This window comes from Salipiger sp. PrR002 (assembly GCF_010500775.1).
GTDB lineage: Bacteria > Pseudomonadota > Alphaproteobacteria > Rhodobacterales > Rhodobacteraceae > Salipiger.
The window spans coordinates 1-53993 of sequence record NZ_JAAGOU010000032.1 but is presented as its reverse complement, the minus strand read 5'-3'; the positions used below and the strand labels follow the sequence as shown (position 1 = coordinate 53993).

Genomic DNA, 53993 nt, shown 5'->3' with positions numbered 1-53993 from the left:
CCGAAGGTCTTCCTTTCGGCCGTCGCTCTAGCCGCCCTCGTCATCTACTGGTTTTGAATCCTGACCCTAGTCGTTCGATCACGACGTCGTCTTTCCAGCATCCCCGGCGGTCCACGGAGATCTTAACGGTCGCGTCCAGAAAGGGCTGCGTGAAGCGCGGGCGAGTGAACTGGCTGCCCTAATCCGTGTCGAAAGTCTCGCGCCCCCCATGCTGCCGGGCCGCGTTTTCCTGCGCCTCGATTTCCAGCGCCTCCGTGCTATGGGGCGAAACCTCGTCAGCGCCGTTGTGCCTGCCTCAAGAATGGCCGGGCGATCAGGCGGGCTGCGCCCCGCCCCAACATCGGCATCGGCATCGGCATCGGCATCGCATCACCACCGCCCCCGAAACATGAAAGGACCGGGCACAGAAACGCACCCGATCCTCAAGAACGGCGGTTTGCCGGATCAGCCGTTGTAGTCCTCGTCGGCCACCTTCTCCATCCAAGTCACCGGCGAGCCGTTGATGCTTTCCTGGATGGCGATGTGCGACATGGCGTTTCCCGGCGCGGCGCCGTGCCAGTGCTTTTCCTCGGCCGGGAAGAAGACGATGTCACCGGCAGTGACCTCTTCGACCGGGCCGCCTTCGCGCTGCACACGACCCTTGCCGAAGGTGATGATGATGGTCTGGCCCGCCGGATGGGTGTGCCACGCGGTGCGCGCGCCGGGCTCGAAGGTGACATGCGCGCCGCTTGTGCGGCCGGGCGCGTCGGCCTGGAACATCGGGTCGATGCGCACGGTGCCGGTGAAGTAGTCCTCGGGACCGGGGCCGGAAGGAATGCTGCCTGCGCGGATGATTTTCATTGTCTTTCTCCTTCTGTCTCGCTGCGCGGTCAGCCGCGCAGCTTGGTGAACCTGTAGGTAAGCGCTGGCCCGCCCGGTTGGACGTAAGCCAGTTCGACTGTGGCCATGGCAAAGGGCTCGACATAACGGCCGTTGCGCAACCCGCCGGTGTCGAGCGGCTCGAAGCCGATGTCGCGGATGAGCTGGCCGGCGATTTCCTTGGCACCCGCGTCGTCACCATAGGTGAAGACCTGCGGCGCGGGCTCCTGCCCCTTGCGGGCGAAAACCGGCGCGAAACTCTCGGAGGGCGTTGTATTGAAGCACGACACCCAGCGCGCCTTCGGGCGCATCCGGGCCAGTTCCTCGCCGCCGGAGGAGGTGGTGCCGACGACGAGGTCCCGGTTGGCTTCGTCGAGCGGCACACAGCAGTTCAGCACCACCTTTCCGGCCAGATCGCCCGCCTGCTCCAGCACGTCGCCGACCCGCGACCAATGCACCGCCAGAAGCAGCGCGTCGGCCTCGGCCACGGCGTCGGCAATGGTTCCCGATTGCCCGCCGCTCTCCCGCGCAAGGCGCTCCAGCTTCGAGGCAATGCGCGCATAGGCAAAGGTGACGTCATGGCCAGAGGCCGCCCAGAACGTGCCGAGCTTGCCGCCCATCAGACCCGATCCGAGAATGCCGATCTTCATGCTGTACTCCTGAATTGCGGCAGCGGAGCCGAAGCCCCGCCGCCCGAAGACTTAGTTCGCTCGGGCCTCGAAGACCTGCTTGGCCACCGGCAGCGCCGAGAAGACCTTGGGCCAGCCAGCATAGAAGGCGAGATGCGACAGCATGGCACCCGCCTCTTCCTGCGTCAGCCCGTTGTCCATCGCGCGACCCAAGTGGAAGGTCATCTGCTCGGGCTGACCGGCGGCGATCAGCGCGGCGACGGTCACCATGCTGCGATCGCGGGGCTCCAGTGCCGGGCGCAGCCACAGATCGTTGAACAGCAGCTCGCGCGTGGTGTCGACGACACCCATGCTGACATTGGCGAAGTTGCCGCGCACGGTTTCTTCACGGGCGGCCTCGGCCTCCTCATTGATCGGAAGCAGCTCGGGCTCGAGCGCCGGAAGGTCTTCTGCCGTGACACTGCGCGCCTCAAAGACCGGCGCCATCGCCTCGGCGGCGGCGGTGGCATTACCCCAACCGGTGTAGAAGGCGAGATGGGTGATCGTCTCCGAGAGCTCGGCCGGGGTCACGCCCGCGTCGAGCGCCAGCTCGACATAGCTGCCGAGGTTCTCGGTCTCGTGCCGCGTCATCAGCGCCGCAAAGGTGACAAGCGCGCGGTCGCGCATGGAGAGCTCTTCCCCCGCCCAGACAGAGCCGAAAAGATCATTGGTCGAATAAGCCTCAAGCGCGGGCGCAACGGCGCCGACGGCGGATGGCAGGGTGCTGGACACCTCCTGCGCGGTGGCGCCGGTGGTCATGAGGGCGAGGGCCGAAGCGGCAACATAGGTCTTCATGGGAGCTCCTGTCGGGCTGGTTCCGGTTGCCCCCTTCATGTGGTCGGGTGCCGCGGAACCTTAATGCCCGATTGGGCCAACCCACTCATGACAGCGTCTCATGAATGGCTCAGCCCCGCTCTCGCAAAGCCTCCAGAACCACCTCGAAAGCCGAAGACGGACGCTGCCGGCTCGGGTAGTAGAGGTGGAACCCCGGGAAGTAAGGGCAATAGTCGTCAAGGCAGGTCTGCAGAGCCCCAGAGGCCAGATGCTCCGCCGCCAGCCGTTCGGGGATCAGCGCGAGCCCGTGGCCGTCTACCGCCGCGCGCATCACCGGGTTGATCGTGTTGAAACAGGTCTGGCCCGAAACCTTCACGCGGATCTCGTTGCCGTCCTTGTCCTCGAATTCCCAAGCATAAAGCGCGCCATGGGTCGACAGCCGCAAATTGATGCAGCGATGCTCGGCCAGATCGTGTGGCACCTGCGGGGTGCCCGCCGCCTCGAAATACTCGGGGGCACCGACGCAGATCATCCGCTCCTCCGGGCCGATGCGCATCGAGATCATACCCTCGCTCACCTGTTCGCCGTAACGCACCCCGGCATCGCATTGCGAACTCGCTAGATCGGTATAGCCGTAGTCCATGACGAACTCGACGTTCACCGCAGGGTATTGCTTCAGCACCGGCGAGAGCTTGGGCCAGAGGATGCTGTCGATGGCGTATTCCACCGCGACGATCCGCACCGTACCGGTGGGCTGATCGCGCGCGTCATTCAGCGCCTTGAGCCGCGCCTCGATCATCTCGAAACAGGGATTGAGCGTCGCCAGGAGGTCCTCGCCCTCCAACGTCGGCGCCACAGAGCGCGTGGTCCGGGTCAGCAGGCGCAGACCGAGCCGCTGCTCGAGCCCCTTGATCGTATGGCTCAGGGCCGACTGCGACACGTTGAGCCGGGCCGCCGCGCGGGTGAAGCTCCGCTCCTCGGCAACTGCCGCCAAGGCTATGAGGTCGTTTATGTTTTCACGAAGCATGAGGGAGGCCTTGCTCTGATGGTCGAGGACCACACCGGGTCTCCGTCATGATATATGCGCGTGGCTCATGACGTCCATTGATTATCCCGCGACAGCGGGAACCGGATCATCCTGGCGTCGGCAAAGCCACCCTGCGCCTACGCGGACAGCGGGCGGAGGGGCGCCACGGCGAACGTCGGGCCCGGCTATGCAAAGATGATTTCCACCAGCTCAACACCCGTGGTGCCCCCGCCCACTACGCGGCGCGCGGGCTCACGCGATCCGCTGCATACTTCAGAAGACCCCGGCCTCGGTCATCCGCTTTTCCTCTGCCTGCACCGCATCGCAAAGCGCCGCAAGCATCTGCGACCTTTCTTCGGCGCTCATATTCAGCGGCGGATTGATGCGAATGATGCCATCGGCGGCGGCGACAATGCAGCGCCGTTTTCTGCAGTCTTGGCTGATCCGTTCGGCGATCTCTGCGGCGGCATGCGCGCCGCACTGCGCGAACTCGATCCCCCAAAGGTGGCCTTTGCCTCTGACCGCCTTGACGATATGCGCACCGACCAAGCTGTGCAGCGCGGCTTTGATAACGGCCTCGCTTTCCCGCACTCTGCCGATCAGCCCATCCCGCTCGACGATCTCGATCGCTTTGATGGCGATGCTGCAGCCGACGGGATGCCCGGCCATGGTGATCACCTTCCGCAACGGGTAATTCTGCTGGTTCAGCCGGTCATAGATGCCACGGTCGACGGCCACTGCACCCAGTGGAAAATACCCGGCAGTAAGACCCTTGGCCATGGTCACGATATCCGGGCGGATTGCCTCATGCTGAAAGCCGAACCAAGCGCCGGTACGGCCAAAACCAGTGATGATCTCATCAACGACCAGCAAGATGTCGTGCCGCGAGCAAATCTCTCGCACGGCCTTCAGGTATCCCTCGGGAGGCACGATGACCCCCCCGGCGAAATTCACCGGCTCGACGAAGAGGCAGGCGATACGGTCAGCCCCGATCGCAGAGATGTCCCGTTCGAGCTGCGCGCAGAGCGCATCGAGAGGCCGCGCCTTTCCTGTCTCGGAGTCATAGGCGCTCGCCACATGGACAACCTCAGGGCCGTCGCCACGACTTTCTCCCTTGAAGGCAGGGAAGCCTGTGAGGTCTGTCGCGGCCCCGATTTGGCCATGGTAGCTGCGATCAAGCGCGAGGCAGATGCGCTTTTCGGGGCGCCCCGCGGCAATCCAGTTTCCGCGTGCGATGCTGAGGGCGACCTCATTGGCCGAGGCGCCGCTCAGGGCGTATTTGACCATATAGTCACCGCCCAGAAGGGCACTCAGACGACGCGCCAGATCAAGGCTTTCAACGCTCGCCTCTTCAGGCGAACAATAGGACAGCCGCGCCAGTGCTTCGCTCGCGACCGCCAGAAGTTCGGGGTTGCCGTGTCCAAGGTTCAGACAGCTGTGCCCCGAGACCGCTTCATAGGCGGGCTGCTCGCCCCGAATGGTAAGCCAGCCCCCGCGGCCACCGGTCACCACAGTGTCAGGGACCGGCCTCCCTTCAAAATCTTCCAGCCATTGGCGCTCGGCATGTTGTGTCATTTCAAGTCTTTCTCGCTGCCGCAACGCGAGGTACGCGGCGGCCTGAATAGAGGAAGCAGAGGCACCCGCGGGTGCCGGTCTTCGTGCGACGCGGCGGCGATCAGCCAGCGAACCGCCGGGGGGAAAACGGCGCCAGCGGTATGTCGGGGGCGCGGTCGCTCAGAAGGTCATCGACGATGCGCGCGGTACGGGCAGAGGCGGTGAACCCGATATGTCCGTGACCGAAGGCGTGGATCGCATTGCTGGCCCGCGAAGCGCGCCCGATCACCGGCGTGCAGTCGGTCATCGAGGGCCGCACCCCCATCCAGCGGATCGCGTCTGCATCGTGGCCTTCCAGTTCGGGAAAGACGCTGACAGCCCGGCGATGCAGGATCTCTACATGTTTCCAGTCGGCCGGAGCGTCCGGGTCTGCGATCTCGACCTGTCCGGCGACCCGCAAACCGGGCAGCTTGGGGGTGATCGCGATCCGCTGGTCGGCGAGCATCACCGGCTGGGTCAGCCCGGTCGGGTTCGTGCGGTACTGAATGCAATAGCCGCGCTCGGCGCCAAGCGGCACGCGGTCGCCCAGCTCCGCGGCGAGCGGTCCGCTGGCGTGGCCCGCAGAAATCACGACGGCATCACAGGCCGTCTCGCCGCCGCTGTGCCTCAGGTGGGTCACCCTGCCCTCTTCAAGCACAAACCCCAAGGCGCGCTCGGCAAGAATGGTAAGCCGCTCCGCAGGGATGGCTGCCAGCAGCGCCTTGATATAGCCCGACGTGTCGAGGCAATAGCCGGACTCGTTGATCGTGCTGCCGCAGACATAGCCCTTCGGCAAGCCCGAGATGCTCTGCTGCAGGTCTTCGAGACTTTTCTCCGAGCAGGAAATGCCAAAGTCCTTGCGGACGGCCCAGGTGCCATCGGCACGGCGGCTTTCTTCGGTGGGGTAGAGATAATAGACCGGCTCGCGCTTCAGCAGAGGCTCTGCGGCGGTGCCTGCGATCATCTCGGCATGCAGTGCCGGAGCATCCTTCACCAACGGCGCCAGCCCGGTGGCGAGCTTGCGCTGTCGCGGCACTGTGGCGCCCGCCGCAAGGAACTTCAGCCCCCAGACGGCGCGCCCCGGGAAGTCGCGCCAGCGAACCGCCAGAGGTGCATCCTTGGTGACGAGATAGCCGGGCACCTGCCGCCACAGGCCGGGACTGGAAATCGGAACCATGAAACCGTTGCTGACCAGCGCGCCATTGCCATAGGCCGCGTTGTTGGTGCCGCCGATCTCTGTCGGCTCCACGAGCGTGATGTCATGCCCGGCCTCGGCGAGGCGCTTGGCAGTGGCAACGCCGGTGATCCCGGCGCCGATGACGATAACATGCATGATTATGCCCCGTGGAAGTGCGAAAGGAAGGCTTTCGTCTGCGGTTGCTTGGGATTGTCGATGACCTCTTTGGCGGGGCCTTCTTCCACCACGTAGCCGCCAGCCATGAAGATGACCCGGTCTGCGACCTCGCGGGCAAAGGCCATCTCGTGGGTGACAACGATCATGGTCATCCCCTCCGAGGCCAGCTTTTGCATCACGCCGAGGACCTCGCCGACCAATTCGGGATCCAGCGCCGAGGTCGCTTCGTCGAAGAGCATCACATCGGGCTCCATGGCCACTGCCCTTGCGATTGCGACACGCTGCTTCTGCCCGCCCGACAACGACGACGGCCAAGCGTCGGCCTTATCCGCAAGACCCACCGCTTCGAGTTGCTTCATGGCGAGGGCGCGCGCCTTGTCCTTGGGCATCTTTCGCGCGGTCACCGGGCCTTCCATCACATTGCCGATGACGGTCATATGCGGGAACAGATTGAAATGCTGAAAGACCATGCCGGTCGACTGGCGAAAGCCGACGAGATCCTTGCCGCGGATTCCGCGGCTGCCTTCGCCAAAGACCATCCGGGTGCCGCCGATCTCGATACAGCCACTGTTGGGCTCGACCAGCACGTTGAGGCAGCGCAGCAGGGTCGACTTGCCCGAACCGGAGGGTCCGATCAGCGCGACAACCTCGCCCTTGGGGATGCGCAGGTTGATGTCGCGCAGGACCGGGTTGGAGCCGTAGCTCTTTTGGAGTCCGTCAATTCTGATCATCATCTGGGCCTCAGTGTTTCACGCCATGTTTCGCTTCCAGCCGGCGGACCAGCATCGTCAGCGGGAACAGGATGGCGAAGTAGATAAGCGCGACCGTGGTGAAGACCTCGAGCGGTCGGAAGGTCTCATGGGAAATCATCTTGCCCTCGTAGAGCAGGTCAGGAACGGCGAGGACCGAGACCAGCGAGGTGTTCTTGAGGTTGATGACCGACTGGTTGACCAGCGGCGGCACCATTTTGCGGATGGCCTGCGGCAGGATGATCCGCCGCAGCACCTGCCCTTCGGTCAGGCCAATGGCGGCGCCCGCCTCGGCCTGACCCGGGTCGATGCCCTGAATGCCGGCCCGAACGATCTCTGAGTAGAACGCTGCACCGTAGAGCATGATGGCAAGGAAAGCGGCCATCATGGCCGAGATTTCCACTCCGATAAGGATTGGCAGCGCGTAGTAGATCCAAATGAGCGTCACGAGCACCGGAGTGCAGCGGAACAGCTCGATCACGGAAATGGAGAGATAGCGGATCGGAGCAAATTTCGAGAGCGCGCCCAAGGCGTTGATCGTCCCGAGGATCAGCCCGACCACGATCACCGCGACGGCCAGCAACAAAGTGACCTTCAGGCCGCTCAGCAGCAGGTCACGATACTCCCAGACGGAGAGGAAATCCCATTGGTACATGTCTGTCAGTCTTTCGGTTTCAGGATCAGAGCTGGACGTTTGCCGGGAAGTCTTCCGGCGTCACGCCAACCAGCGCCATATTGCGGATCACGGCCTCTTGGATGAAACCGCTCTCCCGGCGTTCGGCGAGCCAAGCGTTGACGTAATCCTGCAGAGCGGTGTCCCCGGTGCGCTGGAAGCCCGCGTGCGAGGTGGTCGCCTGCAGCGGCTCCGGCGCGACGATGGTGCCCATCGACGGGTTCTTTTTGACCACAGGCAGGCCCAGCATCATCACAAAGCACTGCGCGTCGGCCCGGCCCGATTGCAGCGCGATCGACGCTTCTGCCACGCTCTCGAAGCGCAGGATGGTCGCCTTCGGCAGCATCCGCGTCACGGTGGCGTCATGCGACGAGCCCGCGTCGACAGCGATCCGGATCTCGGGGCGGTTGTACTCTTCCCAAGTCTCGAAGATGGCGTCTTCGTGACAGATCAGCGTGAAGGCGTTGTTGAAGACGGCGTCCGAGAAATCGATGGCCTTGCGGCGCTCGGGCGTCGGGTTCAGCCCGAACATCAGGTCGATCTTGTCCGCCTGAAGGTCAAGCACGCTGTTGCCCCAAGTCGTGGTCACGATCTCGAGTTCCACGCCCATGTCTTCGGCCAGCGCCCGACCAACGTCGATGAAGATCCCGCTCCATTCGTCGCTGCGCATGTCTTTGCGGAAAGTCGGGGCGGCATCGGTCACGCCGCCAATACGAAGCTTTCCGGCAGCCTTGATACGCTCGGGCACCTCGGAGGGCGCAGCAAACAGCGGCGCGACACCCGTGGTGCCGGCAAAAAAGAGGCCTGCCACGCTGGTCTTGAGAAGGGTACGTCTGTTCATTTTTCTGTCCTGTTGAGCATTTGTTTTCTTCCGCCCCGAGCCGTTTATGCGAGCAACGATCTGAAGCACGAGATCGGGGTAGCGGCTAACTTGCTTCCCCCAAAAGAACCAGATTTCTTGCACTTCATGGGAGCAGATCGCCGAGACATGGCATCACCTGCGGAGGGGCCTTCGGGACACGTGCCAAAAACCCGAGATTTCTTTTTAGTTTATTGCCCTTAAGAAGTTGTCTCGCCGCTTTCAGGCCGGTCGTGCCACGCCAAATCCGCGGCGACTGCTTCACTTGTGTCACCTTTAGCGGCGCACAGGATATAGGCGTTTGTTCATTTCTTCAGCGTATCTCTTGAGGCAGTATTGCTCGTTGACGATGCCAAGCACGTCCCGATCTGGGCCAAGCACAGCAAGCATGTCCGCTTCGTGCCGCGACAGGACGCGGATCGCGTCTTGCACATTCTGCGCCGGAAGCAGCCATGCGTTGGTATGGATGGCGATGTCCGCCAATGGGGTCTTCGGGTCGAGGGCCTCGGCATGAAGATCCGTCAGGGCACAAAGGCCGCGATATGTCTTGGTGTCGTCGACCAGCGGCACGGCCTTTGTGGACCCAAGCGCGAACCGCCGCCGGGCCTCTCCGACTGTCATTGTGGCGGGAAGGCAGACGATGCTGCGGCGCATCAGGCGACCGACCGTGAGATCCCGCAGCCAGCCGACGTCCGCCGCAGACCGAATGGCTTCGCCGCGAAGATGGAATCGCCAAGTGGAAAAGCTGAAGCCGAAGAATTGCCGCACGATCGCAGAGGCCACAAGCGCCGAGAACAGCACGGACAAAGCCAAAGGCAGGCTCTGCGTGAGTTCAAGCGCCAGAAAGCTCATCGCCATCGGCGCGCCGATCACCGCCGTTGCCCAAGCGCACATGCCCACGATCGCGAAGATGATCACCGGAAGCTGCATGTCGAACGTCGTGATCCATAGGGCGCCCACCGATTTTCCAAGCAGTGCCCCCAGAAGCAGCGACGCAAAGAAGAGCCCGCCACGAAATCCGGAACCGAGCGAGATGACCGAGGCCAGCATCTTGAGCCCGAGCAACCAAAGCAGCGTTTCAACAGGGAACGGGATCGCCAAGACAACGTCCATCGCGCCATGGCCCGACGACAGCACCTGCGGACTTTCGAGCGCCAGCAGACCGACAAGAACGCCGCCAAGAAGTGGGTGGCTCCAGCCCGGCAGGCGGGTTTTGCGCATGGCCCGCTCGGCCCAGGATACCGAACACATGAGCAAGATCCCCAAAGCCGCCGCGGTCAAGGCGATGACGATCAGCGCAGGATAGGCTTTGGCGGGAACGTCCCCGGCATAGAAAAGCCATCCGCCCGTGTTTCCGCCCAGAAGGCGCGCGATTGCGGTCGCCGACAGAGTTGCGGCCAGAACCGGAAGCACGGCGGCGGCGGAATAGCCCGCCAGAACAAGCTCGAAGGCATAAAAGGCCCCTGCGAGCGGCGCATTGAAGGCTGCGGCAATCGCTGCGCCAGCGGCGGCAGCCACCAACAGCCGCATGTCCTCACGTCTCAGGCGCAGACGCTGGCCGCTCAGCGAGGCAAGGGCGGAAGTGACCTGCGTGTATGCCGCCTCCATCCCCACCGAAGCACCAAAGCCGCTCGAAACCACGGTCTGCCCCGACAGGAAGAGGCTTCCTGCGAGGTTCATTTTACCACCCGCGATCGCATTTGCCTCGATCGGGTCCGCGATCCGGCCAAACCAGCGCGGCCCGAAGTAGTAAGAGAGCGCCATCAGCGCACCGCCGATGACCGGCCCGCCAAAGGCACGCAGCGGCTCGAGCGTCTCGCTGGCGCTGAGATATCCGCTGGCGCCGAATATCCAATGCCCCATCAGATGAATCACCGCCTGCAGACCCATCACGGCCCCACCGGCGACAAGCCCGATACAGGCTGCGAGCGCCGTCAGAGCTATTTCGTTCTGGCGGATGAGCCTCCGCAGCCGTGCGGGTGCCAGAAGGCGGCGCAAAGGGCGGAGCCTGCGCGAGGCGTGGGCGCGATGGGGCAAGTCTTGACCTCAAGAAGAGAGATGTCGGTGTCGGGGCGGTTCAGGGCCTGCGTGCTTGCGTAACGCCCCTATTCCGCTGCGAGCTCTGCAGCGGTCTGAGCCAAGATTTTCAATCCCGCCTCCTGCCGCTCTTCGTCCATCAGAAGAAAACCGAGTTTGATGAAGCTCCGCCCTCTTTCCGGATCGTGAAAAAAGACCCGCCCGGGTTCGATCGCCACCCGACGGCGACGCAACCGCGCTGCAAGTTCGGTGGTATCGAGGTCTCCGGGCGCCTTGATCCACAGATTGAGCCCTCCCGAAGACGGCGGCATCTGCCAGCCCGGAAGGTGCTTCGAAACCAGCCGGTTGCAGCTTTGCCAGCGCCTTTTCGCAATCCGGCGAAGGCTGCGGATCTGTCTCTCGTAGCCACCGCTCGAGATGAAATGTGCCAGCGTGCGCTGCTCGTGCCCTGACAGGTTCCGGATCTGGTAGCGGCGGCAGCCCCGGATCGCTGCGATGACATCGGCATGGGCCACGACAAAGGCGATGCGGCAGATCGCACCAAGATATTTGGAAAAGCCGCTCACATAGATCACATTGCTCAGGCCATTCGCGGCAATCGGCGCTGACGACTGCCCGACGAAGCGCATCTCGGAATCATAGTCGTCCTCGATAATCACTTTGCCCGTCGCCGCCGCCATCTGGTGCAGCCTGACCTTCCTCGGCGTCGACATGCTGACGTTGCTCGGCAGTTGGTGGCTTGGCGTTGTGTAGATGATCTCTGCCGCATCTGGGATCTCGTCCAGCATCAGGCCACCCTTGTCGATCGGCACCGGGAAAAGTTCGGCGCCCGACCGAAGAAAGCTGTGGCGCGCATCGGGATAGCCTGGGTCCTCGAAGGCGACCTGCGTGCCCGGCCGCATTGTCACCTGTGCAATCATGTGCAGCGCGTGCTGCGTCCCGGCGGTCAGCAGAATATTCTCTGGCCCGACAAAGATGCCGCGCGCTGGCAGCAGTTCCTTGAGGATCATCTCGACCAGGAACGGATCGTCCGCGCCGAAATTGTCGTAGACGCTGAAGGCCCGCGAAGGCCCTTCAAAGGCATCCCGCGCGGCCCTGATCCACGTCGAGACGGGAAAGCTTTCGCGCGGCAAGGACGCGGTGATGAATGGATAGCTTACGGTGGCGTCATTGGTGGAGCGCCTGACCTCGGGCGGATCGCCGGGCGTGTGGGTGCCAAAGAGCTTGTGCTGCCATTGTGCGCCTGCCGTCTGGACTGGCTCAGCATCTTGATCCACGTGCAGATCGCTGAATTCTTCATTGACGAACCAGCCCGAACGCTGCGCCGAGTAGATGACACCTTGGGATTCAAGCTCTTGATATGAGAGCGAGATCGTGTTGATGCCCAAGTTCAGAAACTGCGCAAGTTGCCGTGTGGCGGGCAGCTTTCCATTGCGAAAGTGGCCGTCTTGGATGGCACGCAGCAGGCCGCGGCTGACCTGAATGTAGAGCGGGACATCGGCCCCATGGTCCAGCACAACGTAGCGCCCGGCTATTTCTTCACCTGTCATCTGGACGTTCTCTTCTACACGGACGTGACGGGCGCGCGACGGCCCGCGATTGCCGCGTCAGCTTAGCCGCCGCCTGCTACCAAATGAAGTCGCAGAAAACGTAATCTGATTGGTAGCAGATTGATGCCATCTGAGTGGATGCAGCGCGTCGCTATGGCTCTTCTTCACGCGTCGAAACCTCGCGCAGCACCTGCGTGATCGGCCCGACTATGGGGCTCCTACCGCGGCAGCAATGCCCGCAGTCTCCAGAAAAGCACTGACCGTGGGCGTGCCCATCTTCGTGCGCAGGCAGAAGACATGCTCTGGGAAGGATTCAGCGATATCCGAGATCGGAACCCGCACGATCCCGCCTTCGCGCCGGGACGCCGCGTCGAACATGAACCCGATCCCGATGCCTTGCGCAGCGGCCTCGAACACCGCCTCGCGCGATTCCAGCCAGAACAGCGGCGTCAGCGTCAGACCCAGCGATTTGAGCGCGAGGTTGAGCTCGCGCTGCGTTTGCGAGCGTCCACTGCGAAACAACAGGGACTGACCCGCCAGATCCGCCAGTCTCAGGCTCTTGCGCTTGGCGAATGGATGCGTTTGCGGGACCAGCGCGACCAGCGACTGATAGAGCAATGGCGCCCGGTAAATCTCCGAACCAGAGGGCGCGGCGGTCAGAATGCCAAGGTCCACGCGGCGGTCTCGGACGGCGGTCACGACCTCCTGCCAATTGCCAAAAGAGATGTCGATCTTGATGCCCGGGTATTTCTGCCGGAAGCGGGCGACCTGCTCCATCGCGGGTCCCGGAGCGCCCGCGGCGATTGACAGCTCGCCGACCTCGAGTGCCCGCGCCGTCAACAGAATCTCGGCGGCATCGCGCTCTACCTCCCGCTGGGCCGCGGTGCGCTGGAACAGTCGGTGCCCCATCGTCGTCAGCTCGGAGCCATGGGCAGTGCGTTCGAAAAGCCTGACCGCAAAGCCTTCTTCCAGCGTTTTGACCTGTGCGGTGATCGCTGGCTGCGACAAGCCCAACGCGCGCGCGGCGGCAGAAAAACTACCCGTGGCAGCGACTTCGTTGAAGGCCCTGATCTGGGCGGCGGTGGGTCGTTTCATCAGGGCCTCGCAAGGTTTTCGGTGCCATAACCTAAATTGATAATGTGTCACTCAAGTTACAAGAATCTCCTGTAGCTCCCGCCTCAACCGCGGCCCGGCAGACCGGGCATTGGACAAGAGGACAGGACATTGGCGACAGTGACCCTTCGGGGCATCCGGAAGAATTTCAAGGAAACAGAGGTGCTGCGCGGCATCGATCTGGCGATCGCCGATGGCGAGTTCGTGTCTTTGGTCGGCCCCTCTGGCTGCGGCAAGTCGACGTTGCTGCGGATCATCGCCGGTTTGGAGAGCGCCAGCGCGGGAGCGATCGAGATCGGCGGCGCGCCGGTGGACGGCCTGCGCGCCGCGGACCGCAACCTGTCGATGGTGTTCCAGTCCTACGCGCTCTACCCGCATCTGACCGTGGCCGAGAACATCGCCGTGCCGCTGCGCATGCGGCAGCTCAGCACCGCGCAGCGCCTGCCGCTGGTCGGACGCGCGATGCCGGGCGCGGCGGCGCAGAACCGAAAGATCGACGCCCGCGTGATGGAGGCTGCAAAGACGCTCGAGATCGATGGGCTGCTGCAGCGCAAGCCCGGGCAGCTTTCGGGCGGGCAGCGCCAGCGGGTGGCGCTCGGTCGGGCACTGGTGCGCGCGCCAGCGGCCTTCTTGCTGGATGAGCCGCTGTCGAACCTCGATGCCAAGCTGCGGGTCCACACACGGACCGAGATCGCCGAGCTGCACCGCCGTCTCGCGGCAACCTTCATCTATGTCACCCATGATCAGGTCGAAGCGATGACCATGTCCGACCGCATCGCCGTGATGATGGGCGGCGAGATTCTGCAATGCGATGCGCCTACGCGCATCTACGAAGACCCAAATGATCTGCGTGTCGCTGAATTCATCGGCTCGCCGCGCATCAACGTGCTGCCCGCCGAGAGCGACAGCATGGGCCGGGTATCGGTGCTGGGCACCGGACTGCCGCTGGCCCTGTCTGGCGGACGCCAGACGTTGCAACTGGCCCTGCGCCCCGAGGCGCTGACCCTGACCGGCATCGATCCGCTGCTGCAGGGCCGTGTCGTCCATGCCGAGAACCTTGGCCACGAGATCTACGTGCAGGTGACACTGGATGGCGCCGAGCAGCGCGTGGTGCTGCGGGCCGATCCCGCGCTGCGGGCACAGCTGCACCTCGGCGCCGAGGTCGGGCTGACCTTCGATCCCGCCCGTGCGCTGATCTTCGACGCCGAAGGCCGCCGCCTGCGCAATGTGGTCTCTGCCCTGCGGGAGGTTCCCGCATGACCACTGCAGAGACCTTCCAGAGCCCGCGCGCCGAGCGCGCCGCTCCCAGCGTCGACCGTCGTCAGGCGGGGGCAGGCTGGCTGATGAGCGCGCCGGCGCTGGCCCTGATGCTGACCATCCTCATCGCCCCTGTGCTGCTGGCGCTGGTGCTCAGCTTCACCGATTATTCGCTGGGCAACCCGGGCTTCAACTGGGTGGGCTTCGAGAATTACGAGCGCATCTTCACCCGCTCGACCTACGCAAAAATGCTCAGCGCCACCTTCACCTATGTGCTGACGGTGGTGCCGCTGTCGGTCGGGCTCGGGCTGGGCGCGGCGCTGCTGATCCAATCGCTGACCCGCGGCGCGGCGGTCTACAAGGCGATCTACTTCCTGCCGGTGATGGCAACGCTGCTGGCGATGACCATCGTCTGGCAGCTGATGCTGCATCCCTCCATCGGGGTGATCAACCGCGGGCTCGAGACGCTCTGCGCCATGCCGGTCACTCGCGGGCTGTTCAGCCTGTCGTTTCTTGGGCTCGCCCCCGAGGCCACATGGTTCGGCCGGGTCTGCACCGAGGGCACGCCGCTCTGGCTCGGGGATCGAGACTACGCCATCTGGGTGGTCTGCTTCATCGGCATCTGGCAGGGCTTCGGCTTCAACATGGTGCTCTATCTGGCAGGGCTTACCGGCGTCTCGCGCGAGCTTTATGCCGCCGCCGAGATGGATGGCGCGCGCTCAAGCTGGGAGCGCTTCCGGCTGGTGACATGGCCCGCGCTGGGGCCGACCACGGTCTTCGTCGTGACCATCACCTGCATCCGCGCCTTTCAGGCTTTCGACACGGTCGAGGCATTGTTCTCGCCCGGCGGCGGCCCCGGCAAGTCTGCCTATGTGATGATGTTCGCCATCTACGAGAAGGGCGTGACCCAGAACCTCGTGGGCATCGGTGCCGCGATCACCGTGCTGTTCCTCGTCTTCGTGATGATCCTGACCGTGATCCAGCGCCGGATCACCGAGCGCAAGGTGCACTACGCATGAGCCGCCTTTCCCCTTCCCAGATGATCCGCCATTTCATCCTGCTCATCGGTGCCGTGGTGGTGCTGGCCCCCTTCGTGGTGATGCTGAGCTACTCGCTGAAATCCCCCGCCGAGATCGAGCGCGGCACCGGCGGGCTGTTCGGCGCGCAAGAGATGATGGTCGATCCCAAATGCGCCCTGCGCAGCGCCCCGCGCCGCGAGGATGTCGAAGCCGCCCGGGTGCGCTTTCCCGGCGCTGACGACGGCACGATCCTCGCGACGCTCACCGACGAGGCCCGGACTGCCTGCGAGGTCCGCCCGGTGGTCTTCAACTACCGCTCGGCGTTTCAGGACGCGCCGCTGCTGCGCTATCTCGCCAACGGCGTGATCGTCACTGCCTCGATCTTTCTGCTGCAGATGCTGATCGCGCTGCCCGCTGCCTATGCGCTGTCGAAACTGAAGTTCTGGGGCCGCGAGGCGGTGTTCGGGCTGGTGCTCTTCTGCCTGCTGATCCCGGTGCATGCCATTGCGCTGCCGCTCTATCTCGGCCTCGCGAAGATTGGCCTCACGAATACCTACGCGGCGCTGGTGGTGCCTTGGATCGTCTCGGCCTTCGGCATCTTTCTGATGCGGCAGTTCTTCATGACCGTGCCCGACGATCTGGTCGATGCCGCGCGGATGGACGGGATGGGCGAGTTCGCCATCGTCTGGCGGGTGATGCTGCCGACCGCGATCCCGGCGCTGCTCGCCTTTGCCATCTTCTCGGTCGTGGCGCATTGGAACGACTATTTCTGGCCGCGCATCGTCGTCACCGGCGACCGCAACCTCTTCACCCCGCCGCTTGGCCTGCGCGAGTTTCAGGCGGGTGCAGACGGCAACCTTTACGGGCCGATGATGGCGACGGCGACGGTGATCGTCATCCCGCTGATCGTCGCCTTCATGCTGGCCCAGCGTCGCTTCATCGAGGGGATCACCCTTTCGGGCATGAAGTGACCACCATGGCCCCCGGCGCGCCAACCCTCACCGGCCCGCCGCGGCTTGAAGACCACCCTGCCGGGCCACCGGCCCGGCAGCCTCTCCCCCCTTCTCAACCTCACCCACCATTCCGGAGCCTTCCCACATGACCAAGCTCACCCTCGGCGCGCTGCTGCTCGCCTCCTCTGCCCTTCCCGCCCTTGCGCAGGACGAGGTCACCATCGATTTCGTCTACCCCTACGCGTCGCTCTTTGACGTGACCTACGAGGCGATCATGCCCGCCTTCAAAGCGGCGCATCCCAACATCACCATCAACATCCGCGCCTCCTACGAGGAGTATGAGGATGCCTCCAACACCGTCCTGCGCGAGGCGGTTTCGGGCAATCTGCCGGATGTGACCATGCAGGGCCTCAACCGCCAGCAGATCCTTGTGGATCGCGGCATCGCGCAATCGCTCGAGCCGTTCATCGCCGAAGAGGCCGACTTCCAGAAGGACGGTTACCATCAGGCGATGCTGTCGCTCTCGACCTTCAACGGCGACGTCTACGGCCTGCCCTTCTCGGTCTCGCTGCCGGTGGGCTATTACAACCTCGACACGCTTGCCGCGGCTGGCGTCGAGGATCTGCCGACCACTTGGGATGAGGTCATCGGCACCTGCAAGGCGCTGATCGACTCGGGCGTCAGCAACCCGATCTATTGGGACTGGGCGATCACCGGCAACTGGTTCTTCCAGGCGCTGATGTGGACCCAGGGCGTCGCCCCGGTCGAGGATGGCCACATCAACATGGACACCCCCGAGGCGCTGCGCACACTGGAAACGGTCAAGGCGATCGTGGACGGCTGCAACATGCGCAACCTGACCGGTGACGAGGCGGTTTCCGCCTTTGCCGCAGGCGAGCTGCCGCTGATGTATACCTCGACCTCGAACGTCGGGCGGATGATGACCATCAAAGCCGACTTCGACTTCGACACTGGCGCGTTCCCGGGCCTCGATGGCACGCCCGACGGCCTGCCCGCAGGCGGCAACGCTGCGGTCATGACCTCGACCTCCGAAGACCCCGCGGTGCGCGAGGCGGCCTGGCAGTGGATCAAGTTCATCACCTCCGGCGAAGGCGCGGCGGAAGTCGCCCGGACCACCGGTTACATGCCGCCGAACCAAGCTGCCAACGACATCATTCTTGCGGATTTCTACGAGCAGAACCCGCAGAAGGCGACCGCTGTCGAACAGCTGCCGCTGCTGCGGGACTGGCAGGCCTACCCCGGCGACAACGGGCTGGCGATCACTCAGGTGATCTATGACGGGCTCGAGCGTATTGTCACCGGCGACGCGCAGGACATGGAAGAGCTGCAGCAGGAGCTGACCGAAGAAATCGAGGACCTTCTGCCGCGCGGCTAAACGCTGCCTGACACGGGGGGTGGCACGCCGCGTGCCGCCCCTTCTCCCTCCCTTCGAACCGCGTGACCCTCATGAAATTCATCCATCTCACCGACACCCATGTCATCGGCGGCAACCGCACGCTCTATGGCGCCAACCCGGCCCGCCGCCTTGCGCTGGCGGTCGACAGCATCAACGCCGAGCACGGCGATGCCGCCTTCACCGTTGTCACCGGCGATCTGACCCATTGGGGCGACGCGGAGGCTTATACCGCGTTCGAAGCGCAGATCCGCCGCCTGTCGATGCCTCTGGTGCTGATGGTCGGCAACCACGACGACACCGCCGCATTCGCCGAGCGTTTCCCCGAGGTCGCGCGCGACCAGAACGGCTTTGTGCAGTCGCGCCGCGAGACGCCGCAGGGCACCTGCCTTTTCCTCGACACCAAGCAGCCCGGCACCCACGCGGGCGGCTATTGTGCCCAGCGCCTCGCCTGGCTGAAGCAACAGCTCGAAGAGACCGAAGGTCCGGTCTTCCTGTTCATGCACCACCCGCCTTTCCGCCATGGCATCAAGTCGATGGATGCGATCATGATGCACGACCACGACGCGTTCTGGCAGGTGATCGAGCCGCACCGCGCGCGGATCCGGCATCTGTTCTTCGGTCACGTCCACCGGGCGATCTTTGGCAATTGGCGCGGCATCTCTTATTCGTGCATGCGCGGGCTGAACCATCAGGTGGCCCTCGATCTCACTTCTGACGCTGCCAGCATTCCCGGCGATCTGGCCGAGCCCGCCTATGGCGTGGTGCTGGCCGATGCGGATTGCGTGACCGTGCACATGCACGAGTTTGCCAGCCGCGCGCCCCGCTTCGCGCTCAATGCGCCGGAAGGAGAGTTCGGCGAAGACTATGCGACCTCCATGGTGCATCCGGATTTCCGCGACCTATGACCTGCAGCGTGACCCAAGACATGGTCCATGGCGCGCCCATCCGGCGTGCCATGGAAGCGCGGGATCTGCTGAACGGCGCCGAGCGCATCCTGTGTGACCTCGACGGCTGCCTGATTTCCGGCAAGCGCGTTCTTCCGGGTGCCGAGGCGTTTGTGCAGCGCTACGCCGCACGCCTCATCCTCGTAAGCAACAATTCCACCGACACCACCCAGACCCTCGCAGAAAGGCTGGATGTGGCGGGGCTAGCGATTTCCGCAGATCGCATCATTCTGGCAGGCGAGACGGCGCTTGAGTTCGCCCGCAAAACCGCACCCTCTGGCCGGATCCTCCTGCTTGCGGGCGCCACGATGCAGCGCCGGGCGCTTGATATGGGACTGATGCCGCAGGCCGCTGCGCCAGAGGTGATTGTGCTCTGCCGGGACGCCACGCGCGGGCAGTTGGAAACCGCCATGCCGCTGCTTTCGGCAGGCATTCCGCTGATCGTCGCCAACCCCGATCTGACCCACCCCGGCGAGCATGGGCCTGTGATCGAAACCGGCGCGCTACTGGCCCTGCTGACCGCCTGCGTCCCGCAGCAGGACATGTATGTCGTGGGCAAACCTTCGGCGCATCTCTTCCAGACGGCGCTTGGCCCAGTCCCGCCCGGGAAAGCGGTCATGATCGGCGACAATCGCGATACCGATATCGCGGGTGCCCGCGCGCTGGGGATAAAGACCATCCATCTGGATGCGAGCGGCGCGCACACGGGCATTGCGGGAATTGCCAGCCTGATATGACAGCGGCGCCTTGAGCCACCATTCACGCGCGGAACTGGGCTTATCCGTTCCGCGTCAATGAAAGATCGCCAAGACATGCCGACGCCGCAAGCGTCCTGCTGACCGGAGATCTGAAGGGCGACGGCACCGGGGCCGCATACCGCCGCTTCGCCACGATCCTGCAGAGGCAGGCTCTGTCGTGGCAGGCGCTCCCCTGCAATCAGGACCGGCGGGTCAGATGCAACAGCAGCATGCCAAGACACATCAGCAGCGCAGCCAGCAGAAGCGCAAGCATGTAGCTGCCGGTGTGCCCGCGCAGCGCGCCGGTGACCAGCGGCCCGCCGACCTGCCCGATCCCATACATCAGCGTCATGCGGGCCATGGCGCGGCCCGGCTCCGCTGCCCGCATACCGGCCTCTGCCAGCGACAATGAGACTATGGCGATGAACGTGCCCCCAAAAAGCGCTGCAGACAGCACCGCCAGTGGCTGTGCTACCGGGAAGGCCAGCAGCAAAAGCGCAACGATCTGTACGGCGTAGCACCCTTTCAACGTCAGGTGAGAGCCGAACCGCCGCGCAAATGCAGAACCCGCGATGGCCCCGGCTGCGCAGGCGAGACCCAGCAGGACCCAGAAGAGATTGCTGCCAAGGATCGAGACATAAAATGTCGCGCCGACAGAGTAGCCCCATCCCGCGGTCAGATAGGCGAGGCCAAAGAGCCAGAACCATAGCGAGGGGCTGCCGGAGCGGTTCGGCACCTCGGGCCGCCCGCCCGAGCCCCCGGCCGCGGCTTGTATTGGTCTGGGCACCAGAAACCAACAGACCGGAGCCAACAGCACGGCCAGCCCGCCAAAGGTCAGCCATTGCGCGTCCCATCTGAGACCCGGCACCAACAGCGCCACAAGCCCGCTCAGCGAGATCCCAAGGCCGAGGCCCGCGAAATGCGGTGCAAGGTCCCGCGGCGCTCCGCGCGCAGTCAGCCAGCCAAGCAGAAATTCACTCGCCAGCAGCATCCCGGCGGCGCCGCTGGCTCCTGCCAAGAACCGCGATACGGCCCAGAGCACATTGTTCTCGGTCAGTGCCATGGAAAAGCAGGTGACGACCGACAGGATGATCCCGGCCTGATACAGCCGCCAGCGGATGGTTGGCGCGCGTATAAGGCTGAGCAACAGCGTCGCCGCAAGATAGCCAGCGTAGATCGCGCCACCAAGCAACCCGCCCGTCGCCGGTGAAAGCTCGGTCTGCTCGAGCATGACCGGCAAAAGCGGCGTCAGCGAGAACCGCGCGATGCCGATCGTCAGCAATTGCGCGGCGATCCCGCCCGCAAAAACCCACACCCGACCCGATCCCGTGCGACTGACCTGCTCCATCCCGCTCGTCCTGCCCAGTCATCTTTCTGCGTCGGCCAACCGACGCCGGGTCGAGCCAATCACAGACATCCTTGGGGCTGGAATTTTCCAGTCCCCGCTCCCGCTCGAGAGATGCATGACAGCCCGAACGGCGTTTGACGAGGCATAAAGCCTCTCCCGGTGCGCGAAGGCCCGCGCCGTCTCTTTTCTTGACAGGTCTCACCAGAATCCGGATGTTACTATATATGATACATCGTTCCATTTTTTGGAACGACGGAGGAGGAGAGATCATTGACCACCCGGCACGAGCCCATCAGCGTTGGGCGCATTATTGCGCCCCGTTCCATCGCCCTCGTGGGCGCCACCGAAGATTACGGGAAATTTGGCGGCCGCATCCTGCACCATCTGATCGAACATGGCTTTGATGGCGTCATCTACCCAATCAATCCCAAGCGCGAGACGGTCGCAGGCCTTACTTGCTACACGTCGCTGGCCGAACTGCCGGATGCACCCGACATCGCCGTTGTCGCGCTTCCTGCCGGGCTGCTCGAAGCCACCATTACCGCTTGTGGCGAGGCGGGTGTCGGCGCCTGCATTGTGATCACCGCGCAACTCGGCGAGTTCAGCGAGGAAGGCGCCGCGCTGGAGGCGCGCATCGTCGAGATCGCACGCAGTTACAACATGCGCATTGTTGGTCCGAACTGCATGGGCATGATCGTGCCCGGCGCAAATGTCGCGCTCTCCTCGACGCCGACGCTGCGCTACGCCCAACCGATGCGGCGCGGCAATGTCGCCTTCGTCAGCCAGTCCGGCGCGCTGATGGGCGCGCTCTTCGTTCAGGCCCATGACCATGGCGTTGGTCTGTCGGGGACGATCTCCATCGGCAATCAGGCGGACCTCGACCTTTGCGATTTCACCGAGGCCTTCCTCGAGCGGGACGACACAAAGGTTGTCTGCCTTTACATCGAGGGGCTGAAATCCCCGGAACGGTTCCGAGAGATCGCCCTCACCGCACGTGCGTCCGGCAAGCGGTTGATCGCTGTAAAGGCGGGACGGACCGAGGCCGGAACCGAGATGGCCAAATCTCATACGTCCAGCCTTGCAGGCTCATACTCGGCCTTCGAAGCGCTCTGCCGCGACTGCGGCGTGCTGCTGGTCGATGACCCGGACAGCATGATCATTTGCGCGGGCGTATTGGCCGCAAACCCCGGCATGGCCGAAGGCGGCGTCGCGACGATCTGCAGCTCGGGTGGCGGGGGGGCAATCATCGCGGACCGTTTCGCGCTCGCCGATATCCCGGTCGCCAGCTACTCTGAGGCCACCCGCCAGCGCCTCGACAGCGACTACCTGCGGTCTCACCAGAACAATCCGCTCGATCTGGGCGGGCACTTCGGGGGATTGGAGTTTCGCGTCTTCGAAAACGCGATCGAAGCGGTGTACGAGGATTCCGGCGTTGGCGCTTTCGCCTATGTCATGACGCCCCAGCCGCTGATGCCGCAAACGCTTGCCAAGCTCGTCGAGATCTATCGCCGCGCAGAGAAGCCGATGGTCTTTGTGCTCAACACCTCGCGCTTTGCCGAAGAGCAACGGCAAGCCCTGCTCGATGCCGGGCTGCCGTTCGTGACCCGCACCGACGACATGATCCGCGCGCTACGGCTGCTGCTCGACGACCGGGAGGCCCATGCACGCATGCGCCCGGAGACGCCAGTGCGGCTGGTCGAACGCGCGCTCCCAATCCCCCTGCCCGAGGGCTTTCTGACGGAACCGGAGGCCAAGGCGCTGATGGCGGGCTACGGCGTCGCGGTTCCGCGGGCCCAACTTACGGCCAGCCGCGAGGAGGCCGCCACAGCCGCACGCACGCTTGGCTATCCGGTCGTGCTCAAGGGCGTCGTGCCCGAAGTGGTCCACAAAAGCGATCTTGGACTGGTCAGGCCCGGGATCGCCGATGAGGCGGCGCTGCTCTTGGCTTGGGACGAGATCGCTGCGGCAATCGCTGCCGCCGCGCCGGGCACAGCCCCGCAGATCGACGTACAACAGATGATCGGCAGCGGGGTCGAACTGATCGCCGGGATCGTGAATGACGGCGATTTCGGACCGCAGGTGGTCATCGGCGCGGGCGGCATCCATGTGGAGCTGCTGCGCGACGTCGCACAGCGCGCGGCCCCCGTCTCCCCCGAGACGGCACAAGAGATGCTCGAAAGCCTGCGCATCTGGCCGCTTCTGAACGGCGCGCGGGGTGCAGAGCCCATGGATGTCTCTGCCGCCTGCGAGACCATCAGTCGTCTGTCGTGGATGGCCACCGATCTGGGACGGCACCTCGTCGATTTCGAGGTGAACCCGCTGCGCATTACCGGCAGCGGGGCGATTGCCCTCGACGGGCGCGGAACATTGCTGCCAGCTCAGCCCTGATTGAGCCCCCCCGGCCATGCCGCCTCGATCCGGGCGGCATGGTCACGCAGCAGCGCGACATAGCGGTGAAGCTCTTCATCGGACATTTGCGCCAGCGGCCCAGATGCGGTCAATGCCGCCACGACGTCGCCCAGACGGCCGCGCACCGGCACTGCAATGCCCTTGGCGTCCTGCTTGACCTCACCTTCGGTCGTGGCAAAGCCCTGCGCCCGCACCTTCTCCATCTCGGCCTCAAGCGCCTCCCGCGTCACAATCGTGCGCGGCGTCAGCGGCGCAAGGTTGGCCGCGACCATCTCGAACACCGCCGCAGAGCTGTAAGCCAGAAGCACCTTGCCCGCAGACACGGCCTGCAGCGGCTCGCGTGCGCCAAGGTGGGCAAAGGTGCGCACGAAGGCGCGACTCTCGATACGGTCTACGACGACGCAATGCGCGCCATCCCGAACGCTGAGCAGCACATTCGCCTCGACCTTGTCGGCCAGTTCCTGAACGATTGGATGCGCGGCGGTCACCAACCCATCCTGCGACACCCGGCTGGCACCGATCTGGAAGGCCTTGAGCGACATCTCATAAAGCGAACTGCCCTCGGCCTGCCGGACGTATCCAAGCTCCTGCAGCGTCTGCAGCATCCGCAGCGCGTTTGAGCGGGTCATCTCCGCCGCCGCAGACACATCCCGAAGCCGCATCGGCTCGCGCGCTTCCGACAGAATTTCCAGAAGGCGAAAGGCTTTTTCCACCGATTTGATCATGCGGCATCTCCGCCTAGGCCGTCTGGCAAAACCACCCCGGCGATATTGCGCGTAACCTCGTCTCGCACCGCAAGAATGCGCTGCTGCTGATCATGCCGCGTGACGTCGTACCGGGTGCTCGGCCCGCTGATCCCGAAGGCCCCGATGATCTGGCCCTGCACGCCAACAACCGGAGCCGCGATCTCGAAGGTGCGCCGCGCCGGATGATCACGAAGCACCACCAAGGCGCCGTGCCGCTCGGCGTTTTCGGGAAGCTCGGCGCCCGTCAGCACAAGCCCGAAAGCGGTGTCCGAGGCGCGCAGGCGATGGTTGTCGGGCATGACCGCAGCGGCCCCGGCGCGCGGCGCCGCGTTGGCGATGAAGACAACATCATCCCCCGACGGCAGGGCGAAATGCGCGCTCTCGCCCAGTTCAGCCGAAAGCGCCTCCACGAAAGGCAGGATCGCTCGGCGAAACGGAAAATTCGCCCGCGCCACGGCGCCAAGCTGCGGCAGCTTCCAAGACGGGTAGTAGCGGCGCAGCGTCGGATCAAACAGAAGATAGCCCGCCGACTGCAGCGATGTCAGCGTGCGATGGACATTGCTTTTCGTCAGCCCGACCTCACGCGACAGCTCGCTGATGCTGACGGGCCCGTCGGCCATCACCACATGCTCGAGCAGCGCCAAGCCTTTGATCAGTGTCTTGTCCATACAACCCCGTTTTTGCACCTGCCCCGCCAGATAACGAGGCTGGCGCGCCGCTGTCAATGTTCCAAATAATAGAACAGTATTTTCTATTGAGGGACAAATTTCTTGCTGCTAGGCTCGGATTCGTTCTGAGGAGGACCGGCGCCGCCTACGCGCTGAATTTTGGGAGGAGACACTATGACTTCGAAACTGTTCGCTGCGGCGGTCGGCATTGCCATGTCTGCACAGGCGGCCTTCGCGGCCGATGGCTGGCCGGACAAGGCAATCACCATGATCGTGCCCTACAACCCCGGCGGCACCACCGACCTTCTGGCCCGCATGGCGGCGGAGGCCATCTCGGCGGAAGTCGGGCAGCCGGTCGTGGTCGAGAACAAACCCGGTGCGGGCGGCGTGGTCGGAGCGACCATCGCGGCGCAGGCAAAGAATGACGGCTACACCATCTTCTTTGGCAACAACGCGACCAATGTCGTCCAGCCGCTGATCAACAAGGCGGTGCAATACGACCCGGTCGAAAGCTTCGATGGCATTGCCACCACCGCCAACGCCGCGACCTTCATCGGCGTGAACGCGGGCCTCGGGGTCGATGACCTCGACGGGTTCGTGGCCTACCTCAAAGAGCACGACAACACCAAGTATGGCACCGCAGGCGTCGGCTCGATGGGCCAGTTCACAGCCGAGTATTTCATGATGGAAACCGGCACCGACGCGACGCATATCCCTTATCAGGGATCGAACAACGCCATGGCGGCGGTGCTGGCGAACGAAGTGCAGTTCATGATCGACCCGGTGGTCCTGACACAGGCCGGCTCGGATAAGGTCAAGATCCTTGCCGCCATGATCCCCGAACGCCATCCCAACCTGCCCGACGTGCCGACGACATCTGAGCTTGGCTATGATCTGACGCTCTCGGGCTGGTTCGGCGTCTTTGCGCCTGAAGGCACGGATCCCGACGCCATCGCCAAGATGAGTGGCGCGCTCGAAGGCATGGTCGCCTCCGAGGCCTATCAGGAGCAGACCCTCAAGATGGGCCTTCTGCCCGAGTATCGCGACGCCGCGGCGACAGATGCCGTCGTGACAGCCGACCTCGAGACCTTCTCGGCGATCCGCGATGCCAGCGGCATCGCAATCGACTGACACACGCTTCCGGCCCCCGCAGGAGAAGACCTGATGTCCCAGCATGTACTTTACGAAGAGATCGACGGCGTCGCCGAGATCACCCTGAACCGTCCCGAGAAACGCAATGCGCTGACCGCCGAGATGTTCGACGATTTGCGCAGCTGCTTTCTGCGGTTCGAGCAGGGCGCGGCACGGGCCGCCATTCTCAAGGCAAGCGACGACAAGGTGTTCTCTGCGGGGGCCGACCTTACCGCGCCGCCCGCAGAGTTCTGGAAGGGCGTCCCCGAATTTGGCCTGCGCTGCGACAAGCCGATCATCGCGGCGATCAGCGGCAAGGCTATCGGCGCCGGGCTGACGCTTGCGCTGATGTGCGACTTCATCGTGATGACCCAGAGCGCCGAGTTGATCTACCCCGAGGCCAAGGTCGGCGTGGCCAAGGGCGCCATCACCGCCGCTGTGCGCCGCGGCCCGCTGCGGGTGGTGATGGAAATGATGCTGCTCGGCGATCCCATCAGCGCGCAGCGCGCCTATGAGACCGGAATGGCCAACCGCATCGTCCCAGAGGGCGAGCATGTCGCCGAGGCCCGTGCCATGGCCAGGCAACTCGCGGCCAATGCGCCGCTGGTGCTGAAGATGCTGAAACGCATGTCGTTGGACGCCGCTGGCGATGTGGCGATCCAGACGTTCTATGACAGCGAGATGCGCATCGCGGAAGTGCTTGGCAGCGAGGATGCCGCAAATGCGCTCGCCGCCTTCAAGGCAAAGCAAAAGCCCGTCTTCGAGGGGCGCTGACGCGGCACCCGCGTCCAAGGACATGCGCTAAGGAAAGGGGAGGTTCCGATGCGACACACCCAACACGGGGGCCGGTCGCGCCGCGCCCTGCAGGCTCTTACGTCCGTAAGCGGATTGGGTGGCCTGATGCTTCTGGCCGCCGCCGCCGTCGTGATTGCCCAAGTCAGAACCCTCAGCCTCGGAAGCGCCGCGGCGATGGGTCCGGGTTATTTTCCGGCAGCGCTGGCGGGGCTGCTGATCTTCTTCGGCGCGGTTCTTCTGGTCGAAGGCTGGCGTCACCCGGAGCAGCGGATCGTGCTCGGCCCGATCATGCCGGTGCTGCTGGTGCTGGGCAGTATTGTCGCCTTCGCGCTCACCCTCAAACTGCTGGGCGGTGCCATTGCGGTCCTGCTTGTGGTGCTTCTCTCGGCGCTTGCTGAGCCGCGACGCAGCCTGCGCGAAATGCTGGTGCTGGGCGCGATCGTCCTCGGGTTGGTCTGGCTGATCTTCGTGGTGGGGCTCGACCTGCAGATCACCATGCTGCCGAAGGGACTGGCATCATGATCGACAACCTGCTTCTGGGCTTTCAAGTCGCGCTGAGTGCCGAGACCCTGCTCTATTGCTTTATCGGCGTCTCGATCGGCATGTTCATCGGCGTGCTGCCCGGTGTCGGCCCGCTGGCCGCGATCTCGATGCTGCTGCCGATGACCTATTACGTCTCGCCGACCAGCGCATTGGTCATGCTGGCGGGCATCTACTACGGCGCGCAATACGGCGGCTCGGTGGCCTCGATCCTGCTGCGCCTGCCGGGCACGGCCTCCTCTGCGGTGATCTGTCTCGACGGTTACGAGATGACCAAGAAGGGCCGCGCCGGGTCGGCGCTGATGCTCTCGGCGCTCGCCTCTTTCATCGGCGGATCGATTGGCATTGTGCTGATGGCTGCCTTCTCTCCGGCGTTGTCGGATCTGGCCCTGCAATTCGGCTCGCAGGAATACTTCATGCTCATGGCGCTTGGTCTCGTCGCCGCCTCGACGCTGTCCGAGGGCTCGGCGATCCGCGGCCTTGCCATGGTTGTGGTCGGCGTGGCGCTGGGGCTGGTCGGGATCGACCTCACCTCGGGCGCCATGCGCTTCACCTATGGCAATTTCGAGCTGATGGACGGCGTCAGCCTCGTGGCCTCGGCCATGGGCCTCTTCGGCCTCGCAGAGATCCTCGCAAACATCGGACAGGGCGAGCGCGCCGCGCCGAGCAGCAAGATCACCCTGCGCTCGATGATGCCGACCCGAAAGGAGCTGCGCGACAGCTTCCCGGCAATCTGGCGCGGCTCGGCCATCGGCTCGTTCTTCGGAGCGCTGCCGGGGACGGGCTCGACCATCGCCTCGTTCTTTTCCTACGCCACCGAGAACCGCATCAGCCGCAACCGGGCCACCATGGGCCAAGGCGCTGTCGAAGGGGTCACCGGCCCCGAGGCCGCCAACAACTCTGCGGCGCAGACCGCCTTCATCCCCACGCTCACGCTCGGCGTGCCCGGCGACGCGGTGATGGCGCTGCTGCTTGGCGCGATGATGGTGCATGGGGTCACGCCCGGCCCGCAAATGCTGAGCCAGTCGCCCGACATGTTCTGGGGGTTGGTGGCCAGCTTCTGGCTCGGAAACCTGATCCTGCTGGTGTTCAACATCCCGATGATCGGGCTCTGGGTCGCCATGCTGCGCATCCCCTACCGCCTGCTATACCCGGCCATCGTCGTGCTGATCGTGATTGGCACCTATTCGATCCGCTACTCGATCTTCGACGTCTATCAACTGCTGGCCTTCGGCGTGCTTGGCTTCGTGCTGCGTGTTCTGCGCTTTCCCACCGCGCCGCTGGTGCTGGGCCTCGTGCTCGGCCCGCTGATGGAAGAGAACTTCCGGCGCTCGATGATGCTTTCGGACGGGCAGTTCTCGACCTTCCTCGCGCGCCCGATCTCTTGCGGACTGCTGATCGTCATCGTGCTGATCCTTGCCGCACAGCTGATCATGGCACTGCGCGCACAGCGCCGCTCCGAAACCGATAAGGAAACCACCACCTCATGACGCTTCCCCAGACTCTTGCCGGGCAGCTTGCCGACCTTCTTGGAGACCGGTTCACCGAAGGGCGCTCCGACCGCGACAATCACGCGGGCACCGAGGCGCATCACGACGCGATGCCGCCCGATGCCGTGGCCTACCCTGTGAGCACCGAGGAGGTCGCCGCGGTCCTTCGCGCCTGCCGCGAAGCACAGGTGCCGGTGATCGCCCATGGCGCGGGCTCTTCGCTCGAGGGCAACGCCTCCGCGCCGCAGGGGGGTCTCTGCCTCGACATGACCCGCATGGACCGGATCGTCGCCGTCCGCCCCGAGGACATGGATTGCACGGTCGAGGCGGGCGTCACCCGCGAGGCGCTCAACGCCCATCTGCGCGACACCGGGCTGTTCTTCCCGGTTGATCCGGGCGCCAATGCCACGCTCGGCGGCATGGCGGCGACCCGCGCGTCGGGCACCAACGCGGTGCACTACGGCACCATGCGCGAGAACGTGCTGAGCCTCACCGTGGTCACCGCCGAAGGAGAGATCATCCGCACCGCCCGCCGCGCCCGCAAGTCGAGCGCCGGCTACGACCTGACACATCTCTATCTCGGGTCGGAAGGCACGCTCGGCATCATCACCGAGATCAGCCTGCGTCTCTATGGCAGGCCCGAAGCGACCATGGCTGCGATCTGCACATTCCCCGATGCCACATCCGCCAGCGAGACCGCGGTGGAGGCGATCCAGATGGGTCTGACACCGGCGCGGATGGAATATCTGGACGCGGGCTGCATCCGCGCGGTGAACGCCTATTCGCAGCGCAACGACACAGAGGCCGACACGCTCTTTGTCGAGTTCATCGGCTCCCCGGAAGGGGTGCGCGAGCAGGTCGCGCTTTTTGAAGAGCTTGCCTCCGCCAACGGCGGCGAGGACTTCCGCTGGGCCAAAGAAGAGGAGGCGCGCAACCGTCTCTGGCGCGCCCGGCACACCGCTTACACCGCGACCGTCGCGCAGCGCCCCGGCGCGCGGGGCTGGGCGACGGATGTCTGCGTGCCGCTTTCGGCGCTGCCCGCCTGTATCGACCATGCCAAGACGCTGCTGGCAGACTGCCCGGTGCCCGCCTCGATCATGGGGCATGTGGGCGATGGCAACTTTCACGTGGTCTTTGCCATGGACCCCGACGCTCCGGACGAACGGGCGCTGCTGGCCAAGCTCAATGCCAAGATGGTCGCCGAGGCGCTGTCGCATGAGGGCACCTGCACCGGCGAGCATGGTGTCGGGATCGGCAAGCAGAAATACATGGCCGATGAGCACGGCCCGGCGCTCGACATCATGCGGCGCGTCAAGGCAGCCCTAGACCCTGACAATCTGATGAACCCCGGAAAGGTTCTTCCCCCTGCACAAGAGGCCCGGACATGACCGCCCCCTTTATCGACCCCCTGATTGACCCGGCAGAGCTTACCGAAAGTCTCGACACTGTCGTCATCCTCGATGCCACCTATTACCACCCTCCCGATCCGGAACGCAGCAGGCGCGATGTGTCCACGCTGCGCATTCCGGGGGCGCAATTGTTCGAGATCGACGAGATCGCGGACACCTCGGCCCCGCTCGCGCATATGATGCCCGATGCCGAACGCTTCGCCGCTGCGATGGCCGAGCTTGGCATCGACGGCACGCGGCCCGTTGTGGTCTACGACCGAAGTGCGGCGCATTTCTCGGCCCCACGGGTCTGGTATACGCTCAGGCTGTTCGGCGTGCCGGATGTGCGCGTGCTGAACGGCGGGCTCGCGCGCTGGAGGGCAGAGGGATATGAGACCGCTTCCGGCGCCCTGCCCGAACGCGAGCCGGTCGCGCGGCAAAGCTGGACCCCCGAGCTTTCGCGCGTGCTGGATGGCAGCGCCATGGCGGACACGGTCGCCCGCGGCGGCGCGATCATCCTTGATGCGCGCCCAGAAGGCCGGTTCTTCGGGCGCGACCCCGAGCCGCGCGCGGGGCTCATCTCGGGCCATATGCCGGGCGCGCGCAGCCTGCCGTTCACCGAACTCACCGACGCCGAGGGGCAGTTCCTCGCGCCCGAGGTGCTGCGAGAGCGGATCGGCGACGGACCAGAGCGCGGCACGATCGTCACCTGCGGCTCGGGCATGACCGCCTGTGCACTCGCGCTCGGGCTGGCCCGCATTGGCCGCGAGGCGACCTTGTACGATGGCTCTTGGGCGGAATGGGGGACCGGGGACCTTGGTCCGATCACGACCTGACAGTCCTCCGAGCTTGCCGCGCACGCCCCAGCGGGCGCGGCTCTCACCCAAGCTGGTGCAATCGCAGGCACACCCGCTGAATTGAATTGTCCACTTTCACTTTTGGTCTTACATATACCAAAAACCATAAATGGACAAAACTTATGCCATCAGAGAATTCCGCAAGCGCCGCCCCGCTGCGCGTCGCCCTGAACCACGGCAACTTCGTGCTGGTCGGGCGCGACGAGGATGGTCAGGCCAAGGGCATCAGCGTCGATCTGGCACGCGCCTATGCGGCGTCCCGTGGCCGCGAGATCGTCTTTGTGGAATACAACCGCGCCGTCGACGTCTCCTCCTCCGCCAGCGATGACGAATGGGACGTCTGCTTCCTCGCGGTTGACCCGGAGCGCGCCAAGACCATCGCCTTTACCGAGCCCTACGTGCGGATTGAGGGCAGCTATCTTGCGGGCCCGGCCTGTGACGCCGCTGACGCGGGTGCCCTTGTCGCCTCGGGTCTGCCCGTGGGGTCGGTGCGCGGGAGCGCCTATTCTCTGACACTTCAGCGCAAGCCCGGTGCCGAGCATCTTCAGCTCTACGAAACGCTGCAGATGGCGCTTGAGGCGATGGACCGGGGCGAGGTCAGCGCCGCGGCCGGTATCCGTCAGGCCATGGCGCATGAAGCCAGCACCCGCCCCGGCAGCCGTGTGCTCAGCCCGCCCTTTATGGAAATCCGTCAGGCTATGGCCATGCCGCAGGGACGGCCCCAGGCCTCGGCTGATCTGCAGGCCTTCCTGACCGACGCGCTGCGCGACGGCACCGTGGGTGAGATTCTCGAACGGCACGGCGTGTCGCGCGACTGCGCGATCATTCCCGGCTGACGAAAGGCTCTGCGCCGGGGCTGGCCGATCAGCGGCTGGCCCGGCGCACCAGCGGACTCGACGCCCCCAGCGACAGCAGCACCCGCAACACGTGGTGTAGCCCGACAAAGGCCACCTCGCGCCCCATGGCGATGGCGATCAGCGACATTTCCGCCAGCCCTCCGGGCGCATAGGCCAGCATCAGCGACAGCCGGTCTGCGCCGATCCAGCCCGACATCAGCAGCGACGCCGCGACCGCCAGCGATATCTGCACGGCCACCACCGAGCAGGCGGCCCCCGCCATGGCGGCGAGGCTGCGCAAGCTGAGGCCGAGAAAGCGCGCGCCGACGTTCATCCCGATCACCAGTTGGATCAGTGTCGAGACCGCGCCGGGAACGACAAAGGCCGTCAGCCCCGACAGGTGCAGCGCCGCGCAGAGCACCAGCGGCACGAGGATCAGCGGCGCGGGCACCCGTGTGTGCCGGTCTGCAAGCACACCCGCGAGGATACAGGCGGCGAACCATCCCCAATCCGCCAGCGTCATCGGCGCATGCTCGGGCGCTCCGGCGCGGTCGATGGTGATGCCGAAGATCAGCGTCGCAAGGATCGGGATTGTCAGGATCGACAGCGCGATCCGCAGCGTGTGCACGACGGCCACGCGGCGCTGATCCGCGCCCGCCTGCTCGCCGAGCAGGATCATCTCGGTGATGCCGCCGGGCATGGAGCAGAGCGTCGCTTCGACCTTTGAGAACCTCGCAACCCGCGACAGAAGCTGGAAATTGATCAGCCCGCCAAGCACGATCACGATGAACATGCACAGTACCGAGGGCCACCATTGCGCCGCCCCGGTGACGATGGAGGGCGTGACCGACGCGCCGAGCAGCGTGCCGACCGAAGCTTTGACCCAAGGCACGAGCGGCCTTGGCTGCTCGGCGGGAAGCCGCAGGAAAGCCGCCGCGATCATCGTCAGCATTGCGCCCAGCAGCCAGCCGAGCGGGACGCCGAGCCGATCAAGGGCGGCGCCCGCGGCTCCGGCGACAAGCACCGTGAGCGAGGTGCGCAGCAGTCCGGAAGGCAAGGTCAATGCCGCGCCCTCCGTTCAGACCACGCGAAAGGGCTCATGCCGAAAGACTATCGCCAGCCCGGCTCAGCTGCTCGGCAAGGATCTTCGGCAGCACGCCCCCGGCGCGTAGGGTTTCGATCTCTTGCTCGGTCTCGACCGCCACACGACCTTCGATCCGGCGGATTAGATCGCCGCGGGTCACCACCACCTCGGTCTTCTGCCGCGGCTGAAGCCCGTCCGCCTCGACGCAGAGCGAGACCTCGTCGGCAAGCTGCAGCCCGCCCTCGCTGGGGATGAACCCGTCGGTGATCTCGATCGGCAGGATGCCCATGCCGATCAGGTTGGTGCGGTGAATGCGCTCGAAGCTGCGGGCGATCACCGCCCGCACCCCAAGCAGCGCCGCGCCCTTGGCGGCCCAGTCGCGGCTCGAGCCCATGCCATAGCGCTCGCCTGCAAAGATCACCACGGGGGTGCCCTCGTCCTCGAAACGCTCGGCGGCCTCATGCAGCTTCAGCACCTCGCCTGTGTCGCTGCGCAGATGCGCTGGCGGCAGGTCGGGGTTGAGATGGTTGATCGCCGAGCGGTTGGTGAAGAGCCCGCGCAGCATCACCTCCCAGTTGCCGCGATAGCTGGCATAGACGTTCAGGTTCTTGGGATCACCGCCACGCTCGATCAGCCAAGTGCCGGCGGCGCTCTCGGGATCGATCCAGCCTGCGGGCGAGATGTGGTCGGTGGTCATGTCGTCGCTGAGCACCAGCAGCGGTCGGGCGGTCATCTGGCCGAGCGACGTGGTGCTGGCGGCGCGGGCGAATTTCGGACGGCGCAGGTTGCGCGACTCCGGATCCCATGGGAAGCGCGCCGTCGCCGGGGCGGGCAGCGCGGCCCAGTCGCGGTTCTCGAGCGCGGTGCGGAAATCGGCGTGCACATCTTCGGCCCGGAAGGCGCGCTCCATCGCGGCCTCGATCTCCTCGGCGCGCGGCCAAAGGTCGGAAAGATAGACCGGCGCGCCCGCTGCGTCATGCCCAAGCGGATCGCGGGTGATGTCGGCGCGCACATGGCCCAGCAGAACAAAGGCCACGACCATCGGCGGCGAAGCAAGAAAGCCGAGGTCGAGCTTGGCGTGCACCCGGCCCGGGAAGTTGCGGTTCCCCGAGAGCACTGCGGTCACCGCCTTGCCCTCGGCGAGCGCGTCCTCGACGGCCTCGGGCAGCGGGCCGGAGTTGCCGATGCAGGTGGTGCAGCCAAAGCCGACGATGCCGAAGCCCACGGCCTCGAGGCCGCTCAGCAGCCCCGCGCGCGCCAGATAGCTGGTGGCCGAGGGCGATCCCGGGGCCAGCGAGGTCTTGACCCAAGGCGCGGGGCTCAGGCCGCGCTCTTGTGCCTTGCACGCCAGCAGACCGGCGGCGATGAGCAGGCGCGGGTCCGAGGTGTTTGTGCAGCTGGTGATCGCCGCGACCCCGATGCCGCCGTCGGGCAGCTCGGCAGGGCGCTCGGTCAGCGCAGGCAGGTCGCGTCCCACGGCCTTTTCCACCGCCTCGCGGGCGGCGCGGGCGGGCAGACTGTCCTGCGGGCGGCGCGGACCGGCGAGCGTCGCCTCGAGCGTGCCCAGATCGAGCGCAATTTGCCGGTCGAAATGCGGCGCGGCCTCGGGGTCGAACCAAAGGCCCATTGCGCGGAAGGCGGGCTCGATGGCCGCGGTCAGCGCCTCGGGGCGGCCGGTGCGCTTGAGGTAGGCGACCGAGTTGGCATCGGCGGGGAAGAAACCGGTGGTGGCGCCATATTCGGGCGCCATATTGGCGATCACCGCGCGGTCATCCGCGGTCAGTGTCGTCACGCCCGGCCCGTAGAATTCCACATAGGCGGCGGTGACGTCGAGCACGCGCAAGCGGTGGGTCAGCTCGAGCGCGAGGTCGGTGGAGGTCACGCCCTCCGGCAGGCGGCCATCGAGCCGCACGCCGATCACCTCGGGCATCGCCAACGAGACGGTCTGGCCGAACATCACGCTTTCCGCCTCGAGCCCGCCGATCCCCCAGCCAAGCACGCCGATGCCGTTGATCATCGGCGTATGGCTGTCGGTGCCAAGCATCATGTCGGGATGGGCGCGGCCATCGGTGCCGATCTCCAGCAGCGTGGCGTATTGTTCGAGGTTGAGCGTGTGCATGATGCCGGTGCCCGGCGGGTTCACATGCACCGTCTCCATCACCTCTGAGGCCCATTTCATAAAGCTGTAGCGCTCGGCATTGCGGGCGATCTCGTTGCGCAGGTTGACCTGCGGCGCGCCGGCGCGGGCAAAGACATCCACCGCCAGCGAGTGATCGACCGACACTTCGACGGGCAACGAGGGCGCCAGCACCGAAGGGTCCGCCCCCGCCTCGGCCAGCGCATCGCGCAGCCCGGCGATATCGGCCAGCGCCGGGGTGCAGGTGGTGTCATGCATCAGCAGCCGGTTGGGCCGGTACATGAGTTCGAACCCTGAGTACTCGCCGCGCAGCTTCTGCTCGAGTGCTTGGCGCAGTTCTTCGGCATCGCCCCCGCAGCGCAGGTGGTTTTCCGCAAGCAGGCGCAGCACATGGGGCAGCCGGTCGAGCAGACCGCCAAGGAGTTCGGGCAGATCGGTCACCACCAGCGATGCGCCGGAGGTCTGGACGGAGCGGGAGGCCACCATATCAGGGTCCTTGAATCTTGGTCCGGCCTTGCGCCGGTCGTTGGAATTGCCCGGCACTCTGGCCGGGAGGCACGGGGCGCTGCCACGCCCCGTGCAAAGGTCGGATCAGTCGCCGACGGCGATCTCGTCGCTCTCTTCGGCAATCGCCTTCTTCACCTTGCGACCAAAGACCATCGGCGCAACGAAGCCGATGATGGCCAGCACCCAGAGGGTGATCGCGAGAGGGCTGCCGACAAGGGTCAGCCAGTCGCCGTCCGACAGGGTCATGGCGCGGCGCAGGTTCACTTCCATCTCGTTGCCGAGCAGGATGCCAAGGATGATCGGCACCAGCGGAATGTCGAGCTTGCGGAACAGCCAGCCGACGACGCCGAAGAGCACCATCAGGATCAGATCGAAGGACGAGCCCGAGATGCCGTAGATGCCGACAAAGCTGACCATCGCCACCAGCGGCATCAGGATGTGCACCGGCACCAGCAACACGCGGCTGAACAGACCCACCAGCGGGATGTTGAGGATCAGCAGCATCACGTTGGCGATGAACAGCGCCGCGATCAGGCCCCAGACCACGTCGGGGTTCTGCGAGAAGAGCAGCGGGCCGGGGGTGATGTTGAGCGAGAGCAGCACCGCGAGCAGCACCGCCGTGGTGCCCGAGCCCGGCACACCCAGCGCCAGCATCGGCACAAGCGCACCACCGGCTGCGGCGTTGTTGCCGACCTCAGGAGCCGCGACGCCGCGCGGGTCCCCCTTGCCGAAGGTCTTGCCGCTGGGATCGACGATCTGCTTTTCGACCGAGTACGACAGGAACGAGCCCAGCGAGGCCCCTGCCCCGGGCAGCACGCCCGACAGGAAGCCGATGATCGTGCTGCGCCCGAAGGTCGGGATACAGCTGCGGATCATGCTCCACGGCGCGACGATCCGGCCGATCTTGCCGATGCTCTCATCCTTGTGGGCATCGCTGCCACGGTGCTCGAGGAAGACAAAGACCTCGGACAGGGCGAAGAGCCCGACGATGGCGATCAGGAAGTCGATGCCGTCAAAGAGGTGCACTTCGCCGAAGGTGAAGCGCTGCACGCCGGTCTGCGTGTCGACGCCGATCATCGCGATCGCAAGGCCGAAGGCGGCGGCGAAAGCGGCCTTGGCCTGGTTGGTCGACGAGATGCCGCCGAGAGTGGCAAATGCGATGGTGAACAGCGCGAAGTATTCCGCCGGTCCGAAGAGCAGCGCGATCTTCACCAGCTGCGGCGCCAGCAGCGCGAGGCCAAAGGTCGCGGCGATGGCGCCGATGAACGACGCGATGCCCGAGAGCGACAGCGCTTCGCCCGCCATGCCCTTGCGGGCCATCGGGTAGCCGTCGAGACAGGTCATCATCGCCGGCTCGTCACCGGGGATGTTGAGCAGGATCGAGCTGATCCGCCCGCCGTACATAGCCCCGTAGTAAACCGAGGTCATCAGGATCAGCGAGGGCAGCGGCCCAAGCCCGATCGAGAAGGCGATGGGGATGAGGATCGCGACGCCGTTGGCCGGACCGAGGCCCGGAAGCGCGCCCATCATCGTGCCGAGGAAGGCGCCAAGCAGCGCAATCCCGAGGTTCGAGAAGGTGAGAGCGGCGTCGAAGCCGACGCCGAGAGACGAAAGAAATTCCATGTGCTGACCTCAGATGCCGAGCGCACCCACGGCCAGCGAGAGGCCGAGCACGAGTTTGAAGACGACCCAGATGCCGATCGAAAGACCAACGCCGGTCAGCACGGCGCCGACGGGCGTGCCGCCAAGGCGCCAGCTCATGTAACCGGCGGCGAGCGCGGTGCAGATCAGGAAGCCCAGCTTGGGCAGCAAGATCGCGTAGAGCAGGCAGACCGCGATGGCGAAGCCGATTTCGGCCAGCCGGTTCAGCGAGGGCCAGACCGGCTCGGGGTCAGGCCGGAAGATGAACCAGATCGAGCAGATCGCGATGATCACGCCGATGATGATGGGGAAGGTGGCGGGGCCGACGACATCGGCCATGAAGCTTTCGGGAATGATCGTGGCAGCCCAGATGTAGAAGGCAGCAAGGGCAAGCCCAATTCCCCCCATGATGCGATCGCTCATGCGGTGTCCTCTCAAGATGAGGGGCGGCCGGAGAACCCTCCCCGGCCTGCCGATGATTTACTGGATGAGACCGATTTCCTTGGAGAGCGCGCGGATCTCGGCGACGTTCTCTTTCACGAATTCCTCGGCGTCGGCGCCGAAGAGGTCGAGCGGCTCGATGCCCTGATCCGCGCGGATCTTCTGGAACTCTTCCGAGGCGACCATCTTCTGGATCATCTGGTTCCAGGACTCGTAGGTTTCATCGGAGATGCCCTTGGGCACGTAGAGACCGCGCCAGTTCGGACCGGTCACGTCGTAACCCTGCTCGATGGCGGTGGGGAACTGGTCGAACTGCTCGAGCCGCTCGGGCGAGAGCACCGCGACGATGCGCATGTCACCGGCCTCGACGAAGCCGCGCACTTCCGAGAAGTCACCCGAGAAGGCGGTGATCGAGCCGCCGAGAACCTGAGTCATGGCCTCGCCGCCACCCGAGAAGGCAACGTATTTGACCTGACGCACGTCCTCGAGCTCGGCGACCTTGGCCAGCTTCAGGATCTTCAGGTGGTCATAGCCGCCGACCGCGGAGCCACCGGCGAAGGACACCGAACGCGGGTCGGCTTTCATCTTCTCGACCAGCTCGGACAGGTCGTCGATCTCGCTGTCCGCGGCCACGGCGATGACGCCATATTCCGCACCGAAGGAGGCGAGCCAGCGCACGTCATCCTCGTCCGCGCCGGGGAAGGCGCCTTGTGCGAGACGGGTGGTGGTGCCGTTCGAAGCGGCGATCAGCAGCTTCTCGTCTTCGTTGCGCTTCGAGACAACATGGGCATAGGCCACGCCGCCACCGCCACCGGTCATGTTGGTGACCTGCATGGTGCCGTCGATCAGATCCTCGTCACGCAGAACCTTTGCCACGGTGCGGCAGATGAAGTCCCAGCCACCGCCCGGCGCGGCCGGTGCGATGCATTCGGTGTTCGAGGGCTTGTCCTGCGCGAAGGCAGGGACGGCGACAACCACAGCCAGAATGGCTGCTCCAAAGGTACGATACACGATTGGCTCCTCCCAAAGATTGTGTGCGACTCTGTTTGGACTTTCGTATCCAAAAATGCAATCCTTTTTCGAGCGCGACCGGATCTTGCCGATTGCCCGGTCGGCGCGCTATCTGCTTTCGGTGGAGGACCCGAGCCCATGCGCACTGCCGATCTTGCTGAAAAAATCTCCGGCCGCCTGTCGATGGACATCGCGGAGGGGCAGTTTTGCGCAGGCGACAAGATGGGCACGCAGGCGCTGGCCGACCGCTATGGCGTCTCGCGCACCCCGGTGCGCGCCGCGCTGTCGCTGCTTGCCGAGCGTGGCGTTCTGGAGCAGATGCCCAACCGGGGGTTCTTCGTCAGAGAAAACATCCCCGAAGGCGCGCTGGTCAGCGCTGGCAAGGACGAGCTGTCGCAGGAATATCAAGCTCTTGCCGAGGATTGGATCCGCGACCGCATTCCCGAAGAGATGACCGAATTTGCGCTGCGGGACCGCTATGGCTGGACCAAGATGCGCACCGCCGAGCACCTCGCTCGCGCGCAGCGCGAAGGCTGGGCCGAGCGCAAGGACGGATACGGCTGGCGCTTTCTGCCGGTGGCCAAGACGCCGGAGGCCTTCAATCAGATCTACCGCCTGCGCATCGCACTGGAGCCTGTCGCGCTGCTCGAGCCGACGTTCAAAATCAATCACGCGCGGCTGGCCGAACTGCGAGAAGTCCAGCAACGGCTGATCGAAACGGATCCGGACGTGATGCCCAATGAGACGATCCTTGGCCACGGCGCATCCTTCCACGAGGCGTTGGTCGAGATGTCGGGCAACCCATTCTTTCTGATCTCGCTCGAACGGGTGAACCGCATGCGCCGACTGATGGAGTATCGCGCAAGGGTCGACCGCGCCCGGCTGCAGAACGAATGCGGCGAACACCTAGAAATTCTCTCGCTGCTTGATGCGGAGAAGGTTCTCGAAGCCTCGGAGCGGCTGCGCCGGCACCTGCAGGACGCGCATGATCGCAAGGCGCCTCAGGCCCGGGCTTGGGCAGAGCGATAAGGCGCGCTTTGCCCGCATGTGGCGCCGCGACAGAAGCTGATCGGAAATGGGCAGCGGCGCATTACGCCTGCGGTATCAAGATGTGCAGCGCAGCCCAGCGATGAGCGTGTGAAGAACGGCGCGCATCCGGTCCTCGATCTCTTCCGCCTCTGTATCGAGATATTCCAGCACCAACCGCGGGTGGTTGAAACCATACATGGCCGATTGCACCAGCCGTGCCGCATGGGCGGGGTCTTTTAGCTCGGGGATCGCTTGCTTCAGCAGCACTGCCATCTGGTCACGCCAGATGGCCTTGTAGCGCTGCACCACATCGCGCAGCCGGTCGGTGGCTTGGCAATAGGCCTCATAGAGTTCGGGATCCGACACCGCCGCCGCACGCTTCAGGCGCAATCGCTGGATCAGCCAAGCCTCAAGCCGCTCTTCAGGGGTGCCGGGACCGGCAACGGCGGCGCGCAACTCTTCATGGGCCATGTCCAGCCAATGGCCGACAACCGCGTCAAGGATCGCGGCCTTGCCCGAAAAATGACTGTAGAGCGCGGCATGGCTGACACCCAGTTCAGCGGCAACGTCGGTGACCCGCAGCTTGCTGTAGCCAACCGCTTTGATGCGCTGGTTGGCGACCTCGACTGCACGGCGTTTCAGCTCTTCAGGGGCAAGTCCCGTTCGCGGCATCGTTCTGAGCCCTTTCGCATTGCTGCGCGCTTGAATGTATTCATCTTACAAGTTACAAATTTTGTAAACTGTAATCCTCCCCATATGTACAGGTGCCTCCCATGGGTTCTCTTCTGAAGGACCGTCGCGCCGTCGCGTTGCTGCTCGCCGCCACGCTGACGGTCATGTCCAATGCCATTATCAGTCCGGGGCTTCCGGGGATCGCCGCCTATTTCGCCGCGACCCCGAATGCCGATCTGCTGACCCGTCTGCTGATCACGGCACCGTCGCTGACGGTCGCGGTGATTGCGCCCTTCGCGGGGCTGCTGGTCGACCGGGTCGGCCGCAAATCGATGCTGATCACCGGCGCCGCGCTTTTCGGCCTCGCAGGCAGCGCCGGGCTCTGGGCCCCGACCCTGCCCGTTCTGCTGGCCACGCGCCTGCTTCTTGGCGTCGCCGTTGCCATGCTGATGACAGCGATGACCGCGCTGGTGGCGCAATATTTCCATGGGCCCGCACGCGGCAGGTTCATGGGCCTGCAAATGACCTTCATCAACTTCGGTGGGCTGATCTTCATCGCGGTGGCCGGGCAGCTCGCCAATCACTCCGCCTTCTATCCCTTTGCGCTTTACCTCGCGGGGCTGATCTACCTGCCGATCCTCTACATCTGCCTTGAAGAGGCAAAGAGCCACTCCCACGAAGACGGCAGCCACCCGACCGCGCAGGGGCAGGATGGTTGGCAACTGGTCCTTACGCTTGGCCTGCTGTTGATGGCGCTGACCTTTGCCACGTTCTACATCCTGCCGACGCAGATCGCCTTTTACCTTGGGATGCTCGGCCACAGCGACCCCAGCACAGCGGCCCTGATGATGGTCTGCGTGACCTTCGCCGCAGGGGCCATCGCCATGGTCTATCCCCTGCTGCGGCGCACGCTGGGACGTGGCGGCGTGCTGGGCGCGGGGTTCCTGATGCTGGCTGCCGGTTTCCTGCTGATGAGCTATGTGCATCTGGTGCCGATGATTGCCCTCGCCTCGCTCTTTGTGGGCATGGGACCGGGGCTGATCGTGCCGACGCTGCTGAATTCCACGCTGGACGCGGTGCCGATGCGGCATCACGGCATGGCATCGGGCGCGCTGACCTTCAGTCTCTTCATCGGCCAATTCATCTCGCCGATCCTGACCCAGCCGCTGATCACGGCGGGCGGGTTCCATCTGGCCTTCATGGTCTTCGCGGCAGCAGCTTTGCTGGGCGCAGTGCTGGCGGTTGTCATCTTCCGCGAGCGCAAGCCGGGCTTTGCCCGCGCCTGAACAGCCTGCCCCCTCACCCAGCCCCGAGACCCTCGGGGCTGGCGGGCGCGGCGGCACAGCGCCCGTTCTTGCCTAGCCGGACCGCAGCATCCACGCGCGCCGCTCCATAAGAGACGGCAGCTCGGCCGCATAGGCGCGAAAGGCGTTCTGGAACTCGGAAACGAACTCTTTCAAAAGCACATTGTCCTCGGCTTTCTGAAGGTAGACCACGGAAAACTCGACGCGGATCACGTCGCGCAGGGGCCGAAACTCTATGCCTTCGTTCCAGTAGATCGCCGCGGTGATCGGATCGACGATCGAAAGCCCGTGACCGGCCCCGACCATCGAGCAGGCTGCCATGGACAAATGCGCCTCTCTGCCGAACCGACGCTCGACGCCCGCCGATTGAAAGAAGCGGTCGATCTCATAGCGGAACTGTGTCGCGCGCGGCAAAGAGATGAAGTCTTCGTCCGCGAAATCCGCCGCCCCCAGCACGTCCTTTTGCAGCAGGTGATGGCCCTCGGGCAGCACCGCCAACGCGTCGATCCCCGCCAGCGGAACGCGTTTCAGGTTCGGATGCGAGAACGGCCAGTCGACCAGCCCCACATCGACCTGCCCACGCTCGACCCATTCGATGATCGCATCCGATGACGTCGCCATAAGCGGCACGTCGGTGTCGGGACGCGCGCCGGTAAAGGCGCCGATGAAATCGGGCAGGATCGAAAGATATAGCGACGGCATCGAGGCGACACGAAGACGTCCGCCGCGCCGGTTGCTCATGTTGCGCACCGCCTGCGCGATCTGGTCGAGCCCGTGATAGTGCCGCTCGACCTCCTCAAAAAGCTTGGCCGCATCGGCGGTGGCCCGCAGCGTCCCGCCGCGCTTTCGCAGGAACAAAGTCAGCCCCGTCGAGTCCTCAAGATCGCGGATCTGACGGCTCACCGCGGGCTGGGTCAGACGCAGCATCTGGGCCGCCGAGTTGACCCCTCCGGTGAGCATAACGGCGCGGAATGCGGCAATTTGCTTCGATGTGGGCAAGACCGGTCCTTTGGATCAAAATGCAGGCACAAGTGATAACATATATTCATAACTTAGGTAATCGAACTCATTTGATCTAGTAAATCCGAAAGATGCAGGCTGTGAGAAAATTATAACCGAACCAGGATCATAGACCGATCCGCTCACAGGGAGCTCATTAATGAGACACTTCGGCAAAACCCTCTCCGCCAGCCTCGCGCTGGTCACAATGGCCGGTGCGGCACTGGCACAGGACGACGTGCTTTACGTCGCCGGCCCCGGCGGTTCGATCGAACAGGCGCTGCGCGACACGGTCTTCCCGGCCTTCACCGAAGAAACCGGACTGCGGGTTGAATATGTCGCCGGCAACTCGACCGACACGCTGGCCAAGCTGCAGGCGCAGGCGGGCAATCAGCAGATCGACGTGGCGATGATCGACGATGGCCCGATGGCGCAGGCCGTCGCGCTTGGGTTCTGCCGCGATCTCGACCTTGGTGACATCAAGGACGACATCTATGACATCGCGCTGTTTCCCGACGGCAAGTCGGTGGCCTACGGGCTGCTTGGCTCGGGCATCGTCTACAACGAAGAGTATTTCGCCGATCAGGGCTGGGAAGCGCCGACCTCGCTCGAGGATCTGACCGACGAGAAATACGCTGGCAAGCTGGTCATCCCGCCGCTCAACAACACCTACGGTGTGCTGACGCTGGTGCAGGTCGCCAAGATGCGTGGCGGCTCCGAGACCGACATCGAGCCGGGTTTTGCCGCCTTCACCGATGAGATCGCGCCGAACGTGCTGGCCTTCGAGCCGTCGCCGGGCAAGATGACCGAGCTTCTGCAAAGCGGTCAGGCCGTGGTGGCGATCTGGGGATCGAGCCGCGCCAAAGCGCTGGCCGACACCGGCTTCCCGGCAGCCTTCGTCTATCCCAAAGAAGGTGGCGCGGTGATCGGCACCGGCATTTGCCCGGTCGCAGGCGGCGCCGAAAAGCCCGAAGCCCTGACCTTCATCGACCGGATCCTCGAGCCGGAAATGCAGGTCGCCATCGCCAAGACATCGGGCCTCGCGCCGGTGAACCGCAAGGCGGAACTGGCGCCGGAATTCCAAGTCGGCATGCCCTACGGCGAAGAGCAGATCAATCAGCTGGTCTCGGTCGACTGGCCGACGATCAACGAGAAACGCGCCGAGTGGAACGCCCGCTGGACGCGCGAAGTCGAGCGCTGAGCCCTGCGCCGATACCCAAGGCTGGCACGCTGTCGTGCCAGCCGGTCAGACCTGACAGCGACCGGAGGCGTTCGCGCCTCCGGACTTAACGTTCCTTTCCAGGCAATTTCATGACTACCTCTCCCTCCCTCGCCGCCTCCGATCTCTCGGGCTACTTCGAAGATCCCTGCGCACGCACAGACCCCGAGCTTCACGCGCTCATTGCCGGTGAATGCGATCGTCAGAGCCACAGCGTCGAGCTTGTCGCCTCCGAGAATTTCGTCTCCCGCGCGGTTCTTGACGCGCAGGGGTCGATCTTTTGCAACAAGACCGTCACCGGCGCACCCGGCGCACGCTTTCACGCTGGCGCCGATTTCGCCGACGCTCTGGAACGGCTGGCCATGGCGCGCGCCTGCGAGGCGTTTGGCTGCAACTTTGCCAATGTGCAGCCACACTCGGGCATTCAGGCCAATCTGGCGGTGTTCCGCGCCCTGCTGCAGCCGGGGGACAAGACCTTGGCCCTTGCCGGAGATGCCGGTGGCCACTTCAGCCATGGTGCGGACTCCAATCTCAGCGGCATGATGATCTCGGCGCATTTCTACGGCACCGACCGGGAGGGGCTGATCGACTATGACGCGCTTGCGGCACAGGCGCTGGAACTGCGGCCAAAGCTGATCGTCACCGGCGGTGCTGCCTATCCCCGCGCCATCGACTTCGCCCGGCTTCGCGGCATTGCAGATTCCGTTGGCGCGCTGCTGATGGCCGATATCGCGCATATCGCCGGTCTGGTCGCCGCAGGCGTGCACCCCGACCCGTTCCCGCATTGCGATGTGGTGACCACCACGACCTATAAGTCGCTGCGCGGCGCGCGTGGCGGCATCATTCTGACCAACGCCCCCGAGATCGCGCGCGCACTGGAGAAAGCCACCTCGCCCGGCGTGCAGGGCAGCCCGCTGCTGCATGCGGTTGCCGGCAAGGCCGCCTGCCTCGGCGAAGTCCTCAAACCCGAGTTTCGCGATTATGGCCGCCGCGTTCTGGAAAACGCCCGCGCGCTGGCCGCGGCGCTGAGCGCCGGGGGCACCGATGTGCTGTGCGGCGGAACCGACACGCCGCTGGTGATCGCCGACTTGCGGCGTCGCGGCCTGCACGGGCAGCCACTGGTTGAAAGCCTTGATCGCGCGAACATCACCTGCAACCGCAGCGAGATCCCGCATGACGCCACGGACCCGGCTCTGACCTCCGGGCTGCGCCTTGGCGTCTCCGCGATGACGACGCGCGGCCTCGGCACCGCCGAGATGGAGAAGATCGCCGGGTGGATCGGCCAGTTGCTCGATCTGCATCAGACAGGCGCCGACACCCGTGCCGCAGAGGCCGCCATCAACGCGGACTCGCGCGCGCTGATGGCCAAGTTTCCGCTCTACGCAGCGATGACCATCACCACCAAAACCAAGGGGGCCGCATGAGCTATCTCGCACTCGACGACCTTGCGAAATCCTTCGGTGATTTCAACGCCGTTCGCGGCACCAACCTCGAGATCCGCGAAGGCGAGTTTCTCTCGCTCCTCGGCCCGTCCGACTGCGGCAAGACCACCACGCTGCAGATGATCGCAGGGTTTCTTGCCCCCAGCCGCGGGCGGGTGATGCTGCAGGGGCGCGACCTGACCCGCATGGAGCCGCATCGCCGCGGGCTGGGCATGGTGTTCCAGTCCTACGCGCTGTTCCCGCATATGACGGTGGCGGAAAACGTCGCCTTCGGCCTCGAGATGCGCCGCGTGCCCGCCGCCGAGCGCAGCCGCCGTGTCGCCGAAGTGCTTGAAATGGTTGGGCTGGGCGCCTTCGGCAACCGCTACCCGCGGCAGATGTCGGGCGGCCAGCAGCAGCGCGTGGCGCTGGCCCGCGCCATCGTCATCCGCCCGCCCGTCCTTTTGCTCGACGAGCCGCTGTCGAACCTCGATGCCAAGCTGCGAGAGCAGATGCAGGGCGAGCTTCTGACCATTCAGCGCGAGTTGGGAACGACGACCGTGTTGGTCACCCATGACCAGCAAGAGGCCATGGCGCTTTCGGACCGCATGGTGGTGATGAACCATGGGGTCGTTGAACAGGTCGGCGCGCCCGAGGATCTTTACGGCAACCCTGCCAGCGATTTCGTGGCGCAGTTCCTTGGCCGTATCAACCTGCTGCCGGGACAGCTGAGCACTGGCGCCGAGGGCCCTGTGCTGACCATCGGTGATGCCCGCTGGACGCTGCCGCCGCAGCAGGTCGCGGTGCAGAGCGCCGGCCCGGTCGCCGCGCGCATCCGCCCCGAGAACCTGCGGCTTGGCGCCGAGGGCATTCCCGGCGTCATCGCGCGGCGCACCTTTCAGGGCGCCTATTGGGTCTGCGAGATCACGCTGCCCCAAACAGGCAAGACCGGCAGCGGACACAGCCAGACGATCAGCGTGATCCATCCCAATGGCGGCGGCCCCTGCCCGAAACAGGGCGAAAGCGTTCGGCTCGCAGCAAATGCCTCTGACCTCTACGTCGTGGAGGCGACCGCATGAGTTCGGACCCGCATGCTGCCCCGATCTCGCAAAGCTGGACGGGACGCCTGCGCAGCCGCCTGACCGGACGTGGGCGCGCAGCCGGGCGCGCCTCCGAGGGTGCGGTGCCATGGGGCTGGGTCGGCCCGTCGCTGGCGCTCTTCGCCGCGGCGCTGGTGATCCCGCTGATCATGACGCTGCTGCTCACCTTCTACAATTGGGCGCCGATGGAGGGCATCACCCCGGGCTTCCACCTCGCCAACTGGCGCGAGGTGCTGTCTGACGAATACTTCATCGAGGTGTTTCTGCGCACCCTGCGCTTTGCCGCGCTGTCGAGTCTGATCTGTCTGGTCTTCGGCCTGCCCGAGGCGATCATCATCAGCCGCATGAGCCGGCGCTGGCGGCGCCTGTGCCTGCTGGTCATCCTCGGGCCGTTGCTGGTTTCGGTGGTGGTCCGCACGCTGGGCTGGACGCTGCTTTTCGGCGGCACCAACGGCATCATCAACCAACTGCTGATCTGGCTCGGGCTGATCAAATACCCGCTGCCGTTCATGTTCACCGAGACCGGCACGGTGATCGCGCTGGCGCATGTGATGATGCCCTTCATGGTGCTGGCGATTTCGGCGTCGCTGCAACGCATCCAGCCGCAGGTCGAGGATGCCGCCGCCTCGCTCGGAGCGCCGCCACGGGTGGTGATGCGCAGGATCGTGCTGCCGCAGATCATGCCCGGGCTGCTGTCGGGGACGACCATCGTCTTCGCGATGGCGGCAAGCTCTTTCGCAACCCCGTCGATCATTGGCGGTCGCCGGCTCAAGGTCGCCTCGACCCTCATCCATGACGAGTTCACCAACACGCTCAACTGGCCGCTCGGCGCGGTGGTGGCGGTTCTGCTGCTGATCTCGCTCGTCACGATCATCGTCGCCTCCAACCGTCTGGTCGAGCGGCGCTATGCGGAGACTTTCAAATGAGACGCCACAACGGAGTTCTCGCGATCCTGTTCCACATCCTGTTCGTGGCCTTCATGCTTGGTCCGATCCTCGTGGTCTGCGCCGTCGCCTTCACCCCCAACGGCTATTTGTCCTTCCCGACGAGCGGCCTGTCGCTGCGCTGGTTCAAGCAGATCGCCGAATACCCCGAGTTCTTTCGGGCGGCGAAGACCTCATTGCTGCTCGGGACGCTCTCCTCGACGCTGGCCCTGGCCCTGGCGACCCCGGCGGCGCTTGGCATCGCGCGCCACCGCTTCCCCGGCAGAGGCACGTTCAGCGCGCTGTTCATGTCGCCGCTGATGATCCCTCAGGTGGTGCTTGGCGTCGCGCTGCTGCGCTTCTTCAACCAAGTTGGGCTGGCGGGCACTTTCGGCGGGCTGGTGCTGGCGCATATCATCATCATCTTCCCCTTCACCCTGCGCCTGACGCTGGCCTCTGCCATTGGCATGGACCCGCGGCTGGAACAGGCGGCAACCTCGCTGGGCGCGCCGCGGCACGTTGTGTTCCGCCGCGTGGTGCTGCCGATGGTGCTGCCGGGAATGGTGTCGGGATGGATCCTCGCCTTCATCCAATCCTTCGATGAGGTGACGATGACCGTGTTCATCGCGACGCCGGGAACCGAGACGCTGCCGGTGCGCATGTTCGCCTATATCACCGACAACATCGATCCGCTGGTCACTTCCGTCTCGGCCTGCGTGATCGCGGTGACCGCCGTGCTGATGGTGATCGCGGACCGGTTGTTCGGGCTCGACGCGATCTTGCTCGGCGACCCTGACGCCCGCCGCAAATGACCCCCCAAAAGGCCACAGCGCGCGCTTCGGCGCGGGCTGGGACAGAACGAAGCCCCAAAATTCACGAGGAAAAGATGACCTCTCCACGCAAGATGAAACTCGGCCTTTCGCTCCGCTACATGGGCTATCACATGGCAGCATGGCGCCTGCCCGAAACGCCCGCCGACGGCGCGACGCATTTCGAGTATTTCCTCGAAAGCGCGCGCAAGGCCGAAGCCGCCTGTTTCGACACGATCTTCTTTGCCGATGGTCTGGCAGTACGCGGCACCGACAAACCCGCCGGGGCGCTGTGCCGCGACATGAAAAACGTCGAGCTTGAGCCGCTGACGCTGCTCTCTGCCATCGCCGCCTGCACAAAGCATATCGGCCTCGTGGCGACCGCCTCGACCTCTTACAACGAGCCCTACCATATCGCTCGCAAATACGCCTCGCTCGACCACATTTCGGGTGGCCGCGCGGGCTGGAACGTCGTCACCTCTTGGTCGCAGCAAGAGGCGCATAACTTCAACCGCGACGAGCACCTGAGCTACGACGAGCGCTACGAGCGCGCCGAGGAGTTCGTCAATGTCGTCTCTGGCCTCTGGGACAGCTGGGATGAGGATGCCTTCATCCGCGACAAGGACAGCGGCATTTTCTACGACGAGGCAGGCCGCCATGTGCTCGACCATCAGGGCCGGTTCTTCAAGGTGCGCGGGCCGCTGACGTCCGAGCGCACGCCGCAGGGCCGACCGCTGATTTTCCAAGCGGGCGCCTCCGAGTCTGGCCGGCGTCTCGGCGCTCGGGTCGCGGATGTGGTCTATGCCAACAGCCTGACCTTCGAGGACGCCAAGGCCTATTACGACGACATGAAAAAGCGCGTCGCCGCTTTCGGGCGCAAGCCGTCCGATCTGGCGGTCATGCCGGGCATCACGCTCTATATCGGGCGCACGCAGGAAGAGGCACAGGCCAAGTTCGACGCGCTGCAGGAGCTGATCGATCCGGTGATCGGCCTCGGCGTGCTCTACCCGTTCTTTGGCGATCTGTCGCAGCACGACCCGGACGGCCCGGTCCCGGCCCCTTCGGCCAATGCCACGGTGCGCTCGATGGCCGACAACCTCTACAACCTTGCTCAGAGCCAAGGCCTCAGCATCCGCCAGCTCTATCAGCATGCCGCCTCGGCCAATTCCCAGCGCTTCCTGATCGGCACCCCCGAAAGCATTGCGGATGACCTGCAGCACTGGGTGGAAAACGGCGCCGCCGACGGTTTCAACATCTGCCCCGCCGCGATGCCGAGCGGTCTCGATGATTTCGTCGAATTGCTGCTGCCCGAACTGCGCCGACGCGACCTCGTCCGCACCGAGTACGAGCAGGCAACGCTGCGCGGCAACTTTGGGCTTTCGGCGCCCGAGACCGGGGACATCCGCGCCCGCGACTATCTGGCAAGCGCACCTGAGCCCGAGAAAGTGCTGGGCTGAATACTGCCCGCCGCGCGCTGCGTGGCGAGGGTGCTGCGCGCACCCACACTTTGAACCAAAAAGGGCGCGCCTGTTTCGGCGCGCCCTATCACTTTCAAGAGGAGCTTAGGCCGTCGCCGAAGCCCTCTTGCGCGCCGAAGCTGCGTTGGTCGTCTTTTTGACGGTCGTCTCGGCGGACTCGGCTGCGCTTGCAGACACTGCGCCCATCTGCGCGCCCGCGCCTTGCGCGACTTCGAACAGCGCCGTTGTCGCGCTCTGGGTGAGCTCCATCTGCGCCTGCATGAAACCGGCAAAAGCCTGAGCGTAGGCCGAAGGCTCGCGCGCGGAAGTCAGATCGCGCATATTGTCCAGCGTTGTCTTGGTCGCCGCGGTCATCACTTCGGTCGACTTCTCGGCTGCCTCAAGCGCAACATCGCCGAGCTTTGTGTTGTACTCGGCAACCGATGCCATTCCGCCCTTGGCAAGGTCCGGGTTGCACAGGTTCGGGATCGAGCCGAACATCTTGGCGAAATCGTTCTGAGCAGTCATGAGGGTCTCCTCTGGGGTTTTGCGTTGTCGACATTTACATGGTGGACTTCTACATGAATGCTGCAGTGCAGCATTTCAACCACCAAGCGGAAAATATGCCTGGAAAAGCGGCGCGCGCGCCTCTGCTCTGACGCAACCGGCACCCGCGCGCAAGACGGACCAAACCCCTTGTATCGGCACGTAAAACACCCACATCCCTACGGCCCAGCCCGAGGATTCCCATGCCGCGAAATCGCTACTATTCTGGCCCCGTCAGCGCTCACTTCGACGGCAAACGGTTCCGATCCCCGGGCCATTCGACCGACCGCTCCTTCGCGGATTTGCTGAAGTGGCACCGCAGCGGCCAGCGCGCCAAATGGCCCACTCATGTGCCTGTGACCCCTGCCCTCCCCGTTGATCGTAGCGAGGCGCCAAGGATCACGATGATCGGCCATGCCTCTATGCTCATCCAGATCGCCGGGCTGAATATCCTGACCGACCCAGTTTGGTCCGATCGCGCGAGCCCCTTCGGCTTCATCGGCCCCAAGCGGGTCACGGCACCCGGGATCGACTTCGCGCAGCTGCCTCCGATCGATGTCGTGCTGGTCAGCCACAATCACTACGATCATCTGGACCTCGCCACGCTGAAGCGCCTGCAGGCGCAGCATAGCCCGCTGATGGTCATGCCCCTCGGCACCGAGGTCACCGTCTGGCGTGCCGTGCGCAGCGCCACCCTCCTGAGCGGTGACTGGCACGATCGCTTCGACATTGGCAGCGGGGTGAGCGTGTCCCTCACCCCAGCCAATCACTGGTCCGCCCGCGGCCTAGGTGATCGGCGCATGGCCCTCTGGAGCGGATTCTGGATCGAAAGCCACCAAGGCAGCATTTGGTTCGCCGGAGACACCGGCTATGGCGACGGCGCGATCTTTCACAGTCTCCGCAGTCGCTACGGCGCACCCGATATCGCCCTCATCCCGATCGGCGCCTATGAGCCGCGATGGTTCATGGCGCCGCAACACGTCGCCCCCGAGGACTCCGTGCGCATCTTCAAGGATGTGGGTGCGGGAGCGGCGCTCGGCATCCACTGGGGAACGTTCCAGTTGACCGACGAACCTCGGGACGAACCTGCAGAGCTTCTCGCAACAAGTCTGGACGCGGCGGGCATCCCGCGGGAAAAATTCCGCGCCTTCGCGCCGGGCGAGGTCTTCGGTTAGGGTCTGACCCCAGAGCCTGCAAGTCATTGCGGCGGCGAGAGTGATGGCTGACAGGAAGACCCTCGGGCATCGGTCGTAGCGAGTGGCAACGCGCCGCCAAGTCTTGAGCGTTGCGAACGTGATCCCTGAACCGCGCGGGTTTTGCCGGAGGCTCCAACTCCTCAGGAGGATGGAGCACCGTAAGCGTTGCATCTGACCCCGTGATTGCCGGCTAAACCAATCTGCCTCTCATCAGCTAGTCTGCAGCCGAACTATAAGTCGGAGGCGACAATGGCGGAACATGAAGTCTGGGGTTTCAAGATCCGGACCTCCCCGTCGGGAAGAAGAACTTGGCCGACAGAGCTCAAACGCGAGGCGACCAGGCGTCTGCGGGAAGGCAGACTGTCGCCCGGAGAAATCGCTGCCGAGTTGGATGCCCATGAGTCTCTGGTGAGGAAGTGGTGGGGCGCCGACAGGAGCGAGCGCGGACAGCAAAGTTCAGTGGAAGGGCCTGCCTTCGCGCAGGTGTCAGTGGAAGCCCCAATCGCTCCGGCGGCGCCCTCACAGACTGATGTGATCCCCGAAAACGTCCCCGTTCCAGTTTAGAGTTTTCCGGACGGAATCCTTGGCTGGGAGAGGAGCGGAAACGCATGAAGGCATCGAAGTTCACGGACGCGCAGAAGGCGTTCATCATCAAGCAGGCGGAGGATGGCACGCCTGTCGTGGAGGTCTGCCGCAAGGCGGGGATCAGCACGGCGACCTTCTTCAATTGGAAGAAGAAGTACGCGGGATTGATGCCGTCCGAGATGAAGCGGCTGCGGGAACTCGAGCAGGAGAACGCGCGGCTGAAGAAGATCGTCGCCGATCTCGCGCTGGACAAGGAGATGTTGCAGGACGTCATCAAGCGAAAGCTTTGAGGCCTGCCCGGAAGAGGACGCTGGTCGACGAGATGCGGGCGGATTGACAGGTGTTGATCCGCCGCGCCTGCGAGGTGATCCGGTTCGATCCAAGGACCTATCGCTACAAGTCTCGCCGACCTGGACAGGCCGCTTTGGAGCAGCGGATCCGAGAGATTTGCCAGACCCGTGTCCGCTTCGGTTATAGGCGGGTGCATGTGCTGTTGCGCCGCGAGGGTTGGGAGATCAACGCGAAGAAGGCCTATCGCATTTACAAGGAGTTGGGCATGCAATTGCGGAACAAGACGCCGAAGCGGCGGGTAAAGGCCATGCTCCGCGACGACCGGAAGGAGGCCGTCGGGCCCAACGATATCTGGGCGATGCCTTGCCCGATAGGCGATTGCGCGAGCGCAATCTGCCGGAAGACATTGTCACGAAACTGCGCCAAGTCGAGGTGCTGCATGGCCAGTGCCTGTCGATGGCGGATGCGGTGCGACAGATCGGGATATCGCAACATACGTTCTACCGGCGGCGGAAGCAGTATGGAGGGATGAACCGGGCTCAGTTGTCGCGGCTGAAGGAGTTCGAGAAGGAAAACCTGAGGCTGCGGCGGGCGGTGTCCGACCTGACGCTCGAGAAGCTGATCCTGACCGAGGCTGCTCAGGGAAACTTCTGAGCCCTTCGCGCCGCCGCGCGTGCGTGGAGCATGTGTGCGAGACACTCGGCATCTCCGAACGCCGGGCCTGCCGGGTGCTTGGCCAGCACCGCTCCACGCAGCGCAAGCCGCCACAGGGCTGGGAAGACGAGGCGCGGCTGACCGCCGACGTCATCGAACTGGCCCGGGAATATGGCCGCTACGGCTACCGCCGGGTCGCCGTGCTGCTGCGGCGTGCCGGCTGGCAGGTGAACCACAAGCGGGTGGCGCGCATTTGGCGGCGCGAAGGGCTCAAGGTCCCGCAGAAGCAGAAGAAACGCGGGCGGCTCTGGCTGACCCCTCTCGTGACATCACTTCGTGATGCACTGCCGGGCAGTGGACGGCTCTTGCGTGCGGCTGAAGCCCGAGCACCCCAACCACGTCTGGTCCTACGACTTCGTGCAGGACCGGACCAGTGACGGCCGGCCCTACCGGACGCTCAACATCCTCGATGACTATACGCGGGAGGCGTTAATGATCCGTGTCGACAGGCGACTGAACTCCACCGATGTCCTGGACGCCCTGACGGACCTTTTCATCCAGCGCGGCCCGCCGCGGTTCATCCGGTCCGACAACGGCCCGGAGTTCATCTCGCAGAAGGTCCGCGACTGGATCGAGCTGGTGGGGGCGAAGACCGCCTACATCGAGCCAGGGTCACCTTGGGAGAACGGCTATTGCGAGAGCTTCAACAGCAGGTTCAGGGACGAACTCCTGAATGGCGAGGTCTTCTACTCGTTGAGAGAGGCGCAAATCCTCATAGAAAGATGGCGAAAACACTACAACACCGCTCGGCCGCACAGCGCTCTTGGATATCGGACACCGGCACCGGAGACCTTCATCCCCACAGATCGAAGGCCGACCATGCATTAGCATTTTACCCGGACCACTCGATGGGGTCAGCTCAAGGTCTTGGCAGGGCTGCGCTCGGCCGCCTGATCAGACACGCGGGCAGGAACACCCGCGTCAGGGCGCGCTGACGATCCTTCTGCTGCTACAGATGTCGGCGCGCCTGCTTCACTTTCTGCCTCATATTGGCGGAACGAATCCCAGAAACGTGTAGCAAATTGTGTATCAATGCACCGGCTGAACTTGGGGCGAACAGTCTATAGGCTCAGGATGCATTGATTTCGCGGGAACAGCATGATTCACGGCTTTGAAA

46 protein-coding genes and 2 pseudogenes are annotated in these 53993 nt (G+C 64.6%); 25 read left to right on the top strand and 23 right to left on the bottom strand.

Annotation, left to right across the window (positions count from 1 at the left end):
* Positions 1-444: 444 nt before the first annotated feature.
* The 12 genes from G0A00_RS21705 to G0A00_RS21650 form a co-directional block, all read right to left on the bottom strand.
* Complete coding sequence (locus tag G0A00_RS21705; RefSeq protein WP_164184497.1) at positions 445-840, bottom strand: cupin domain-containing protein; 396 nt, start codon at positions 838-840, stop codon at positions 445-447.
* Positions 841-869: 29 nt separating this feature from the next.
* Positions 870-1508, bottom strand: coding sequence for an NADPH-dependent F420 reductase (locus tag G0A00_RS21700; protein WP_164184498.1), 639 nt, complete (start codon positions 1506-1508; stop codon positions 870-872).
* Positions 1509-1559: 51 nt separating this feature from the next.
* Positions 1560-2321: a carboxymuconolactone decarboxylase family protein gene (locus tag G0A00_RS21695; RefSeq protein ID WP_164184499.1), complete on the bottom strand. Its 762-nt coding sequence runs from the start codon at positions 2319-2321 to the stop codon at positions 1560-1562.
* Between the two features lie 109 nt (positions 2322-2430).
* On the bottom strand, positions 2431-3327 hold the full coding sequence (locus G0A00_RS21690; RefSeq protein ID WP_164184500.1) for a LysR family transcriptional regulator: 897 nt from the start codon (positions 3325-3327) through the stop codon (positions 2431-2433).
* A gap of 273 nt (positions 3328-3600) precedes the next feature.
* A complete protein-coding gene (locus G0A00_RS21685; protein ID WP_164184501.1) occupies positions 3601-4902 on the bottom strand; it encodes an aspartate aminotransferase family protein in 1302 nt (433 codons plus the stop codon).
* Positions 4903-5002: 100 nt separating this feature from the next.
* Positions 5003-6253 carry an FAD-binding oxidoreductase gene (locus tag G0A00_RS21680; RefSeq protein ID WP_164184502.1) on the bottom strand — a complete coding sequence of 417 codons (1251 nt, stop codon included), beginning with the start codon at positions 6251-6253 and terminating at the stop codon, positions 5003-5005.
* A gap of 2 nt (positions 6254-6255) precedes the next feature.
* Positions 6256-7005: an amino acid ABC transporter ATP-binding protein gene (locus G0A00_RS21675; protein ID WP_164184542.1), complete on the bottom strand. Its 750-nt coding sequence runs from the start codon at positions 7003-7005 to the stop codon at positions 6256-6258.
* A 10-nt stretch (positions 7006-7015) separates the two neighbouring features.
* Positions 7016-7678, bottom strand: coding sequence for an amino acid ABC transporter permease (locus G0A00_RS21670; protein WP_164184503.1), 663 nt, complete (start codon positions 7676-7678; stop codon positions 7016-7018).
* 25 nt (positions 7679-7703) lie between these two features.
* Complete coding sequence (locus G0A00_RS21665) at positions 7704-8537, bottom strand: transporter substrate-binding domain-containing protein (RefSeq protein ID WP_164184504.1); 834 nt, start codon at positions 8535-8537, stop codon at positions 7704-7706.
* 294 nt (positions 8538-8831) lie between these two features.
* Positions 8832-10553 (bottom strand): chloride channel protein, encoded by a 1722-nt coding sequence (locus G0A00_RS21660; protein ID WP_164184505.1) that lies wholly within the window; start codon positions 10551-10553, stop codon positions 8832-8834.
* Positions 10554-10660: 107 nt separating this feature from the next.
* Complete coding sequence (locus G0A00_RS21655) at positions 10661-12142, bottom strand: PLP-dependent aminotransferase family protein (protein WP_164184506.1); 1482 nt, start codon at positions 12140-12142, stop codon at positions 10661-10663.
* A gap of 207 nt (positions 12143-12349) precedes the next feature.
* Positions 12350-13237 carry a LysR substrate-binding domain-containing protein gene (locus tag G0A00_RS21650; RefSeq protein WP_164184507.1) on the bottom strand — a complete coding sequence of 296 codons (888 nt, stop codon included), beginning with the start codon at positions 13235-13237 and terminating at the stop codon, positions 12350-12352.
* A gap of 129 nt (positions 13238-13366) precedes the next feature.
* Between G0A00_RS21650 and G0A00_RS21645 the strand changes: the two genes are divergently transcribed.
* The 6 genes from G0A00_RS21645 (at position 13367) to G0A00_RS21620 (ending at position 19582) form a co-directional block, all read left to right on the top strand.
* Complete coding sequence (locus tag G0A00_RS21645) at positions 13367-14515, top strand: ABC transporter ATP-binding protein (protein WP_164184508.1); 1149 nt, start codon at positions 13367-13369, stop codon at positions 14513-14515.
* Positions 14512-15531 (top strand): carbohydrate ABC transporter permease, encoded by a 1020-nt coding sequence (locus tag G0A00_RS21640; protein WP_164184509.1) that lies wholly within the window; start codon positions 14512-14514, stop codon positions 15529-15531. The genes G0A00_RS21645 and G0A00_RS21640 overlap by 4 nt, the downstream gene beginning before the upstream one ends.
* Positions 15528-16502 carry a carbohydrate ABC transporter permease gene (locus G0A00_RS21635; RefSeq protein WP_164184510.1) on the top strand — a complete coding sequence of 325 codons (975 nt, stop codon included), beginning with the start codon at positions 15528-15530 and terminating at the stop codon, positions 16500-16502. Before G0A00_RS21640 ends, G0A00_RS21635 begins: the two co-directional genes overlap by 4 nt.
* Positions 16503-16629: 127 nt before the next feature.
* Positions 16630-17880 carry an extracellular solute-binding protein gene (locus G0A00_RS21630; RefSeq protein WP_164184511.1) on the top strand — a complete coding sequence of 417 codons (1251 nt, stop codon included), beginning with the start codon at positions 16630-16632 and terminating at the stop codon, positions 17878-17880.
* 71 nt (positions 17881-17951) lie between these two features.
* The gene (locus tag G0A00_RS21625; protein ID WP_164184512.1) at positions 17952-18806 is read left to right on the top strand and encodes a phosphodiesterase; all 855 of its coding nucleotides are present in this window, start codon (positions 17952-17954) and stop codon (positions 18804-18806) included.
* Between the two features lie 8 nt (positions 18807-18814).
* Positions 18815-19582, top strand: a complete 768-nt coding sequence (locus G0A00_RS21620) for an HAD-IIA family hydrolase (RefSeq protein WP_368667738.1) — start codon at positions 18815-18817, stop codon at positions 19580-19582.
* Between the two features lie 199 nt (positions 19583-19781).
* Here G0A00_RS21620 and G0A00_RS21615 read toward each other — a convergent pair whose 3' ends face one another.
* Complete coding sequence (locus G0A00_RS21615) at positions 19782-20930, bottom strand: YbfB/YjiJ family MFS transporter (protein WP_164184514.1); 1149 nt, start codon at positions 20928-20930, stop codon at positions 19782-19784.
* 270 nt (positions 20931-21200) lie between these two features.
* Here G0A00_RS21615 and G0A00_RS21610 point away from each other — a divergent pair, with 270 nt between their 5' ends.
* Positions 21201-23318, top strand: a complete 2118-nt coding sequence (locus G0A00_RS21610; protein ID WP_164184515.1) for an acetate--CoA ligase family protein — start codon at positions 21201-21203, stop codon at positions 23316-23318.
* Here G0A00_RS21610 and G0A00_RS21605 read toward each other — a convergent pair.
* Both G0A00_RS21605 and G0A00_RS21600 read right to left on the bottom strand, forming a co-directional pair.
* The gene (locus tag G0A00_RS21605) at positions 23309-24064 is read right to left on the bottom strand and encodes an IclR family transcriptional regulator (RefSeq protein ID WP_164184516.1); all 756 of its coding nucleotides are present in this window, start codon (positions 24062-24064) and stop codon (positions 23309-23311) included. The two genes, G0A00_RS21610 and G0A00_RS21605, sit on opposite strands and share 10 nt — an antisense overlap.
* A complete protein-coding gene (locus G0A00_RS21600) occupies positions 24061-24753 on the bottom strand; it encodes an IclR family transcriptional regulator (protein ID WP_164184517.1) in 693 nt (230 codons plus the stop codon). Before G0A00_RS21600 ends, G0A00_RS21605 begins: the two co-directional genes overlap by 4 nt.
* 174 nt (positions 24754-24927) lie before the next feature.
* On the opposite strand from G0A00_RS21600, the gene G0A00_RS21595 reads away from it, so the two are divergent.
* The 7 genes from G0A00_RS21595 to G0A00_RS21565 all read left to right on the top strand — a co-directional run bounded on the left by G0A00_RS21595 (position 24928) and on the right by G0A00_RS21565 (position 31790).
* On the top strand, positions 24928-25884 hold the full coding sequence (locus G0A00_RS21595; RefSeq protein WP_164184518.1) for a tripartite tricarboxylate transporter substrate binding protein: 957 nt from the start codon (positions 24928-24930) through the stop codon (positions 25882-25884).
* 33 nt (positions 25885-25917) lie between these two features.
* Entirely contained in the window at positions 25918-26658 is a 741-nt protein-coding gene (locus tag G0A00_RS21590; RefSeq protein WP_164184519.1) for an enoyl-CoA hydratase/isomerase family protein, read from the top strand.
* 126 nt (positions 26659-26784) lie between these two features.
* Positions 26785-27201 (top strand): tripartite tricarboxylate transporter TctB family protein, encoded by a 417-nt coding sequence (locus G0A00_RS21585; protein WP_164214279.1) that lies wholly within the window; start codon positions 26785-26787, stop codon positions 27199-27201.
* Positions 27198-28709, top strand: coding sequence for a tripartite tricarboxylate transporter permease (locus tag G0A00_RS21580; protein WP_164184521.1), 1512 nt, complete (start codon positions 27198-27200; stop codon positions 28707-28709). Before G0A00_RS21585 ends, G0A00_RS21580 begins: the two co-directional genes overlap by 4 nt.
* Positions 28706-30097 carry an FAD-binding oxidoreductase gene (locus G0A00_RS21575; protein WP_164184522.1) on the top strand — a complete coding sequence of 464 codons (1392 nt, stop codon included), beginning with the start codon at positions 28706-28708 and terminating at the stop codon, positions 30095-30097. The genes G0A00_RS21580 and G0A00_RS21575 overlap by 4 nt, the downstream gene beginning before the upstream one ends.
* The gene (locus tag G0A00_RS21570; RefSeq protein WP_164184523.1) at positions 30094-30933 is read left to right on the top strand and encodes a sulfurtransferase; all 840 of its coding nucleotides are present in this window, start codon (positions 30094-30096) and stop codon (positions 30931-30933) included. The genes G0A00_RS21575 and G0A00_RS21570 overlap by 4 nt, the downstream gene beginning before the upstream one ends.
* A 143-nt stretch (positions 30934-31076) precedes the next feature.
* On the top strand, positions 31077-31790 hold the full coding sequence (locus G0A00_RS21565) for a transporter substrate-binding domain-containing protein (RefSeq protein WP_164184524.1): 714 nt from the start codon (positions 31077-31079) through the stop codon (positions 31788-31790).
* A gap of 28 nt (positions 31791-31818) precedes the next feature.
* Here G0A00_RS21565 and G0A00_RS21560 read toward each other — a convergent pair whose 3' ends face one another.
* The 5 genes from G0A00_RS21560 to G0A00_RS21540 all read right to left on the bottom strand — a co-directional run bounded on the left by G0A00_RS21560 (position 31819) and on the right by G0A00_RS21540 (position 38611).
* Positions 31819-32853 (bottom strand): AbrB family transcriptional regulator, encoded by a 1035-nt coding sequence (locus tag G0A00_RS21560; RefSeq protein WP_164184525.1) that lies wholly within the window; start codon positions 32851-32853, stop codon positions 31819-31821.
* A 34-nt stretch (positions 32854-32887) separates the two neighbouring features.
* Positions 32888-35497 (bottom strand): aconitate hydratase AcnA, encoded by a 2610-nt coding sequence (gene acnA, locus G0A00_RS21555; RefSeq protein ID WP_164184526.1) that lies wholly within the window; start codon positions 35495-35497, stop codon positions 32888-32890.
* A gap of 105 nt (positions 35498-35602) precedes the next feature.
* Entirely contained in the window at positions 35603-37141 is a 1539-nt protein-coding gene (locus G0A00_RS21550) for a tripartite tricarboxylate transporter permease (RefSeq protein WP_164184527.1), read from the bottom strand.
* Between the two features lie 9 nt (positions 37142-37150).
* Positions 37151-37582 (bottom strand): tripartite tricarboxylate transporter TctB family protein, encoded by a 432-nt coding sequence (locus G0A00_RS21545; RefSeq protein ID WP_164184528.1) that lies wholly within the window; start codon positions 37580-37582, stop codon positions 37151-37153.
* Positions 37583-37639: 57 nt separating this feature from the next.
* Positions 37640-38611, bottom strand: a complete 972-nt coding sequence (locus G0A00_RS21540) for a Bug family tripartite tricarboxylate transporter substrate binding protein (protein ID WP_368667737.1) — start codon at positions 38609-38611, stop codon at positions 37640-37642.
* A 138-nt stretch (positions 38612-38749) separates the two neighbouring features.
* Between G0A00_RS21540 and G0A00_RS21535 the strand changes: the two genes are divergently transcribed.
* Positions 38750-39640 carry a GntR family transcriptional regulator gene (locus tag G0A00_RS21535; protein WP_164184529.1) on the top strand — a complete coding sequence of 297 codons (891 nt, stop codon included), beginning with the start codon at positions 38750-38752 and terminating at the stop codon, positions 39638-39640.
* Positions 39641-39715: 75 nt separating this feature from the next.
* On the opposite strand, the gene G0A00_RS21530 is transcribed toward G0A00_RS21535, so the two are convergent.
* Positions 39716-40312 carry a TetR/AcrR family transcriptional regulator gene (locus G0A00_RS21530; RefSeq protein ID WP_164184530.1) on the bottom strand — a complete coding sequence of 199 codons (597 nt, stop codon included), beginning with the start codon at positions 40310-40312 and terminating at the stop codon, positions 39716-39718.
* 101 nt (positions 40313-40413) lie between these two features.
* Between G0A00_RS21530 and G0A00_RS21525 the strand changes: the two genes are divergently transcribed.
* A complete protein-coding gene (locus G0A00_RS21525; protein WP_164184531.1) occupies positions 40414-41598 on the top strand; it encodes an MFS transporter in 1185 nt (394 codons plus the stop codon).
* Between the two features lie 72 nt (positions 41599-41670).
* Here the strand turns inward: G0A00_RS21525 and G0A00_RS21520 are convergent, their stop codons facing one another.
* The gene (locus G0A00_RS21520; RefSeq protein ID WP_164184532.1) at positions 41671-42615 is read right to left on the bottom strand and encodes a LysR substrate-binding domain-containing protein; all 945 of its coding nucleotides are present in this window, start codon (positions 42613-42615) and stop codon (positions 41671-41673) included.
* A gap of 160 nt (positions 42616-42775) precedes the next feature.
* Here G0A00_RS21520 and G0A00_RS21515 point away from each other — a divergent pair, with 160 nt between their 5' ends.
* The 6 genes from G0A00_RS21515 to G0A00_RS21490 all read left to right on the top strand — a co-directional run bounded on the left by G0A00_RS21515 (position 42776) and on the right by G0A00_RS21490 (position 49544).
* Complete coding sequence (locus G0A00_RS21515; protein ID WP_164184533.1) at positions 42776-43816, top strand: ABC transporter substrate-binding protein; 1041 nt, start codon at positions 42776-42778, stop codon at positions 43814-43816.
* Positions 43817-43926: 110 nt separating this feature from the next.
* Positions 43927-45258: a serine hydroxymethyltransferase gene (glyA, locus tag G0A00_RS21510; RefSeq protein WP_164184534.1), complete on the top strand. Its 1332-nt coding sequence runs from the start codon at positions 43927-43929 to the stop codon at positions 45256-45258.
* Entirely contained in the window at positions 45255-46334 is a 1080-nt protein-coding gene (locus tag G0A00_RS21505) for an ABC transporter ATP-binding protein (protein ID WP_164184535.1), read from the top strand. The genes glyA and G0A00_RS21505 overlap by 4 nt, the downstream gene beginning before the upstream one ends.
* Positions 46331-47281: an ABC transporter permease gene (locus G0A00_RS21500; protein ID WP_164184536.1), complete on the top strand. Its 951-nt coding sequence runs from the start codon at positions 46331-46333 to the stop codon at positions 47279-47281. Before G0A00_RS21505 ends, G0A00_RS21500 begins: the two co-directional genes overlap by 4 nt.
* Entirely contained in the window at positions 47278-48090 is an 813-nt protein-coding gene (locus G0A00_RS21495) for an ABC transporter permease (protein WP_066112427.1), read from the top strand. Before G0A00_RS21500 ends, G0A00_RS21495 begins: the two co-directional genes overlap by 4 nt.
* Positions 48091-48164: 74 nt before the next feature.
* Positions 48165-49544: an LLM class flavin-dependent oxidoreductase gene (locus G0A00_RS21490; protein WP_164184537.1), complete on the top strand. Its 1380-nt coding sequence runs from the start codon at positions 48165-48167 to the stop codon at positions 49542-49544.
* A 105-nt stretch (positions 49545-49649) separates the two neighbouring features.
* On the opposite strand, the gene G0A00_RS21485 is transcribed toward G0A00_RS21490, so the two are convergent.
* Entirely contained in the window at positions 49650-50072 is a 423-nt protein-coding gene (locus G0A00_RS21485; RefSeq protein WP_164184538.1) for a phasin family protein, read from the bottom strand.
* A gap of 422 nt (positions 50073-50494) precedes the next feature.
* On the opposite strand from G0A00_RS21485, the gene G0A00_RS21480 reads away from it, so the two are divergent.
* The 3 genes and pseudogenes from G0A00_RS21480 to G0A00_RS21470 all read left to right on the top strand — a co-directional run bounded on the left by G0A00_RS21480 (position 50495) and on the right by G0A00_RS21470 (position 53704).
* On the top strand, positions 50495-51265 hold the full coding sequence (locus G0A00_RS21480; RefSeq protein ID WP_235953275.1) for an MBL fold metallo-hydrolase: 771 nt from the start codon (positions 50495-50497) through the stop codon (positions 51263-51265).
* Between the two features lie 629 nt (positions 51266-51894).
* A pseudogene (locus tag G0A00_RS21475) lies at positions 51895-52523 on the top strand (transposase); the annotation flags it as partial.
* Between the two features lie 17 nt (positions 52524-52540).
* Positions 52541-53704 (top strand): annotated as a pseudogene (locus G0A00_RS21470) (IS3 family transposase).
* Positions 53705-53993: the final 289 nt, after the last annotated feature.

Coding starts and splice junctions, on each gene's coding strand:
- G0A00_RS21705 (WP_164184497.1), bottom strand. CDS start 840: ATGAAAATCATCCGCGCAGGCAGCATTCCTTCCGGCCCCGGTCCCGAG.
- G0A00_RS21700 (WP_164184498.1), bottom strand. CDS start 1,508: ATGAAGATCGGCATTCTCGGATCGGGTCTGATGGGCGGCAAGCTCGGC.
- G0A00_RS21695 (WP_164184499.1), bottom strand. CDS start 2,321: ATGAAGACCTATGTTGCCGCTTCGGCCCTCGCCCTCATGACCACCGGC.
- G0A00_RS21690 (WP_164184500.1), bottom strand. CDS start 3,327: ATGCTTCGTGAAAACATAAACGACCTCATAGCCTTGGCGGCAGTTGCC.
- G0A00_RS21685 (WP_164184501.1), bottom strand. CDS start 4,902: ATGACACAACATGCCGAGCGCCAATGGCTGGAAGATTTTGAAGGGAGG.
- G0A00_RS21680 (WP_164184502.1), bottom strand. CDS start 6,253: ATGCATGTTATCGTCATCGGCGCCGGGATCACCGGCGTTGCCACTGCC.
- G0A00_RS21675 (WP_164184542.1), bottom strand. CDS start 7,005: ATGATCAGAATTGACGGACTCCAAAAGAGCTACGGCTCCAACCCGGTC.
- G0A00_RS21670 (WP_164184503.1), bottom strand. CDS start 7,678: ATGTACCAATGGGATTTCCTCTCCGTCTGGGAGTATCGTGACCTGCTG.
- G0A00_RS21665 (WP_164184504.1), bottom strand. CDS start 8,537: ATGAACAGACGTACCCTTCTCAAGACCAGCGTGGCAGGCCTCTTTTTT.
- G0A00_RS21655 (WP_164184506.1), bottom strand. CDS start 12,142: ATGACAGGTGAAGAAATAGCCGGGCGCTACGTTGTGCTGGACCATGGG.
- G0A00_RS21650 (WP_164184507.1), bottom strand. CDS start 13,237: ATGAAACGACCCACCGCCGCCCAGATCAGGGCCTTCAACGAAGTCGCT.
- G0A00_RS21640 (WP_164184509.1), top strand. CDS start 14,512: ATGACCACTGCAGAGACCTTCCAGAGCCCGCGCGCCGAGCGCGCCGCT.
- G0A00_RS21635 (WP_164184510.1), top strand. CDS start 15,528: ATGAGCCGCCTTTCCCCTTCCCAGATGATCCGCCATTTCATCCTGCTC.
- G0A00_RS21630 (WP_164184511.1), top strand. CDS start 16,630: ATGACCAAGCTCACCCTCGGCGCGCTGCTGCTCGCCTCCTCTGCCCTT.
- G0A00_RS21625 (WP_164184512.1), top strand. CDS start 17,952: ATGAAATTCATCCATCTCACCGACACCCATGTCATCGGCGGCAACCGC.
- G0A00_RS21615 (WP_164184514.1), bottom strand. CDS start 20,930: ATGGAGCAGGTCAGTCGCACGGGATCGGGTCGGGTGTGGGTTTTTGCG.
- G0A00_RS21605 (WP_164184516.1), bottom strand. CDS start 24,064: ATGATCAAATCGGTGGAAAAAGCCTTTCGCCTTCTGGAAATTCTGTCG.
- G0A00_RS21600 (WP_164184517.1), bottom strand. CDS start 24,753: ATGGACAAGACACTGATCAAAGGCTTGGCGCTGCTCGAGCATGTGGTG.
- G0A00_RS21595 (WP_164184518.1), top strand. CDS start 24,928: ATGACTTCGAAACTGTTCGCTGCGGCGGTCGGCATTGCCATGTCTGCA.
- G0A00_RS21590 (WP_164184519.1), top strand. CDS start 25,918: ATGTCCCAGCATGTACTTTACGAAGAGATCGACGGCGTCGCCGAGATC.
- G0A00_RS21585 (WP_164214279.1), top strand. CDS start 26,785: ATGCTTCTGGCCGCCGCCGCCGTCGTGATTGCCCAAGTCAGAACCCTC.
- G0A00_RS21580 (WP_164184521.1), top strand. CDS start 27,198: ATGATCGACAACCTGCTTCTGGGCTTTCAAGTCGCGCTGAGTGCCGAG.
- G0A00_RS21575 (WP_164184522.1), top strand. CDS start 28,706: ATGACGCTTCCCCAGACTCTTGCCGGGCAGCTTGCCGACCTTCTTGGA.
- G0A00_RS21570 (WP_164184523.1), top strand. CDS start 30,094: ATGACCGCCCCCTTTATCGACCCCCTGATTGACCCGGCAGAGCTTACC.
- G0A00_RS21565 (WP_164184524.1), top strand. CDS start 31,077: ATGCCATCAGAGAATTCCGCAAGCGCCGCCCCGCTGCGCGTCGCCCTG.
- acnA (WP_164184526.1), bottom strand. CDS start 35,497: ATGGTGGCCTCCCGCTCCGTCCAGACCTCCGGCGCATCGCTGGTGGTG.
- G0A00_RS21550 (WP_164184527.1), bottom strand. CDS start 37,141: ATGGAATTTCTTTCGTCTCTCGGCGTCGGCTTCGACGCCGCTCTCACC.
- G0A00_RS21545 (WP_164184528.1), bottom strand. CDS start 37,582: ATGAGCGATCGCATCATGGGGGGAATTGGGCTTGCCCTTGCTGCCTTC.
- G0A00_RS21535 (WP_164184529.1), top strand. CDS start 38,750: ATGCGCACTGCCGATCTTGCTGAAAAAATCTCCGGCCGCCTGTCGATG.
- G0A00_RS21530 (WP_164184530.1), bottom strand. CDS start 40,312: ATGCCGCGAACGGGACTTGCCCCTGAAGAGCTGAAACGCCGTGCAGTC.
- G0A00_RS21525 (WP_164184531.1), top strand. CDS start 40,414: ATGGGTTCTCTTCTGAAGGACCGTCGCGCCGTCGCGTTGCTGCTCGCC.
- G0A00_RS21515 (WP_164184533.1), top strand. CDS start 42,776: ATGAGACACTTCGGCAAAACCCTCTCCGCCAGCCTCGCGCTGGTCACA.
- glyA (WP_164184534.1), top strand. CDS start 43,927: ATGACTACCTCTCCCTCCCTCGCCGCCTCCGATCTCTCGGGCTACTTC.
- G0A00_RS21505 (WP_164184535.1), top strand. CDS start 45,255: ATGAGCTATCTCGCACTCGACGACCTTGCGAAATCCTTCGGTGATTTC.
- G0A00_RS21500 (WP_164184536.1), top strand. CDS start 46,331: ATGAGTTCGGACCCGCATGCTGCCCCGATCTCGCAAAGCTGGACGGGA.
- G0A00_RS21495 (WP_066112427.1), top strand. CDS start 47,278: ATGAGACGCCACAACGGAGTTCTCGCGATCCTGTTCCACATCCTGTTC.
- G0A00_RS21490 (WP_164184537.1), top strand. CDS start 48,165: ATGACCTCTCCACGCAAGATGAAACTCGGCCTTTCGCTCCGCTACATG.
- G0A00_RS21485 (WP_164184538.1), bottom strand. CDS start 50,072: ATGACTGCTCAGAACGATTTCGCCAAGATGTTCGGCTCGATCCCGAAC.
- G0A00_RS21480 (WP_235953275.1), top strand. CDS start 50,495: ATGATCGGCCATGCCTCTATGCTCATCCAGATCGCCGGGCTGAATATC.